The 56,713-nt window shown below is 56.8% G+C and carries 51 protein-coding genes and 2 tRNA genes (1 of these 53 only partly in view); 22 read left to right on the top strand and 31 right to left on the bottom strand.

What is annotated here, in order from left to right; all coding sequences use genetic code 11:
* Positions 1–16, bottom strand: the 5' end (the start) of a protein-coding gene (locus AC6IY8_RS03720; RefSeq protein ID WP_497777351.1) for a hypothetical protein. The gene continues 335 nt to the left of window position 1, outside the view; the window shows 16 of its 351 coding nt (coding positions 1–16); the start codon lies at positions 14–16; the stop codon falls past the left edge of the window.
* Positions 17–78: 62 nt separating this feature from the next.
* Between AC6IY8_RS03720 and AC6IY8_RS03725 the strand changes: the two genes are divergently transcribed.
* On the top strand, positions 79–987 hold the full coding sequence (locus AC6IY8_RS03725) for a mechanosensitive ion channel family protein (RefSeq protein ID WP_497777352.1): 909 nt from the start codon (positions 79–81) through the stop codon (positions 985–987).
* Positions 988–1,079: 92 nt separating this feature from the next.
* Complete coding sequence (locus AC6IY8_RS03730) at positions 1,080–1,733, top strand: hypothetical protein (RefSeq protein ID WP_497777353.1); 654 nt, start codon at positions 1,080–1,082, stop codon at positions 1,731–1,733.
* A gap of 63 nt (positions 1,734–1,796) precedes the next feature.
* Here AC6IY8_RS03730 and AC6IY8_RS03735 read toward each other — a convergent pair whose 3' ends face one another.
* Together AC6IY8_RS03735 and AC6IY8_RS03740 are read right to left on the bottom strand one after the other, a co-directional pair.
* A complete protein-coding gene (locus AC6IY8_RS03735) occupies positions 1,797–2,066 on the bottom strand; it encodes a c-type cytochrome (protein WP_497777354.1) in 270 nt (89 codons plus the stop codon).
* Between the two features lie 248 nt (positions 2,067–2,314).
* Positions 2,315–2,914 (bottom strand): YciE/YciF ferroxidase family protein, encoded by a 600-nt coding sequence (locus AC6IY8_RS03740; protein ID WP_497777355.1) that lies wholly within the window; start codon positions 2,912–2,914, stop codon positions 2,315–2,317.
* Positions 2,915–3,140: 226 nt separating this feature from the next.
* Between AC6IY8_RS03740 and AC6IY8_RS03745 the strand changes: the two genes are divergently transcribed.
* Genes AC6IY8_RS03745 through AC6IY8_RS03755 form a run of 3 tightly spaced genes read left to right on the top strand, consistent with a single transcriptional unit; the run spans position 3,141 to position 7,891 of the window.
* Positions 3,141–5,942 (top strand): AMP-binding protein, encoded by a 2,802-nt coding sequence (locus AC6IY8_RS03745; protein WP_497777356.1) that lies wholly within the window; start codon positions 3,141–3,143, stop codon positions 5,940–5,942.
* A gap of 35 nt (positions 5,943–5,977) precedes the next feature.
* Entirely contained in the window at positions 5,978–7,402 is a 1,425-nt protein-coding gene (locus AC6IY8_RS03750) for an ArsB/NhaD family transporter (RefSeq protein WP_497777357.1), read from the top strand.
* A gap of 12 nt (positions 7,403–7,414) precedes the next feature.
* Complete coding sequence (locus AC6IY8_RS03755) at positions 7,415–7,891, top strand: universal stress protein (protein ID WP_497777358.1); 477 nt, start codon at positions 7,415–7,417, stop codon at positions 7,889–7,891.
* Here AC6IY8_RS03755 and xerA read toward each other — a convergent pair whose 3' ends face one another.
* Complete coding sequence (gene xerA / locus AC6IY8_RS03760; protein ID WP_497777359.1) at positions 7,892–8,800, bottom strand: site-specific tyrosine recombinase/integron integrase; 909 nt, start codon at positions 8,798–8,800, stop codon at positions 7,892–7,894.
* The gene (locus AC6IY8_RS03765; RefSeq protein WP_497777360.1) at positions 8,797–9,792 is read right to left on the bottom strand and encodes a tyrosine recombinase; all 996 of its coding nucleotides are present in this window, start codon (positions 9,790–9,792) and stop codon (positions 8,797–8,799) included. Before AC6IY8_RS03765 ends, xerA begins: the two co-directional genes overlap by 4 nt.
* Positions 9,793–9,877: 85 nt before the next feature.
* On the opposite strand from AC6IY8_RS03765, the gene AC6IY8_RS03770 reads away from it, so the two are divergent.
* Positions 9,878–9,954: transfer RNA gene (locus tag AC6IY8_RS03770), tRNA-Arg, on the top strand.
* Between the two features lie 247 nt (positions 9,955–10,201).
* On the opposite strand, the gene AC6IY8_RS03775 is transcribed toward AC6IY8_RS03770, so the two are convergent.
* The 4 genes from AC6IY8_RS03775 to AC6IY8_RS03790 all read right to left on the bottom strand — a co-directional run bounded on the left by AC6IY8_RS03775 (position 10,202) and on the right by AC6IY8_RS03790 (position 13,702).
* Positions 10,202–10,555: a response regulator gene (locus AC6IY8_RS03775; RefSeq protein WP_497777361.1), complete on the bottom strand. Its 354-nt coding sequence runs from the start codon at positions 10,553–10,555 to the stop codon at positions 10,202–10,204.
* 103 nt (positions 10,556–10,658) lie between these two features.
* Positions 10,659–11,150 (bottom strand): hypothetical protein, encoded by a 492-nt coding sequence (locus AC6IY8_RS03780; RefSeq protein ID WP_497777362.1) that lies wholly within the window; start codon positions 11,148–11,150, stop codon positions 10,659–10,661.
* Positions 11,151–11,172: 22 nt separating this feature from the next.
* On the bottom strand, positions 11,173–11,460 hold the full coding sequence (locus tag AC6IY8_RS03785; protein ID WP_497777363.1) for a hypothetical protein: 288 nt from the start codon (positions 11,458–11,460) through the stop codon (positions 11,173–11,175).
* 175 nt (positions 11,461–11,635) lie between these two features.
* The gene (locus tag AC6IY8_RS03790; protein ID WP_497777364.1) at positions 11,636–13,702 is read right to left on the bottom strand and encodes a S46 family peptidase; all 2,067 of its coding nucleotides are present in this window, start codon (positions 13,700–13,702) and stop codon (positions 11,636–11,638) included.
* Positions 13,703–14,080: 378 nt separating this feature from the next.
* Here AC6IY8_RS03790 and AC6IY8_RS03795 point away from each other — a divergent pair, with 378 nt between their 5' ends.
* Entirely contained in the window at positions 14,081–15,220 is a 1,140-nt protein-coding gene (locus AC6IY8_RS03795; protein WP_497777365.1) for a citrate synthase, read from the top strand.
* Between the two features lie 91 nt (positions 15,221–15,311).
* Here the strand turns inward: AC6IY8_RS03795 and AC6IY8_RS03800 are convergent, their stop codons facing one another.
* Positions 15,312–15,617, bottom strand: coding sequence for a hypothetical protein (locus AC6IY8_RS03800; RefSeq protein WP_497777366.1), 306 nt, complete (start codon positions 15,615–15,617; stop codon positions 15,312–15,314).
* 63 nt (positions 15,618–15,680) lie between these two features.
* Between AC6IY8_RS03800 and AC6IY8_RS03805 the strand changes: the two genes are divergently transcribed.
* The 3 genes from AC6IY8_RS03805 to AC6IY8_RS03815 all read left to right on the top strand — a co-directional run bounded on the left by AC6IY8_RS03805 (position 15,681) and on the right by AC6IY8_RS03815 (position 18,238).
* The gene (locus AC6IY8_RS03805) at positions 15,681–16,838 is read left to right on the top strand and encodes a cysteine desulfurase family protein (protein ID WP_497777367.1); all 1,158 of its coding nucleotides are present in this window, start codon (positions 15,681–15,683) and stop codon (positions 16,836–16,838) included.
* A gap of 13 nt (positions 16,839–16,851) precedes the next feature.
* Positions 16,852–17,979 carry a tRNA 2-thiouridine(34) synthase MnmA gene (mnmA, locus tag AC6IY8_RS03810; RefSeq protein ID WP_497777368.1) on the top strand — a complete coding sequence of 376 codons (1,128 nt, stop codon included), beginning with the start codon at positions 16,852–16,854 and terminating at the stop codon, positions 17,977–17,979.
* Positions 17,980–18,049: 70 nt separating this feature from the next.
* Positions 18,050–18,238, top strand: coding sequence for a hypothetical protein (locus tag AC6IY8_RS03815; RefSeq protein ID WP_497777369.1), 189 nt, complete (start codon positions 18,050–18,052; stop codon positions 18,236–18,238).
* A 301-nt stretch (positions 18,239–18,539) separates the two neighbouring features.
* Here AC6IY8_RS03815 and AC6IY8_RS03820 read toward each other — a convergent pair whose 3' ends face one another.
* Together AC6IY8_RS03820 and AC6IY8_RS03825 are read right to left on the bottom strand one after the other, a co-directional pair.
* A complete protein-coding gene (locus tag AC6IY8_RS03820) occupies positions 18,540–19,454 on the bottom strand; it encodes a DUF6328 family protein (RefSeq protein WP_497777370.1) in 915 nt (304 codons plus the stop codon).
* 2 nt (positions 19,455–19,456) lie between these two features.
* Complete coding sequence (locus AC6IY8_RS03825) at positions 19,457–20,017, bottom strand: inorganic diphosphatase (protein ID WP_497777371.1); 561 nt, start codon at positions 20,015–20,017, stop codon at positions 19,457–19,459.
* A 237-nt stretch (positions 20,018–20,254) separates the two neighbouring features.
* Between AC6IY8_RS03825 and AC6IY8_RS03830 the strand changes: the two genes are divergently transcribed.
* From AC6IY8_RS03830 to AC6IY8_RS03845, 4 genes are all read left to right on the top strand, one after another.
* Positions 20,255–22,324: an FG-GAP repeat domain-containing protein gene (locus tag AC6IY8_RS03830; RefSeq protein ID WP_497777372.1), complete on the top strand. Its 2,070-nt coding sequence runs from the start codon at positions 20,255–20,257 to the stop codon at positions 22,322–22,324.
* A gap of 85 nt (positions 22,325–22,409) precedes the next feature.
* On the top strand, positions 22,410–24,089 hold the full coding sequence (hutU, locus tag AC6IY8_RS03835) for a urocanate hydratase (protein ID WP_497777373.1): 1,680 nt from the start codon (positions 22,410–22,412) through the stop codon (positions 24,087–24,089).
* A gap of 161 nt (positions 24,090–24,250) precedes the next feature.
* Complete coding sequence (gene hutI / locus AC6IY8_RS03840; protein ID WP_497777374.1) at positions 24,251–25,555, top strand: imidazolonepropionase; 1,305 nt, start codon at positions 24,251–24,253, stop codon at positions 25,553–25,555.
* A 209-nt stretch (positions 25,556–25,764) separates the two neighbouring features.
* A tRNA-Phe gene (locus tag AC6IY8_RS03845) sits at positions 25,765–25,840 on the top strand.
* A gap of 18 nt (positions 25,841–25,858) precedes the next feature.
* Here the strand turns inward: AC6IY8_RS03845 and AC6IY8_RS03850 are convergent.
* The 10 genes from AC6IY8_RS03850 to AC6IY8_RS03895 all read right to left on the bottom strand — a co-directional run bounded on the left by AC6IY8_RS03850 (position 25,859) and on the right by AC6IY8_RS03895 (position 37,710).
* Positions 25,859–26,104, bottom strand: a complete 246-nt coding sequence (locus AC6IY8_RS03850) for a winged helix-turn-helix transcriptional regulator (RefSeq protein ID WP_497778603.1) — start codon at positions 26,102–26,104, stop codon at positions 25,859–25,861.
* Positions 26,105–26,842, bottom strand: coding sequence for an SDR family oxidoreductase (locus AC6IY8_RS03855; RefSeq protein WP_497777375.1), 738 nt, complete (start codon positions 26,840–26,842; stop codon positions 26,105–26,107).
* Between the two features lie 56 nt (positions 26,843–26,898).
* The gene (locus tag AC6IY8_RS03860) at positions 26,899–28,362 is read right to left on the bottom strand and encodes an efflux transporter outer membrane subunit (protein ID WP_497777376.1); all 1,464 of its coding nucleotides are present in this window, start codon (positions 28,360–28,362) and stop codon (positions 26,899–26,901) included.
* Between the two features lie 2 nt (positions 28,363–28,364).
* On the bottom strand, positions 28,365–31,535 hold the full coding sequence (locus AC6IY8_RS03865; RefSeq protein WP_497777377.1) for an efflux RND transporter permease subunit: 3,171 nt from the start codon (positions 31,533–31,535) through the stop codon (positions 28,365–28,367).
* Positions 31,532–32,716 carry an efflux RND transporter periplasmic adaptor subunit gene (locus AC6IY8_RS03870; RefSeq protein ID WP_497777378.1) on the bottom strand — a complete coding sequence of 395 codons (1,185 nt, stop codon included), beginning with the start codon at positions 32,714–32,716 and terminating at the stop codon, positions 31,532–31,534. The genes AC6IY8_RS03865 and AC6IY8_RS03870 overlap by 4 nt, the downstream gene beginning before the upstream one ends.
* Before the next feature lie 31 nt (positions 32,717–32,747).
* Positions 32,748–33,323 (bottom strand): hypothetical protein, encoded by a 576-nt coding sequence (locus AC6IY8_RS03875; RefSeq protein ID WP_497777379.1) that lies wholly within the window; start codon positions 33,321–33,323, stop codon positions 32,748–32,750.
* A gap of 26 nt (positions 33,324–33,349) precedes the next feature.
* Positions 33,350–33,670, bottom strand: coding sequence for a hypothetical protein (locus AC6IY8_RS03880; protein ID WP_497777380.1), 321 nt, complete (start codon positions 33,668–33,670; stop codon positions 33,350–33,352).
* Between the two features lie 291 nt (positions 33,671–33,961).
* Positions 33,962–36,001 carry a sigma 54-interacting transcriptional regulator gene (locus AC6IY8_RS03885; protein ID WP_497777381.1) on the bottom strand — a complete coding sequence of 680 codons (2,040 nt, stop codon included), beginning with the start codon at positions 35,999–36,001 and terminating at the stop codon, positions 33,962–33,964.
* Positions 36,002–36,368: 367 nt separating this feature from the next.
* Positions 36,369–36,887, bottom strand: a complete 519-nt coding sequence (locus AC6IY8_RS03890; RefSeq protein ID WP_497777382.1) for a DinB family protein — start codon at positions 36,885–36,887, stop codon at positions 36,369–36,371.
* Between the two features lie 46 nt (positions 36,888–36,933).
* Positions 36,934–37,710: a DUF899 domain-containing protein gene (locus AC6IY8_RS03895; protein WP_497777383.1), complete on the bottom strand. Its 777-nt coding sequence runs from the start codon at positions 37,708–37,710 to the stop codon at positions 36,934–36,936.
* A 59-nt stretch (positions 37,711–37,769) separates the two neighbouring features.
* Here AC6IY8_RS03895 and AC6IY8_RS03900 point away from each other — a divergent pair, with 59 nt between their 5' ends.
* Complete coding sequence (locus tag AC6IY8_RS03900) at positions 37,770–37,910, top strand: hypothetical protein (RefSeq protein ID WP_497777384.1); 141 nt, start codon at positions 37,770–37,772, stop codon at positions 37,908–37,910.
* A 39-nt stretch (positions 37,911–37,949) separates the two neighbouring features.
* Here the strand turns inward: AC6IY8_RS03900 and AC6IY8_RS03905 are convergent, their stop codons facing one another.
* Both AC6IY8_RS03905 and AC6IY8_RS03910 read right to left on the bottom strand, forming a co-directional pair.
* Positions 37,950–39,182: an RNA polymerase sigma factor gene (locus AC6IY8_RS03905; protein WP_497777385.1), complete on the bottom strand. Its 1,233-nt coding sequence runs from the start codon at positions 39,180–39,182 to the stop codon at positions 37,950–37,952.
* Positions 39,179–39,547: a YciI family protein gene (locus tag AC6IY8_RS03910; protein WP_497777386.1), complete on the bottom strand. Its 369-nt coding sequence runs from the start codon at positions 39,545–39,547 to the stop codon at positions 39,179–39,181. Before AC6IY8_RS03910 ends, AC6IY8_RS03905 begins: the two co-directional genes overlap by 4 nt.
* 569 nt (positions 39,548–40,116) lie before the next feature.
* Between AC6IY8_RS03910 and AC6IY8_RS03915 the strand changes: the two genes are divergently transcribed.
* The 5 genes from AC6IY8_RS03915 to AC6IY8_RS03935 all read left to right on the top strand — a co-directional run bounded on the left by AC6IY8_RS03915 (position 40,117) and on the right by AC6IY8_RS03935 (position 44,711).
* Positions 40,117–40,809 (top strand): type 1 glutamine amidotransferase domain-containing protein, encoded by a 693-nt coding sequence (locus AC6IY8_RS03915; protein WP_497777387.1) that lies wholly within the window; start codon positions 40,117–40,119, stop codon positions 40,807–40,809.
* Positions 40,810–40,966: 157 nt separating this feature from the next.
* A complete protein-coding gene (locus AC6IY8_RS03920) occupies positions 40,967–42,094 on the top strand; it encodes a redoxin domain-containing protein (RefSeq protein WP_497777388.1) in 1,128 nt (375 codons plus the stop codon).
* A gap of 86 nt (positions 42,095–42,180) precedes the next feature.
* The gene (locus AC6IY8_RS03925) at positions 42,181–42,855 is read left to right on the top strand and encodes a VOC family protein (protein ID WP_497777389.1); all 675 of its coding nucleotides are present in this window, start codon (positions 42,181–42,183) and stop codon (positions 42,853–42,855) included.
* 31 nt (positions 42,856–42,886) lie between these two features.
* Positions 42,887–43,498 (top strand): redoxin domain-containing protein, encoded by a 612-nt coding sequence (locus AC6IY8_RS03930; RefSeq protein WP_497777390.1) that lies wholly within the window; start codon positions 42,887–42,889, stop codon positions 43,496–43,498.
* 46 nt (positions 43,499–43,544) lie between these two features.
* Positions 43,545–44,711: an alpha/beta fold hydrolase gene (locus AC6IY8_RS03935; protein ID WP_497777391.1), complete on the top strand. Its 1,167-nt coding sequence runs from the start codon at positions 43,545–43,547 to the stop codon at positions 44,709–44,711.
* On the opposite strand, the gene AC6IY8_RS03940 is transcribed toward AC6IY8_RS03935, so the two are convergent.
* From AC6IY8_RS03940 to AC6IY8_RS03965, 6 genes are all read right to left on the bottom strand, one after another.
* Entirely contained in the window at positions 44,636–45,850 is a 1,215-nt protein-coding gene (locus AC6IY8_RS03940) for a universal stress protein (RefSeq protein WP_497777392.1), read from the bottom strand. The genes AC6IY8_RS03935 and AC6IY8_RS03940 overlap by 76 nt on opposite strands.
* Positions 45,851–45,899: 49 nt before the next feature.
* Positions 45,900–46,817, bottom strand: coding sequence for a universal stress protein (locus tag AC6IY8_RS03945; protein ID WP_497777393.1), 918 nt, complete (start codon positions 46,815–46,817; stop codon positions 45,900–45,902).
* Between the two features lie 28 nt (positions 46,818–46,845).
* Positions 46,846–47,898, bottom strand: a complete 1,053-nt coding sequence (locus AC6IY8_RS03950) for an AI-2E family transporter (protein WP_497777394.1) — start codon at positions 47,896–47,898, stop codon at positions 46,846–46,848.
* 20 nt (positions 47,899–47,918) lie between these two features.
* On the bottom strand, positions 47,919–50,435 hold the full coding sequence (locus AC6IY8_RS03955; RefSeq protein WP_497777395.1) for a cation-translocating P-type ATPase: 2,517 nt from the start codon (positions 50,433–50,435) through the stop codon (positions 47,919–47,921).
* A 262-nt stretch (positions 50,436–50,697) separates the two neighbouring features.
* Positions 50,698–51,630, bottom strand: a complete 933-nt coding sequence (locus AC6IY8_RS03960; RefSeq protein WP_497777396.1) for an alpha/beta hydrolase family protein — start codon at positions 51,628–51,630, stop codon at positions 50,698–50,700.
* Between the two features lie 73 nt (positions 51,631–51,703).
* Positions 51,704–52,732 (bottom strand): YncE family protein, encoded by a 1,029-nt coding sequence (locus AC6IY8_RS03965; RefSeq protein WP_497777397.1) that lies wholly within the window; start codon positions 52,730–52,732, stop codon positions 51,704–51,706.
* Between the two features lie 156 nt (positions 52,733–52,888).
* Between AC6IY8_RS03965 and AC6IY8_RS03970 the strand changes: the two genes are divergently transcribed.
* Both AC6IY8_RS03970 and AC6IY8_RS03975 read left to right on the top strand, forming a co-directional pair.
* Positions 52,889–53,908, top strand: coding sequence for a ThiF family adenylyltransferase (locus AC6IY8_RS03970; RefSeq protein WP_497777398.1), 1,020 nt, complete (start codon positions 52,889–52,891; stop codon positions 53,906–53,908).
* 20 nt (positions 53,909–53,928) lie between these two features.
* Positions 53,929–55,194, top strand: coding sequence for a WcaI family glycosyltransferase (locus tag AC6IY8_RS03975; RefSeq protein ID WP_497777399.1), 1,266 nt, complete (start codon positions 53,929–53,931; stop codon positions 55,192–55,194).
* A 6-nt stretch (positions 55,195–55,200) separates the two neighbouring features.
* Here the strand turns inward: AC6IY8_RS03975 and AC6IY8_RS03980 are convergent, their stop codons facing one another.
* The gene (locus AC6IY8_RS03980) at positions 55,201–56,703 is read right to left on the bottom strand and encodes a nitronate monooxygenase (RefSeq protein WP_497777400.1); all 1,503 of its coding nucleotides are present in this window, start codon (positions 56,701–56,703) and stop codon (positions 55,201–55,203) included.
* Positions 56,704–56,713: the final 10 nt, after the last annotated feature.

A 56,713-nucleotide genomic window follows, 5' to 3' on the forward strand; every position in this document is an offset into this window, starting at 1 on the left:
TTCGGGCGCGAGACATGAGATCGAACCTCAAGATTTTGAAAGACGTGCAGATTATAGAATGTTTATAATCCGCCAATCGTGAACTCTCCCCAGCTATCGCACAACTGGCACGAAGTTTTCCGGTTTAACAATTGGTACGGCGACCTCTTCATTCTTGTCCACGACAAGCTGCCGAAGATTCTGGTCACCATTCTCATTGCAATCGTACTCATCCGTGTCCTGAATCTGGTCAGCCGAAGACTGGCCCGTGTCAATCAGGCGCATCTGGTCACATCCGCGGTTCGCATTCAGCAGCTTCATACGATTTCATCCATCATCCGCAGTGTCGGGCTGGCTGCAATCCTTTTCTTCACCGTGGTCACCATACTGTTTGATCTTGGGATTCATGTGGAGCCGTTGCTGGCCAGCGCTGGGATCGCGGGCGTCGCCGTCGGCTTTGGGGCGCAAACACTGGTACACGATGTCCTGAACGGATTTTTCATCCTTGTCGAGAACTGGTTTGACGTGGGCGATGTGGTCAAGATCGGAAACTTCCAGGGCTCGGTCGAGATGATGACTCTGCGCCGAGTTGTGCTGCGCGATGCGGATGGTTCCGTGCACACGATTCCGAACTCCAACATCACCACCGTCACCAACATGACGCGCGATTGGACCCAGGTCGCGATGCATGTCGCGGTGGACTACAAAGAAAACAGCGACCGGATCATAGATCTCCTGCAGCAGGTCGGGGCCGACGTCCGCAATGATCCCCGGTTTGTTGACGCAATTGTCGCTGACCCGGTCGTGCCCGGCATCGATCGCATGACAGGCAACGAGGTTGATTACCTGATGCTCGTCAAGACCCGTCCTGGTCAGCAGTACGCCGTAAGCCGCGAGCTGCGTCGCAGGATCAAGGACTGCTTTGAACGCAACAGTGTGCAGCCGGGTGGCCAGCATCGATTCTTCGTCCTCGATTCGAGTACGCCTGATTCAAAACGGCCGGCTTAATTGCCGCCTGGAAGGAAAATCAGAGAACCTGGCCCTCTCGCGCTTGGCAATAGCATCTCTCTGCTCGCCTTGCTGCATCCCAGATAGTTGTCATGTGGCAATCCATCCTTCTTAGCATCACTTTTGGTGTTCTGATCGTAGCTGGCTGGTACTGGGCCTTCACCCACCTCAACCGCCGCCGCGCGGTCGGTGTTTTGCGTTGGATTGAGACTGCCATCATCTCCCATGGCCAGATCAGCGGAGTGGAATGGATCACCCCGTCTCACTTCCGGGCGAGGCTCCGTTTGTCCGGTTGCGGATTCCGCCAGCCCTCGCTGGACGCACAATTTGCACCGCGTGAGATGCCGGTTCGATGGGCTCTGTGGCGATGGCGTCGCCGTCAGGAAACACTGACTTTCGAAGCTAATCTAACCTGCCCGCCGCGCCAGAGCGTTGAGATTGGACGTACCCGCTGGACGGGATTGACCCGGCGCTGGACCCGCAATACCGCCGAGTGGCCCACGCATCCCGTGGCTTCTCTGTTCATATCGACCCAACCGGAGTGGGAGCCGGAAATCACCAGCCGCATGACAACCGTGGTCTCCAGCCGCGAGTTTGAGTTCCTGGCCGTCTCTTTCCGTCCGCGCTCGCCACATTTTTCTGTGACGCTCTCGCTTCAGGAGACGATGAAGCACCCCAACGGCGAACTCGCCATTTTCGATAGCCTTCGCGAACTGGCGGAGGGCTCTCCAACCTCGCGCATGTGATTTGGCACAAATAGAAAGCCGATGCCCGGAGGCATCGGCTTCTTCATTCCAATTCCTGAAAGTTTACTTCAAGAACGCGGCGATTGCCTTCGCCTGCTCTTCGGTCACACCGGCAACACCCTTGGTGTGAGGAGCCTTCGCCAAGCCGCCCTTGGTGACGACGTCAGCAACATTGGCCTTGCCCTTGATGGCCGGAGCCGACTTGCCTTCGCCCGCCGCGCCATGGCACATCGCGCACTTCGTCTTATAGATAGCCGCGCCGTCTTCAGCAGCGAACGCAGCGGTGGACATAATCATCGCCAGAGCAGCCAGAACAATAGTAAAACGCTTCATGGAACAGGATCTCCTGTGAGTTATAGATACAACAGTGACATCTCCTAAAAAGTACATATGAGATGGAGACATCATCAGCCGGGTGAGTTCCTTTTTGAGCAACTCACCCGGGGAAACATTCTATCGCCCGCGAGGAGATATTCCACAAAAAACATTCCTCGCAGGCGCTTTTGTGCCTCAGCCGTATCTTTACGCCACCTTTTCTAGAGCGGCGCTAATAGATTCCGTTCCAACTCAGCGGTGACCGATCAAGCAGCCTTCCGCTTTCGCGATCCCTTCTTCACGATCCGCGGACCCGGGCGTTCGTGGTCTTGAGCACGAGAGCTCGAAGCTTCCTGGGTTTCTTCCTGCTCTTCTTCTTCCTCCATGCCCAAGTTTTCTGGCTTCACCTTTTCGGCGAGCGTCTGCATCTTCTTCAGCGTCTGTTCTTCTTCTTTCAGGTTTTGCGCTAGCAGGCGCGCTACTTTTGTGTGCTTCATCGATTCCGCAAGCCGAATTAGCGATTCGTATGCTGAGATCTCATAGCGTTCCACCTTAATTGCGGCAGCCACGTTGAATGTGTCGAGAATGTCCGGTGACGGGTCTTCTTCTTTCATGTTGTCGTGCTCTTCCCGAAGTCCCTTGATGCCGGCGCATTCGGTATCTTCCTGCTCTTCTTCGAGCAGCTCAAAACATTGTTGCAGGCGCTCGATCTGCCCTTCTGTCTGCTTGTGGTGAGCCGTGAATGCCGCTTCCAGGGAAGAATTGCTGCTCTCATCGCTCTGTTCGGATAAGGCTTCCAGAATATTTTGCTCCGCGTCCAGCATGTCGCTCAGCTCGTGCAAGAACAGTTCGTGTGCGGTTTGCATTGGGTACAAGCTCCTTTTTCTTGTCGGATGCGCCTTGGCTGCGAGGTGTCCGTTGAAATCGGAAGCTGAAGGTGCGAGAGCGAGGGAGCTTCTGGCGTTTGTCACAGACGCTTGCTGTGGCACAATGTCCGATGCACGACCGCAAATGCACAGGTGCACTGCGGCTATCGCAAAACACTGTAGCAGGCGAGCATTCGCGGCTGTATCCTGTCGTAGAGAGATCTTTATGTTTTACAACTGCTTCCTCGAGTCCGTGGAGCGTTGGCCAACGGCACCCGCAGTGGAGATTCAGCGGCAAGCCGGCACAGCAACGCCAAAGTCCTCCTTATCGACCATCACCACCGTTGCAGATGGCCACACCATCGAGAGCTTCACATATCAGCAGCTCCGCCATTTTTCAGATGGTGTAGGGCAGTGGCTCGTACGCAATGGAATCGGCGGCGGCATGCCGGGAGGTGCGCGTTGCGCTATCCTCGCCTTTAATAGTCCGAGTTGGGTCGCGACCTATCTGGGCATCATCGCCAGCGGAAATACTGCGGTTCCGCTTGACACAGCATTCACCGCGCACCAGGTTCGCAAACTCCTTGACGACTCTGGGAGCTCGCTGCTTTTTGTGGATGAGCGCAGCTACCCGGTCGCCATCGAAGCAGTGAAGGACAGCAATATCCAGCTCGCGATGGTCGATGCGCCGCGCGAAGGCCTGCCGTTTGTGCAGGACATGGTGCTCTCATCCGAGCCGGGTTTTCAGCCTGTCGAACTGAAACCCGACGATGTATCGGCCATCATCTACACCTCCGGCACCACGAGCGATCCCAAGGGAGTGATGCTCACCGACGGCAATCTTACGGCTGAGTTGGAGATTGTGCGCAAGTTCATAGCGCTCTCGCCTGCCGACGGATTGCTTGGCGTTTTGCCGCTGTTTCACGTGCTCGCGCAGATGGTCAACATCTTCCTTCCTCTCGGCAACGGCGGCAAGGTCGTGTTCCTCGATTCGCTCAATACACAGGAACTCATGCTCGCTTTACGTGAGCGTGGCATCACGATCTTTTGCTGCGTTCCGCAGTTCTTCTATCTAATTCACGAGCGCATCTTTGGCGAAGTGTCCAAGAAGGGTCGCGTTGCTGAACGCGTCTTCGGTCTCATGCTCAAGGCAAGCTCCGCGTCGCAGAAGATCGGCTTCAATCTTGGCAAGGTTCTATTCAAGAAAGTTCACGCGCAGCTTGGTCCTAACATTCGCTTCTTTGTGACGGGCGGCTCGCGCTTCGACGCGCAGATTGGCCGCGACATTCACGCGCTCGGCTTCGAGATGCTCCAGGCTTACGGCCTCACCGAAACTACCAGCGGATGCTTCTGCACTCCTCCAGATGACAACGTAATCGGCTCGATTGGACGCCCGTTGCCAGGGCTGAAAGCAAAACTGGCGGACACGAAGATCGATGAGAACGGACAGATGGTCGGCGAAATCGCCTTGGCAGGCCCGACCATGATGAAGGGTTACTACAAGCGTCCCGAGGCCACGGCAGAAGTGTTTCGTGACGGGTGGTTCCACACCGGCGATCTCGCGTACATGGATGAAAAGGGGAATTACTTCATCACGGGACGCGCCAAGGATGTCATCGTCCTTAGCTCCGGCAAGAATATTTATCCCGAAGAGATCGAGAGCTACTACCTGCGTTCACCGTGGATCAAGGAGATCTGCGTTCTCGGCCTTGAAAACCGAAAGCCAGGTGAACCGCTCAGCGAGCGCCTGCACGGTGTGATCGTGCCTAACTTCGAAGTGCTTCGCGAGCATAAGATCGTGAATATTCGCGAAGTGATTCGCTATGACGTCGATGGCATCTCGGCTACGCTGCCCGCAACGAAGCGCATCCTGTCATACGACATCTGGCAGGACGATCTGCCGCGCACGACAACCCGCAAACTGCGTCGCAACGAAATCGAGAAGAAGCTTCTCGCAATGTACGCCAGCGGCAAGGTTGAGGAGATCACGGCCAAGGAGCGCACCTTTACCGATGACGACCGCGCATGGCTCGCATCGCCCGACGTGCAGCGAGCTTTGGCCATCATCGCTGAGTCAGGCAAAAAAGATCAGAACAAGGAAATTCACCCCGACGACAGCCTGGAACTTGATCTAGGGCTCGATTCGATGGAGCGCGTCGAGTTGCTGGTTGATCTCGCGCAACGCCTTGGCGCAGAAGTTGAAGATTCAGCGGCCAGCGAAGTGTACACGGTTCGCGAACTCGTCGATCTCGTTCTCGCGCACACAGGCAAAGAAGCGCGCGAAGCTCCGGGCTGGAGTTCGGTCTTCGAGGTTGAGACCACGGATCCCGAGGTGCTCGCCATTACGCAGAAGCGCCCAATCGTTGGCTTCTTCTGGTGGCTGTTTGGCAAGTTAGTGAAGTGGGCCTCACACGTACTCTTCAAACTTCGTGTCGAGGGCATGGAGAATCTGCCGGAGGGTCCGTGCATCGTTTGCCCGAACCACTCCAGCTATCTCGATGCTCCAATCCTTACAGCGGCGCTCCCGTGGAAAGCGTTCCACAATGTTTTCTACGTGGGCACTAGCGAAATTTTCGGCACGGGTTCCATGCGAAAGTTTGCGCAGTTCCTGCACCTGATTCCGGTCGATCCCGACTCGAATCTTGTTCCGGCAATGCGCGCGGGAGCTTATGGTTTGCGCGCCGGGAAGATTCTCGTAATGTATCCCGAAGGCGAGCGCTCGATCGAAGGACCTCCGAAGAAGTTCAAAAAGGGCGCGGCGATTCTGTCGCGGCATCTCAATGTTCCTATTGTGCCTGTTGCAGAATACGGATTTCATGCTTGTTGGCCACGAGGCAAAGGCTTCCAGGGTTTCCATCCTCTACGCATTCGAGTAGGAAAGCCCATCTATCCAGATATGAACGAAAAGCCCGAGCAGGCGTATGAACGCATGACTGAAGAGCTTCGATCGCATGTCGTGGAAATGTGGGATGCCTTGGATGAAGAGAAGAATCCCAAGCCGAAGAAGCCCGAACTGACTCACGCTTAGTTCTCTGGCCTGCATTCACATTCGATTTTTTGTGAATGCAGGCCACAGCGTTTTCGGCACTTGTAAATAAGAACCTGCATCAGCCTGTTCGTTCCCATGAACACAAGGCCTGGACGAGCCAGCAGGCTAGTCAGATTCTGAAAGGCAAGCTCTTGTTTTTGTATTTTCCTCTGCCTGAGTTCTGGAGAACTCTTCTCACATCCATCGTTGGAGTCCTCACACTCGTTGGCATCATGACTCGTCCTTTCCGCTGGAATGAGGCGCGAATCGCGATGGGAGGTGCGGCGGTCCTACTCATTCTCGGCCTTATCCGCCCTTCGGATGCGGGGATGACGCTGGTTCGCGACTGGAACACGTTTCTCTTTTTTCTGGGGATGATGGGAATCTCCGCAATGGCAGAGGCTGCCGGACTGTTTGACTGGCTCGCGGTTCAGGCAGCACGCTTGGCTGGGAAGAGCGCATCGCGATTGTTCCTGAATGTATTCCTGCTCGGAACTTTCATTACGATGATCTTCTCCAACGACGCAACGGCGCTCATTCTCACGCCAGTGGTCTATGTTCTCGCAACCCGTTTGCGACTGCCGGTTCTTCCATATCTGTTTGCGTGCACCTTCATTGCGGATACCGCTTCTTTCCTGTTGCCCATCAGCAATCCGATCAACATCATTGTGATGTCGCGGTACCCGCTCGGTCTTGCAACTTTCTTGCGCCTGCTGTTGTTGCCGAGCGTTGTGGTGATCGTTATTAACTACTGTGTGTTCTACTTCATGTACCGCAAGCAACTGCATGGTCACTTCGAACTCTCGCACCTCCCTACATCAGAGAAGGCGGTCAAGCACAAATCATATTTTCGATACACGCTCTGGGTATTGGCCTTCGTTGCACCGGCTTACGTTGTCGCATCGGCTTTTCAATTTCCGTTGTCGGTCGTAGCCGTATCCGGTGCGCTGTTGCTGCTTGCGGGCGCGCTCTTCTGGAAGCGCACGACCATGGTCGAGGCGGCAAAAGCAATCTCCTGGTCCATCTTCGGATTCATCGCGGGCATGTTCATCGTGGTTCGCGCCGTCGAAGACACGGGACTCACGGCAAAGTTGGGCAGCTACTTGCTTTATCTCTCGCGAGGCACAACTCTGGGAGCAGTCGTTGTAGGAACATTCGGTTCGGCACTTGGAACAAATCTCATCAACAACGTCCCGATGGCCGTCGTGATGAATTCTTCGCTGGCCAGTGTGCAGCACGCCGCACCTGCTATCCGCAATGGTTTTGTAGCAGCTACAATCTTCGGCTGCGACCTGGGTCCGAACCTGACAACCGTGGGTTCGCTCGCTACAATCCTATGGCTTCTCATTTTGAGGCAGAGAAATGTAGATGTGTCAGGATTGGATTACTTCAAAGTGGGAGTGGTAGTCACGCCGCTGATGTTGTTGGCCGGTGCAGTCACAATCTGGTTGTTGCTGTAGCAGGAGGCGAACATGCGAGTTCTCGCGTGTCTGGATGGAACGAACGCCGAACGGATCAGCGATGCAATAAAGATGTTGTTTGCAAACCAGGCGCCGACGATCGCGCTGCTTACAGTGATCGATACAGGTCCGCGCCATGAGATCGACCTTGTGCGCGAGCGTTTCCTCCGGCATCCAGGGCCGATTACACAAGAGATGGTCGCTGCCGAGACGGCTTCAGCGCAGGAGACGCTCGAGATAGGGAAATCGATCGTGAGCAATGCTGAGACATTGCTGCGCCAGGGACGACCGGAACTCGAGATTGTCAACACTGCGGCGCGATGGAATGCCGATCTAATTCTTATCGGGGCGCGCTCGGAGTACGGGGAGCCGCGGCACATCGGGCCGAAGTCTATCGGGCATGTAGCGCGATTTGTTCTCGATCATGCGCCTTGTCCCGTGCTGCTGGCGCGTCCACTTGCACGAGAACAATTTCCGATCAGTCGCTAACTACTTTGCGCGCGGATGCGTTTTGTCGTACACGTCGAGTACCTGTTTTGTCGTGAGCTGTGTGTAGCGTTGGGTGGTCGAGAGCCGCGCATGACCAAGAAGCTCCTGTATTGCGCGCAAGTCGGCACCTTCCTCGAGCATGTGCGTGCCAAAAGCGTGTCGCAGAGTGTGCGGATGCACTTCGCGCGGGAGTCCGCGCGCGACCGCGATGGCTTTCACGATCCGACCTACACTGCGCGTCGTCAATCGTGTTCCGCGGACGTTGGTGAGCAAAGCGGTTTCTCCCGTGCGCTGGTGTTCTTCGAGTACTCGCGCACGAGGAGGCAGGTAGTCTCGAAGCGCGATCTGTGCGGAGTCGCCGAAGGGAACGATTCGTTGCTTGCGGCCTTTGCCTCTGACGAGAATCACTCCCTGGCGAAGATGAATATCATCAATGTTTATGCCGGTGAGCTCGCTATTACGAATTCCGCAGCCGTAGAGTAGTTCGAGGATCAGCCGGTCGCGTTCGGGGAAGGAAGCTTCCTCGGGCATTGAAGTGTCGAGGACCGCATTCATCTCTTCCATGGTCGGAACCCGTGGCAGTTTCTTCGGTAGCTTTGGGGCTGCGACGAGCAGGGCAGGATTCGATTCGATCATTCGTTCGCGCCCCATCCACTTAAAAAATGATCGAATGGATGACAGCGCCCGTGCTACGGAAGATTTGCTCAGGCCACGCTCATACAACTGTGACAGGAAAGCACGGATGAGAAGGTGATCGAGTTGTTTCAGTTCCTCGGGGCCGACGAAAAGTACGAATTCGGAGAGATCCGTTCGATAAGCTTTGATCGTGTGCGTCGACGCGTTACGTTGCGCAAGAGCGCGTAAATAGGCTTCGAGCGCGATGGCTGCCGGAGTTTCCGCCGCGTTCATTTCTGCTCCTTGCGATTGGTGCGAGCACGTGCACGTGGATGATGCGCGGCATACACCTGCTGCAGACGATCGAGTGCGACATGCGTGTACACCTGCGTCGTGGAGATGTCGGCATGTCCAAGCACGGTCTGCACTGTGCGAAGGTCGGCACCATGCGAAACCATATGTGTCGCAGCCGAGTGGCGCATCATGTGAGGAGATGCATGTCGGCCCGCGGCTTTCGATGCTTCATCGACAATCATCCATATACGCTCGCGCGTGAGTTTGTGTCCGCCTCGCGCCAGGAATAGTTCTGTCGCGTGCTTGCGCCCAGCAAGCAGAGGCCGCGCATTTTGAAGGTAGGTTCGCAGCGCGTCCTGTGCCGGAGCGCCTATGGGAACGATTCGCTCTTTGTCTCCCTTGCCGCGCACGAGGAGATAACCAAGATCGAGTTTTGTGTCTTCTACTCGGACGTTCACGACTTCACTCACGCGTATGGCGGCGGCATACATCACTTCGAGAATGGCGCGATCTCGTATGGCAAGCGCTTTCGCTAGAGGAGACTGTGCTGCGGCAAGTTCGCGCTGCCGCGGGCTTTCGACGAGGGCAGTGACTTCTTCTTCGGAAAGCGCTTTGGGGAGAACCTTCCATTGCTTGGGGCTGTCGATGTCGAGCGTTGGGTCGTGCGCGATCAACTTGTCGAGCAGCAGGTAGCGATAGAACTGACGCAATGCTGAGAGCTTGCGCGCACTGGAACGCGCATCCATGCCGTGCGCGAGGAGATGCAGCAACCACTCTTTGACGTCTTCGCGTTGCGCCGAAAGTACTGTCTTTTCGCGCTTCCGCACAAACTCTGACCAGAGCGCGAGGTCGCCGTTGTAAGACTTAATCGTCAACGGGGCGAGTCCTTTCTCGACTCGCAGGTAAACGGCGAAGCTGCTTATAGCGCGGTCTTGAGCAGTGGTGGCCACAGGTAGAGTATGACGGTTTCCTGCTCGGGAGGGTGGTGTCATCCTTGGTTCCAGGCGCTTGGGGCAGGGCTGCAGAATCAGCGGGCGTGCATAACTCATCTGCTCAGGTATAATGACATCTGCGCGTGCGCCCGTAGCTCAGCTGGATAGAGCGAACGCCTCCGAAGCGTTAGGTCGTGAGTTCGAATCTCGCCGGGCGCACCATTTTCCTTTCCTAATCTCTTATTTGAGTCCATTCCATTTTCGACAATATGGTGAGGCGGTCGTGTGCGTGGGAGTTACTGGGGCGAGTGTGCGTCCGTACATTTACCTGCTGGTTAACCTCTGCCCGGGTTTGTTGTACAGGTGGTGAATGACGCGGAGATTTTGGCGTGTGAAATGGAAAAGGCCCGCACCGGAGGTTAGTCGGGTGCGGACCTGCAGCTCCCTCCAAAGGGGAGCGGGGCGGCTGTTATTCGATTCGGGCGAGAAGATCTTTGGGATGGACGGGTTTGGCCAACAACTCAAAATCGTATCCTTGTTCGCGCACGTTCTTGAGAAGATCGACGGTCACCGCATTGCCGGAGAATAGAAGTACTTTGCACGAAGGATAGCGCTGGCGGATGAGGATGGCCATCTCGATTCCGGACATGCCAGGCATGCACACATCGCTGATGACAAGATCAGGGCAATCCTGTGATAAGGCTTCGAGCGCATCGGCTGCGTTATGGTAGGCAGTCGCAATGTAGCCTGACTGGCGAAGGATGATCGCCAGCGTGTTGGCAATGTTTTCTTCATCGTCGACAACGAATATTCTTTTTGACATTCTTCACGTTTCTCTAAGATTCACCAACAACGATTGCAATCAGTAAAAGCTAAGAACCAGCAGTGCGGATGACGTTCATGGAATCACAACAGAGTTGAATGGACTATGCGGCGGCATAGGCGAAAGAACCTGTTGCGAGATTAATTTCAATGTGTTCCTGATGGGGGTCGTCCTTGATGGTGTCGAGACATTCGATGAGTCGCCCCATTTCGACGGAAAGATCGGAACTGATGGATAGGGCGAGAAAACGGATTAGCCTGTCAGTCTGGGCTCCAACGGGATACTTTTCGTTTTCGATTCGTGAGACGTGTTCTTTGGTGAGGCCCAGTTTCTTGCCGAACTGTTCGCCTGTGCATCCGATGTGTTTGCGAAGGAAGCGAATTTCTTTCCCGGTGAGTTGCGAGGGTTTGAAGACAAGGGCCGATGCGATTACCTGCATCAGGTTGTTGAGTTTGGAAAGCACCGGGCTGAGGTTTCCGCAGGAATCGCAGCGGAGCAACTCAGCTCCGTGGAGAGTGACGTTGTTGAGTCCGCTCTCGACGAATAGATAATCTCCGCGAAAGATATCCGCTTGTTCACCACATCCACAACGCATTTCGTTCCTGCCTTTCAACTGCTCAGGCAATGCTGAGGATCAGTACACATTCGAATTCTACAAAAGCGAAGATGACTGTCAGTTCCTTCTCGTCGGCAGTCTTGCCGGTAACGCGAAAACGGGGCCGCTCAACGGAAGTCTCGAGGCTCGGAACCAAGTCAACGGAGCCGTTGCGCAGTACGTGCAACACGTCGCTGAGGGTGATGTGCAGTTGCCGTAGCCGCAGCCAGGCACTTGGCTCGAATCGGTATCGGTCTTCGTCAAGACAGGCACGTAGCGAATGTTTATTGAAATCCGTGCCGGTACTCATTGTTGATAAATTATCAATTTAGGATTGAAGTCTGTCCAGTGCTTCTGAATCTTTTCTTGTGGCACAAAAGCGCCAAAATGCGACTTTTTGGGCGACAAAGGCTAAAAACTTTTGGCGGGAACGGAAGGATTGCCCACCCTGAAGCTCGCGGCGCGAGTCAGGGTGGGCGTTGCAGTTATTTCGTGGAGGGGATGAGTTCGTCGGCGAGCGGTGCGGCGTTATAGATCTTGCGCAGAGACTCGATCACTGCGCGAGAGTCGGTGATGACGCTGCGTCCGATTTCCTCTTCGTACTGGAAGTTCCAAGGTAGGGATTGGATGTTGCCATCGAAGAGGATGCCAATGATCTGGCCCTTGGTGTTGACGACGGGTGAGCCGGAGTTTCCGCCGATGCTGTCTCCGGTGTTTACGGTGTCGAGGACAGTGTTGAGGTCGAGCTTGTCCTTGGCACGGTGATAGCTCTCGGGGAGAACGTAAGGCGGCTTGGCTCCGTGAGCGGCTTCGTGCTCGAAGGCTCCGGCGAAGGTGGTGAAGTAGGGTATCTTCTTGCCATCCTCAACGTAGCCTTTCACCGCGCCGTAACTGAGCCGCAGGGTGCCCGTCGCATCGGGCGCAACGTTGGTGCCGTAGAGTTCGAAGCGCGCTTTGGCGATGAGCGCACCATTTCGGCGGACGACGGAGTCCACGTGATCTTCGAGGTCCTTGCGGGTGGCGCGGGTGACGGAATCGATCTGCTTGAGAAGAACAATCATGGGGTCGGCGGCCGCATTGATGGCGACCTTGCCGCCTTTATAGAGCTCGTTGCGGAACTTCGGGTCGTCGAGGTGAGAGCCGTTTATGAGTTCGGCGGCGCGGTCGGCTGGAGTCTTGCCGGCCAAAACCGTTTTAACGAAATCGTTGTCGGCTCCGAGGTTCTCCTGAAGATTCTGGAGAGCGACGGTGACCTGGCGAATTTCCAACGGGCGCGACAGCGGAGCGGTCGAGGCCAGAGAGGTTTCGATGGTCGGAATGTTCTGGTCCTGATAGCCGCGCAGCCGCTGGTCGCTCGGCTTGGCAAGCTCGTCGGAGAGGCGAACGAGGGTGCGCGCGTAGTTGGCGAACATGCCGGGAATGGCGGTGTCGCTTTGCCAGTTAAGGCGAGTGAAGTTTTCGCGTTGCCACTTCATGGCGTCGGCGATCTCGGTCCAAGCTGAGGCATAGGGCTTCAGTTTAGAGTCGGCGGCAACGGCCTGGCGGAGCTTCTCTTCTTCTGCCTTCTTCTTGGCCATGGTGGCGGCATTGGTGAGGCCGGAGTTGTAGCCGGTGATGGCTTTGTAGCTGTTCTGCGCGCCGAAGAGGACGCGCTCGGCGGCGCGGGCATTCTCGGGAGATTCGGCGGAGAAGGCAAGCAGGGTATCGATGGTCTGCTTGAGCTGCTTCATGCGCGCCGGATAGCTGACGTCACGAAGGAAGGCAAGCTGCGCCTGAGTGAGAAGACGTCCGGTGGAGCCAGGGTGTCCGGAGATGAAAACGAGGTCGCCTTCCTTTACGCCGGAGGTGGTGAAGGGCAAGTAGTTGTCCACGTGGATAGGCTTGCCGTTTTCGTACACGCGGAAGAAGGTGATGTCGAGGTCGTAGCGCGGATAGGTGAAGTTGTCTGGATCTCCGCCGAAGAAGGCTGCGTCGAACTCGGGTGCCATGACAAGGCGGACGTCAGTGTACTTCTTGTACTTGTAGAGGTGATAGAGACCGCCGGAGTAGAGCGTGACGGTTTCGCAACGGATATTGTGGGCCGGGTCGGAGCACTCCTTCTCAAGGCGCGACATAGTGGCGCGCTGGGCGGCTCCGGCCTGGGCGTCGGTCATGTCGGGCTTGGCGGCCTGATGGACTTCGCTGGTGATGTTGCGGATGTCGAGAAGATTCTGGACCTCGATGCCGGGGCAGCGTGGCTCCTGCTCGCGGGAGGGAGCATAGAAGCCGTTCTTGATGTAGTCGCGATCATTGGTGGAGAGATTGTGGACGCATCCGGCGCCGACGTGGTGGTTGGTAAAGACGAGGCCGTCGGGCGAAACGAAGCTGGCAGAGGCTCCCATGCGAACACTGGAGAGACGAAGGTGATCGAGGAAGGGCTGGGTCACGGTGACCTTGTAACGGGATTTCACCTTAGCAGCGGGGAAGGCGTTGTAGAGCCACATGCCTTCATCGGCGAAAGCGGCGGTGGAAAGAAGAATAAGGATCAGCGGTAGTGCGAAACGCTTGAACATGCGAAAGAGTCGAGCTCCTGTGTGGGAAATTTTGGATGTTTTCAGGGCAAAAGCATGGTACGTCTGAGGGGTGAGGTGAGGCAAACGTTGGGGGCGGCGGAGAGGGTAGGGGGCCCTCGCTGCGCTCGGGATGGCGGTGAAGTTTTTGTGCGGTTGGGGTGAGAACGAGGAGCTCGGCAGAATCATCTAAGAAACGTGTATAGTTGGACGAAATTGGGAAGGTTAGGTAAGAAAGCTTATGTAATAAGACGTCGTTCGAGAGGCTTTGATCATCTATCGTTTGTGGGGAACTATCGATGGTTGATGACCGGTGTTCCCAGGCAGGAGCATCGGACGGTTACTCCGCTGTATTTATTACCTGAGTGCTGAGAGGGGCAGATGTCCACGACTACTACGCAAAACCGGGGTCTCGAAGATGTCATTGCAGGTACTTCGTCAATTTGCTACATCGATGGCGAGAATGGAGTCCTAGCCTATCGCGGAATCGACATTCATGAACTCGCCGACTATGCCACGTTTGAAGAAGTTACGTACCTGCTATGGCACGGTAAGTTGCCAACACGGTCGCAATTGGCGGAGTTCAGTCTGCAACTGGCACGGGAACGCAAGCTGGATGCGCAGATCATAAGCTTGCTGAGGCAGGCTCCTCGACATGCGCTGCCGATGGACGTGTTGCGCTCGACGGTGAGCTCGCTGTCGTATTTCGATCCCGAAGAGACGGTCAACACGAAAGAGGCGAACTACCACAAGTCGATGCGCCTGGTGTCGCAGATTGCGATGATCGTGGCGGCCTATGACAGGATTCGCAAAGGACTGCCGCTGATTGAGCCGGACCGCTCGCTGTCGCACGCAGGGAATTTTCTGCTGATGCTGACCGGGCAGAGGCCGAGCGAAACGGCGATTCGGGCGCTGGATATTTCGCTGATCCTGAGCGCAGACCATGAGTGGAATGCTTCGACCTTCGCAGCACGCGTGACGGCGGCGACGCTGAGCGATATGCATTCGGCGGTCACGTCGGCGATCGGCGCACTGAAGGGACCGCTGCATGGCGGCGCGAACGAAGCAGTCTTCAAACTGCTGATGGAGATTGACCAGAACGGCGCAGACCCGGTGGATTACATCAAAGGCATGCTGGCACAGAAGGCGAAGGTTCCGGGCTTCGGCCACCGCGTGTACACGACGGAAGATCCGAGGGCGACGCACCTGCGTCGGATGTCGCGCGATCTGGGATACTCGAGCGGACAGACTAAGTGGTTTGAGTATTCGCGAGCGATCGAAGAGTTCATCAACTCGGACAAGCATCTGAACGCGAACGTGGATTTCTATTCGGCCTCGACGTATCACACGCTGGGAATCGATGTGGACCTGTTTACGCCGCTGTTTGCGGTTTCGCGCATCTCGGGGTGGACGGCGCACGTGATGGAGCAGTTGGCGGATAACCGACTGATTCGTCCACGAGCGGAATACATCGGACCGGTGTACCCGGCGAAGTGGATTCCAATCGACGAGCGCGGGTAGGGACTAGAAGATCAGTAGCCCGGGTGTGCTGCTTGGCGGTTGGCGAGCGGTGCAGCCGGGCTTTTTGCGTTAGCGGGACGATTCGGTGGGATCAATGATGGTTGTTGTCAGTGTGCTCGTGGTGGCGGCGTGAGATGACGCCGATAACAGCGGCGATGGCGCAGCAGGCAAGAAGAATTCCGAAGAGGGTGTGGCCCTCATTGCCGGGATTGGGCTGAGATTGGCCTGCATTGCGGGTGACGGCAAGGTTGCCAAGGTAAGCAACGGTTCCGATAAAGATGATGAACAGTACCCAGAAGCAGAGTGTGCCGAAACGATGTGCCGCGGGGCGGGTTAGGGGGCGCGGAGGTAAGGTTGGGGGCAGCCCGGGTGCTCGGTTAGGGGTAGGTTCCGGCATTTGAATTTCGATGCGAATGGACGGAGATAGGGCACTGGACGAGAGATAGAATGAGAAGTAACGATGCGACGTATCTATTTTGACAATAATGCCACGACGCCTTTGTTGCCGGAGGTGTTTGCCGCGATGCAGCCGTACCTGCTGGAGAGCTTTGGGAATGCGAGCTCGATCCATCAGCAGGGTCAGCAGGCACGGGCAGCGGTGGAAGGCGCGCGCGAGAAAGTGGCAGAGCTGCTGGGGGCGAGGACGAGCGAGATCGTTTTCACAAGCGGCGGGACGGAGAGCGACAACCTGGCGCTGTTTGGGATGGTCGAGCCGGGAGATCATGTGATCACCTCGACGATTGAGCATCACGCCGTGCTGAATGCCTGCAAGCGGCTGGAGGAAATGGGCGCGGCGGTCACATATGTCGAGTGCGATGCGAATGGAGTCGTGCAGCCCGAGGCGATCAAGGCGGCGCTGAGGCCGGAGACAAAGCTGATTTCGGTGATGATGGCCAACAACGAAACCGGAGCTCTGCAGAAGGTGAAGGAGATTGGCGGGATCGCCCGTGAGGCAGATGTCTATTTCCACACGGACGCGGTGCAGGCGGCGGGTAAAGTCGCGATTGACGTCGAGAAGATTGGGTGTGATCTGCTGTCGGTGGCGGCACACAAGATGCATGGGCCGCAGGGCGTCGGAGTGCTCTACGTGAGGCGCGGGACACTGCTGAGTTCTCGGCAGGTGGGTGGACGGCACGAGCGCGGGCGCAGGGCTGGAACAGAAAATCTGGCGGGGATTGTGGGATTGGGAAAAGCCGCCGAGCTTGCGGCGGAGTGGCTGGCGACGGGCGGGCCGGAGCGCATGGGGGCTTTGCGGGACAAGCTGGAGCAGGGCATTTGCAGTTCGGTGACGGGAACGCGGGTGAACAGCGCGACGGCAAAGCGGGTTCCGAACACGTCGAATGTGCTGATTGATGGGATTGAAGGCGAGGGGTTTGTGATCGCTATGGATTTGAAGGGCATCTCGGTTTCGACGGGAGCGGCTTGCTCGTCGGGGGCGATTGAGCCTTCGCATGTGCTGACGGCAATGGGGCTGACGGGGGATGATGCGCGGGGCTCGATACGATTCAGCCTGGGAAAACAGAACACAGAACAGGAAGTGGATGAAGTGCTGGCGCGAGTTCCTGAGGTGGTTGCGAAGCTGAGGGAGATGAGTCCGGTGTGGGCAGGACGGCAATAAAGTGGGGAATGTGGTGGACGAGAAGTTGACAGAGAAGAAGACGGTTGCGGTGGCGATGAGCGGCGGAGTGGATTCCTCCACGGTCGCGGCGATGATGGTGCGCGATGGCTACAACGTGATCGGGTTGACGATGCAGTTGTGGAATCAGCGGAGGTTGCCGCAGGCGAATCCGGGAGGAGAGCCGCAGGCTGGCAGGTGCTGTTCGCTGGATGACGTGTATGACGCGCGGTCGGTAGCGCAGCGATTGGGAATTCCGTATTACGTGGTGAACCAGGAAGAGCGGTTCGAGCGGGATGTGGTGCGTCCGTTTGTGGAGGACTACCTATCGGGGAGGACGCCGATTCCGTGCTCGCTCTGCAACAATCATTTGAAATTCGATCAGCTGCTCAGGACGGCGCGGTCGGTGGGAGCGGAGATGATCGCCACGGGGCACTACGCGCGCAACGAGTGGGACGAAGGGCGCGGAAGGTGGATACTGAAGCGTCCGACGGATAGGGCGAAGGACCAGACGTATTTTCTGTTTGGACTGACGCAGGAGCAGTTGAGCAGAACGCTGTTTCCGGTGGGCGAGATGTGCAAGCCGGAAGTGCGAGAAGAGGCGAGGCAGCAGGGGTTGACGGTGCTGGCGGAAAAGCCGGACTCGCAGGAGATCTGTTTCATTCCCGGTGGGGACTATAAGACTTTCCTCGACGCTTACATGGAAGAGCAGGGCGAGCAGATGCCGGATCTTTCGGGTGAGATGGTGACCACGGCGGGAGAGGTGATCGGCAGGCACGAGGGGATTCACAACTTCACGATTGGGCAGCGTAAGGGATTGGGAATTGCGAAGGGAACTCCGCTGTATGTGGTGGAGATTCGCGGAGACCGCAAGGAAGTGGTGGTAGGGGATGCTGACGCGTTGATGTCGAAGTCTCTGCGGGCGAAGCGGATGAACTGGATCTCTATTGCGAAGCTGGAAGGGCCGATGCGAGTGGAAGCGAAGATTCGCCATCGGCATCAGGCGGCGCGGGCGACGGTCGAACCTGTGGGTGAAGACGAAGTCTTGGTGACGTTCGATGAGGCGCAGCGGTCGGTGACTCCGGGGCAGGCCGTGGTGATGTACGACGGCGACGAGGTCGTCGGCGGAGGGTGGATCGAATAGATCGGGATTGGGCGAGATTTCGCTCAGCTAAGTTGTTCGAACTATTTCAGAGTACAAATCCAGAGTTACAGTGCGTCATGCTCAGCAAAAGACGACTGATTTCTCTGATTTGTACTCTCTTTCTTTTGGGCCGTTTACGGCCTTGTCTTCCGCTCAAAAAAATCCCGAGAAGATGAACAGCGTTCAGCGCGGCACAGCGATGGACGTGCTGAAGCATGTAGCCGATACGGTTCGCAAGAATTACTACGATCCGAAGTAGAGCGGGATGAAGGTCAAGGGCAACCCCGAGGTCCTTCGCTGCGCTCAGGATGACACCTTAAAAACAAGAGCAACAGCAGAGCAACGGCAAGAGCAAGAGCAACGGCAAAACAGAAACTACGAGAGCGCTTCGCGCTTCTTTATTAGAACCCACATAAGCTTGCCAAAGGAGGCAAGCTTATATGGGGCACCCGCGGTGCTTAGCGCTTTGCTTCGGGAGGAAGTGTTTCTCACCCGCAGTGCTTCGCGCTTCGCTTTGTTTTCCACCTGCGATGCTGGGTGCTTTGGGGGAAAGTTTTTGGTTAGCGGCGGCGGAGGAGGCTGGCACCGAACCAGAGGGCGTAGCAGGCGAGGAGCAGGCCGAGGGAGAGCGCGGACGAGAGTGGGACGGAGCCGGTGACTTTGCGGAAGACAACGAGCAGGTCGCCGGAGATTCCCGGGGCAAGGAAGATGAGTGCGGCGACAAGAAGGGCGCTGGCTACGGTGTGGAAGTGTTCGGTTTCTTCTCCGGATTCGGCGAGTCGGTGGTAAGCGGCGGGTGCGATGAGAATCACGATCGCGATGGTGGTTGCAATGAGGCTGGCGAAGTGCACCCATTGCGAGGAGCGCGGCAGTTTGTCGAAGCCTTCGGTGAAGATGATGGAGAACTGAAAGCCGAGGAATGCTTGCGCACCGGGAAGAGCCATGCGGCACTCGATCAAGACTTCTTTGATTCGCTTGGTCAAGTCCGATTCGTCGGGCGTGCGCGGTTGCCGCTCTTGCGTGAGCTGGCGGCGAGTTTCGTGGCGCTTGGTGCTGTCGTAGCGGAGCAGGCCTCCGTACCAGGCGATTAAAGCGAAGGCGGAGACGAGCGCGCTGAGGACGACGCTATGCGGAGCGCGAAAGGCAACGCTGGCAGCGTAGAAGCTGAGGCCGAGTCCGGCAGCGAAGGGGAGCAGAGCCCAGTCGAGTACACGGGTGGTGAAGCGGTGGATGGATTCGGTTTCCGTTCCGTGCTCGGCGATCTGATGGAAGGCTGCGGGCCAGAGAAGCCATCCGAGTCCAATGGACATGACGAGCAGGGCAGTGATCTCGCTGATCTGGGCGGCGGGCGAGATCCGGTCGAAGTTCTGCTCGAAGCAAATGCGATAGCTGAAGCCGATGAGGACCTGGCCTCCGAGGAGAAGCATGCGGCCCTCGTTGAGCACGTTCTCGATGCGATCGCTCAGGGCGGCCATGATCAGGCGGCGATCCTCTGGGTTTCGATTTGGCGACGAGCTTCGTCGGGGCCTTTGAGTCCGAGTACGCGGAAGGTGTGGCCCTCAAGCTTGTGATAGTTGACGAAGAACTCTCCTAATTCTTTGACGAGCTGCTTGGGCATGTCGTTGACGTGCCGCAACTCGGAGTACATGTGGCTGCGCGATTCGACGGCGATGAGACGATCGTTGCGCTGCTTTTGGCCGTTTTCTTCCTGCTCTCCTTCGATGATGCCGATGAGACGGCACTGGATCATGCACCCGGGGAAGGCGGGCTCTTCCATGAGGATGAGAACGTCGAGGGGGTCGCCATCCTGCGCCTGGGTGCGCGGAACAAAGCCGAAATCGTAGGGGAGAGACATGCCCGCGGGAAGTACGTGCTTGAGAGCGAAGATTTCATTGTCGGGATCGAAGGCGTATTTATTTCGGCTGCCCTTGGGAGTTTCGACGATGACCCGGACGAGGTCGTCTTTCTTGCTGAGGGGTTTGAGAGTTGTGGGATTGGCAAGTCCGCCACCGTTGCGGTTGTTCTGCTTCTTTGACATGAGTCCTCTCTGTAACCGTACCGTAATAATCGAGGCAAAAAGGTGATGGGGAGTTGCGTCGAGGCCCCTTGGGACAGGGATGCTGGCGAGAGCCAACTCCTCTTTGAAGGTCAGCAACACACGAGTGATGCAAGGGCAGACCTGCTGTATCTGCAGTCACTGTGATTCGCGTCTTACGGGAGCACCATTGCGGCCAAAGTGAGGTGGCTTATGACGCGTTCCGATCTGAGGCACCGTATGCTGCGGAAAGTAGCGTTGTTCGGCGGAGTGTTGTTGCTGGTAATTACGACTTCGGCGAGCCTTTGCGGTCAGACCTTCTCGATTCAGAGGCTCAGCGCAGTAAGCAATCCAGAGGATGTAATCGCTGTCGATCTGAACCATGACTTTCTTCCGGACCTGGTGGTACTGCATCGCGCGACCGGAGTGCTATCCGTGTATCTGAATGCGGGCAATAGCAGGTTTGCGGCACCAGTCACTTATCCGACCGCTCCGGGACCGATCTCGCTGGATGCGGTGGATGTTGACCGGAACGGTCATATGGACTTGATTGTTGGATCATCATCTATGGCCGCGTTCTCGGTGTATGAGGGAAACGGAAACGGCTCGTTCCTGCCGCATCGAGACTACCCGGTTACGGGATGGTCACAGTGGCTGTCGGTGTTTGGGAGCCGCGGCTTCGCGGGAGATCCTGTTTCGACGGATGTGGTGAGCGTGAGCATGGATCAGGTATCGCTGTCGTTTGGCCGCCCAAACGATACGACGTTTGTTGGAGGGGCTGTTGTGTATCAGTGGACCGGGCAGGGAAAGCTGACGCACGGAATTCTGGGCGACTTCACGAATGATGGCGGGAACGACATTCTGTTTGCACAGTGCTGCGGTACGGGCACGGTGCCAAAGACGACGCTGTATCTGATGAAGGGAACTCCGGGAGTGTCGTTCCAGTTCAGCGCGCCCGTAAAAGTTGCGGTGTTGAACCAAGTGCATTCACTGGTACAGGCAGATATTTGGTTGAACGGAAACAAGGGCTTGCTGGCGACGTTCGATGGATGCAGTGGAGTGAGCTGCCAAGGGGTGATGCTCCTGATCGGGTTGGGGAATGGCAAGTTTCAACAGACGATGCTGGAGGTTCCGACTAAGTACTTCGACACGCCGCGCAGTCCGCAGGTGATCGATTACAACGCGGATGGACTGAATGACATAGCGGTTTTGGCGCATCATCGGGTGACTACGGACGGCAGCGCTCCCCATGATGCAGTGCTGATCTGGACGGCGAATCCGGACGGAACCTACAAGCCATATAAGGAGATCAACCTGGGCACGAGCGGACTTGACTCGACCTCGACGGCAAACAGCTTGTATGTAGCGGACGTGAATGGGGATGGAAAACTCGATTTGATTGTGACGAATCCGATGGGGAATTCCATTGCTGTCCTGACGAACAAGACGCCGGTTTCGACGACGTGCACGCCAAGGGTTGATGGAGCTTCGGTGGTGAGTTGCAGGCCGCTGGATGGGGCGTTGATCGATTCGACGGACCTCGAGGTGAATTGCAAAGCGGGATCTTCGCTGACGATCACAGGGTGTAATGCGTACATCGACGGAGTGCTGATGTATCGGAGCGGCGGTGCATCGTTCAGTAGGCAGTTCCTGATTCCTGCGGGTAAGCACGTGGTTGTGGTGCGCGCGTGGGACAGCTCGGGGCGCTCTTTCCAGACAGTCCGGAGAGTGACGCTTTTCAATCACTATGTGGCGATCTGTCCGCCGGGCGCGACGGAGACAGTGAATTTCTGCGTGCCGGCGCGGGATGAAACGGCAATGTCTCCGGTTAGAGTGCTGGCAACGGGTAGCTCGAACAATGTGGTTACGGCAACGAATATCTACATCGATAACTCGCTGGAGTTTGTTGGCGGGATGTTCGTAGATAAGCTATTCACGCTGCCGAATGGAACTCACAGGATTGTGGCGCAGTCGTGGAATCGCAATGGCGCTTTCTTCCTGGCAGCGAGGACAGTGAATGTTACAGCGCAGGGGTGTCCGGCGGGGGCATTGATGAGTGTGAATGTTTGCCTGCCCGCGAGCGGAGCTACGGTGAGTTCACCTGTGCATGTGGAGGCCGTGGCGAGTTCGGACCGCACGATTACAGGATGGAGGATTTATCTGAACAGCGTGAGCATCTTCGGCTCGTATGACAAACAGCTAAGTACGGATCTGAGGCTTCCGAAGGGAACGCAGAGCCTAGTGATCAAAGCCTGGGATAGCGCGGGCAGGGTCGTGGGAACGGTGACTCGGACGCTGAATGTTCAATAGAGTGAGTCATTGGTCGTTTGCCAAGGGGCATCGGTAAGAACTAGGATTTTGCTTCGTGCTGATAATCACGGCGCGCGAGGCCCCTATGTCTATTCAATTGGAATCGGCTAGTCGTATCTACACCCCTATCAAAGCTGCACGCGGAACAGAGCTCTCCTGCAAAGGGTGGGCGCAGGAAGCCGCGCTGCGGATGCTGATGAACAATCTGGATGAAGAGGTGGCGGAGCGACCGCGCGACCTGGTGGTGTATGGCGGGACGGGAAGAGCGGCGAGGAACTGGGATTGCTACGAGGCAATCGTGCGCTCGCTGAAGTCTCTGGCAAATGATGAGACGCTGCTGGTGCAGTCGGGAAAGCCGGTAGGGATTTTCCGCACGCATGACTACGCGCCGAGGGTGTTGCTGTGCAATTCAAACCTGGTGGGGCACTGGTCGAACTGGGAGAAGTTCAACGAACTGGAACGCGCGGGGCTGATGGCGTATGGGCAGATGACCGCGGGATCGTGGATCTACATCGGCTCGCAAGGGATTATCCAGGGAACATATGAGACGTTTATGGCGGCGGCGGAGAGGCACTATGGCGGAGATCTCTCGGGCAAGCTGATTGTGAGCGGCGGCATGGGCGGGATGAGTGGAGCTCAGCCGCTGGCAGCGACGATGACGGGTGCATCGTTCCTGGGCATTGAGGTCGATCCGGAGCGGATCAAGCGCAGGTTGCGAAGTGGATATTGCGACTTCATGGTGAACTCGCTGGACGAGGCGCTAAGGATTCTGAAGAACGCGGTCAGGAAGAAAGAAAACATCTCGGTAGGGCTGGTGGGGAATTGCGCGGATGTGATTCCGGAACTAGCCGAGCGCGGCGTAGTGCCGGACATTCTGACGGACCAGACTTCGGCGCACGATCCGCTGAATGGGTACGTGCCGAACGGGATGTCGCTGCAGGAAGCTTTTGAGCTGAGAGAGCGCGATTCGAAGGGCTATGAGCAGAAGTCTCTGGAGTCGATGGCGCGGCACGTGGAAGGAATGCTGCGGCTGCAGAGGATGGGCTCGGTCACATTTGATTACGGGAACAACATCAGGACGTTTGCTTTCCAGCAGGGAGTGAAGAACGCTTACGACTTCCCAGGATTTGTGCCGGAGTATATTCGTCCGCTGTTCTGCGAGGGCAAGGGGCCGTTCCGGTGGGTGGCGCTGTCGGGGGATCCGAGGGATATCGCGGTGACGGATGATGTGGTGCTGGAGCTGTTTCCGCACAATCGCGGGCTGACGCGGTGGATCGATCTGGCGCGGAAGAGAATTCGGCATCAGGGATTGCCGGCGCGAATTTGCTGGCTGGGATACGGGGAGCGCGCGGAGTTCGGACTGAGGATCAATGAGTTGGTGAAGCAGGGGAAGATCAAGGCTCCGATTGTGATTGGGCGCGATCATCTGGATTGCGGCTCGGTGGCATCGCCTTTCCGCGAGACGGAGGCGATGAAGGATGGCACCGACGCAGTGGCGGATTGGCCGTTGCTGAACGCGCTGCTGAATACGGCTTCGGGCGCGTCGTGGGTGTCGATTCACAATGGCGGCGGCGTGGGCATTGGGTATTCACAACATGCCGGGCAGGTGACGGTGGCCGATGGAACGGATGAGATGGCGCGGAGGATTGAACGCGTGCTGACGAATGATCCGGGAATTGGCGTGGTAAGGCATGTGGATGCGGGGTATGAGGAGGCGAAGGGATTCGCGGAGAAGGCTGGAGTGAAGGTGCCGATGGAGAGATGAGGTTTCAAAGGTTTCAAAGTTTCAGGGTTTAAAGATTAAGAGCAAGAGCAAGAGCAAAGGCAAGTGCAACGGCAAGGGCAAGGGCAACTACCCCACTCAACGAAAGGAACGTTGAGTGGGCCACCCTCGGATTAGGGCACCGCAGGTGTTAGGAAGCAGCTATGGCTACGAAGAGAGTGAAGGCGGAGGAGTCGAGGCAAAAGGAGCCTGCCGTACTACTGCATCGCATTTCGCAATTGGTGACGATGCGGGGAGAGCAGGGAAGGCGGCGCGGGCGGCAGATGCGCGAGATTGGCGTGATCAAAGACGCCGCGGTGCTGGTGAGGGATGGAAAGATTGCGTCTGTCGGCAGCGGGGCCGAGGTGCTGCGCAGCGCGTGGGTGAAGGAGCATCGGGCGGAGCTGATTGAACTGGATTGTCGCGGGAAAGTGGTGCTGCCGGGGTTCGTGGATTCGCATACGCATCCGGTGTTTGTGGCGCCGAGGCTGATCGATTTTGAGAAGCGCGTGGCGGGGGCGACCTACGAGGAGATTGCGAAGGCAGGTGGCGGAGTAAGGTCGAGCATCGATGGTGTGCGCGAGGCGACGGAAGCAACGTTGGCGGATCATGTGTTGGGCGCGCTAAGGCAGGCACAGTCGCAGGGCACTACGACGGTGGAAGCGAAGTCGGGGTATGGGTTGGACGCGGCATCGGAAATCAAGATCCTGAAGGCGATCAGGCGGGCGGCGCGGGAGTGGAAGGGCACGGTGCTGGCGACATTTCTGGGAGCGCACGTTGTGCCGCCGGAGTATAGGGACAAGCCGGATGAATATGTCGAGCTGCTGTGTGCGGAGATGTTGCCGGAGGTGGCGCGGCTGAGGCTGGCGCAGTTTGTGGATGTGTTCTGCGAGTCGGGTGCATTTACGTTGGCACAGACGGAGCGGATTTTGCGCGAGGCGGAGAGCTGCGGGCTGAAGACGCGGGTGCATGTGGGGCAATTGACGAATACTCCGCTGGAAAGGATTCTGGCGCGAGGGCCGCTGTCGGTGGATCATCTGGATTGTCTGGAGAAGACCGATGTGGCGGCACTGGCGAAGTGTGATACGGTGGCGACGCTGCTGCCGGGAGCGAATTACTTTCTGGCGACGAGGAAGTATCCGGCAGCGCGAAAGCTGATCGAAGCAGGGGCGGCGGTGGCGCTGGCGACGGATTACAATCCGGGGACTTCACCGACGATCAGCATGCCGATGGTGCTGTCGCTGGCTTGTACGCAGATGCGTATGGCGGTGGAGGAGGCCCTGACGGCAGCGACGATCCATGGGGCATGCGCGCTGGGAGTGGAGGATCGAAAGGGAAGCGTCGAGGTGGGGAAAGATGCCGACCTCGCGTTCTTCGAACTGGATGACTATCGCGAGATTGCCTACTGGTTTGGCGCGAATCACTGCGCGGCGGTGATGGTGGGCGGAAGGTTCGCGGATTTGGATTGAGGGTTGGCCCGAGGATTGATTCTAGGGCACGTTGAGCCCGGCGGCCACCTTCTCGCATCCGCCTCATAGGGATTGGCCAGGTCCAATGGGTTATCCACAGTTGAGGTTTGCAGAGGGTTAGGCTGCTGCTATAATCAAATTCGTTCCAGCAAGCAATGTTTCGCTTCTGAGATCCCTTCCGTAAGCACTCATCACAGTGCGTTCAGGATGGCCAGGTAGCTCAGCTGGTAGAGCAGCGGACTGAAAATCCGCGTGTCGGCGGTTCGATCCCGTCCCTGGCCACCATCTTATCCAACATACAACCTAGATCTTTCCAGCGTTGCTATGTGGCTTCGCAGCTTTCTGCGTGGTTGGCTTATCTTCTCTTGGCCGCCGGTCGGCCCACTTCAGGATGCTGTCCAAGGTGGGGCACAAGGATTGTCCCCAAGGTGTGAGGCGGTACTCCACTTTCGGGGGCGAGCACGGGAAGCGGAGCAGTTCACTTCTTTTGAAATGTGAACCGCCCTCCGAGTTTGACTGTGCTTGCCCAATCCGCCATTGTGCAGAAATCTAGACGGATGCAGTACCGCCGTCCACGAATAACTCTGTCCCGGCCACATAGCTGGAGTCTTCAGAGGCAAGGAACACGACTGCTTTTGCAATCTCGCGGGGATCGCCAATACGTCCGAGCGGAACCATGCTGGTGATCATTTTCTGTACTTCCGCGTTTCCAAACATTTCCGCGCTGCCTTCGGTCAGAATTGGACCGGGGCTAAGAACATTTACGCGCGGACCTGTGCCTTTCAGTTCGGCGGTAAAGGACCGTGCAAAACTGCGAACTGCGGCTTTCGTTGAGGCGTAAACGGACACTCCGGGAAATCCGCTGCTGCCGACGACTGAGCCATTGATGATGATTGAGCCACTTTTGTCCATTAACGGAAGGGCCTTCTGAATGGTGAAGTAAACGCCCTTGGCATTGATATCGACGCAGGCGTCGTAGAACTCCTCTGTCACTTTGTCGTGCGGCACTTGCCCGTAAATACCTGCGTTGGCGAAAACGATGTCCAGTTTGCCCTTCGTGCTTTTGATCTCGGCATACATTCGATCGAGATCAGCGAGTTTGCCTGCATCGGCCTGAATAGCGGAAGAATTCTTCCCCAACTTGGAGACGGCTTGGTCGAGCTGTTGTTTTCTCCGTCCGGTGATGAAGACGAATGCGCCTTCGGCGATGAATTCCTGCGCAGTGCTGAAGCCGATCCCTTCGCTTCCGCCTGTTACGAGTGCGATCTTTCCTGTTAACTTTCCCATCTTCTGCTCCTTTGCATTGATCTGCGTTCGTGAGAGTTGTAGTTGCCAAGCAGCGGCTATTGCCAGCCGCCACCTAATGCCTGATAAAGCTGAACCAAGGCGACGAGTTCGTTCGTCTGCGCACGAGCCAGACCTAACTCGGCAGAGAATGAATTTGTCTCGTTGGTCAGGACTTCAAGATAATCCGCGGTTCCGGCCTTGAAGCGCACTTGCGAGAGGCGTGCGGCATCCTGGGTTGACGCGAGCAGGCGCTCCTGCTGGATTCGAAATTCACGATTCTTGCGATAGGCCACCAGCCCGTTCGAGACGTCTCGAAATGCGCCTTGAATCGTCTGCTGGTAGGTCAACAGCATCTCCTCGCGTTGCGCTTCGGCGAGGCGCACTCCGGACTTGAGCCTTCCGCCTTGGAAGATTGGCTGAGTGAAAGAGCCGGCCAAGTTCCACAGACCCGATGGTCCGGTGAAGAGATTCGTAAGGGCGGGGCTTGCGAAACCAGCGGTTCCGGTCAAGGAAATCTGGGGGAAGTAGGCGGCACGCGCGACGCCTATCTGAGCGTTGGCGGCGATCAGAACTTGCTCGGCTTGTCTGATATCCGCACGTCTCTCGAGCAGAGAAGACGGAAGGCCGACGGGAACTTCGGGAGCATGCGGCTGCTCGGTGAGCTTGAGTCCACGAGGGACATCACCGGGATTGTTGCCCAATAGTATGCTGATGTTGTTTTCCTGTTGAGCAATTTGCCGCTGAAAATCGGGGATTTCGGTGGCGGCGGTGTACACCAGTTGCTCGGATTGCCGCACGTCTAACAGTGAGCTGATGCCGTGCTGCTCCAAGGTCTGGGTTAGCTGCAAGGATTGCGTGCGCGAGTTATATGTCCGCTGCGAGATCTCCAGTTCGAGATCCAATTCGCGGAGCTGAAAGTAAGCTGTTGCGAGATTAGCGACGAGCGTGGCCCTGACTTGCCGTTGAGCCCACTCATTGGCGAGAAGAGTTGCGCGGGCAGCTTCAGTGGCGCGGCGATACTTTCCCCAGAAGTCCAGATTCCAAGCGGCGGACGCAGTCAACTGACCCTGAGTGACTTCGTAAGCGGGAACCGGACCCAACTGTGGACTGTTCTGGCTCGCGATATTGCCGCCAACTCCGAGCGAAGGATACTGATCGGCGCGCGTGATGCCGAGTTGCGCCTGGGCTTGTAAGACTCGGGCGGCGGCAATGCGCAGGTCATAGTTGTTCTTGAGAGCGGTGCGGATCAGGTTCTGAAGTTCAGGGTCCTGAAATACTTTCCACCACTCTTCGTCGCCCAACGATGCGGTTGGTTTGTCCGTGACGGATGTGCCAGCAGCTGCTGGTTTCGAGCTGGGCTGCGAGGTTGCCCCCTCGGTTGAGAGAGGGGCAGGTGCGCGATACCCCTGCGGAACCTGTACTGCGGGCCGCTTGTAGTTGGGGCCGACTGCGCATCCAGCAAGCGCGGCCATGCCGAGAACGAGAAGCAGGAGATGATTGTGCCTCAGGATTCGAGTCATGATTAGTCGCCTGTCCCTTCTTGCAGGCCATACGCCGGAGCTGAAGATGGCGAAGGATCGCGCTTCGCCTGGAAGAAGGAAAAGCGGTCGAGCACCTTCTCCTGAAATTCTTCAAGATAGAGATAGATCGCCGGCGTGACGAATAAGGTGATGAACTGCGAGACGATAAGACCGCCAACTACGACCAATCCGAGCGGTCGGCGCGAAGCTCCGTCTGCTCCGTAGCCAAGCGCAATAGGCATGGCACCGAGGAGAGCTGCCATGGTCGTCATCATGATGGGTCGGAAACGTTCCATGCTTGCGTCGTGAATGGCTTGCTCGTCGCCGATCCCCTGACGAACTCTCTGCTCGGCGAAATCGACGATCATGATTCCGTTTTTCTTCACGATACCCATCAGCATGAACATGCCGATGTAGGCATAGAGCGATGCTTCCTGATGGAACAGCCACAGCGTGAGCAGGCCTCCAAGCAGCGCGACGGGCAGTGACGAAAGCACGGTGATGGGGTGCAGGTAACTCTCGTAGAGAATCGCCAGGATCACGTACATGACGAACACTGCGACGAGCATCAACACGGCAAGATCGCGAACCATGTTGCGGAACGTAAGCGCTTCGCCTTGCAGTTGTCCAAGCACTCCCGAAGGCAGAATCTGCTTTGCTGCACCTTCGACGAATTGCGTGGCAGGTCCAATGGCGTAACCGGGTTTCAGGTTGAAAAACATGGTTACGCTGGTGAACTGGTTAATGTGATTTACTGCCTGCGGTCCGAGGACTGGATGCCAACTGGTGACAGCGTTCAAGGGAACCATGCGCTGACCATCGTCACTCTTGATGTAGAGCTTTCCGAGGTCCTCGGGTGCAGAACGCTTATCGTCGGCTACTTCAAGAATTACCTGATACTGGTCAGTTGGCTTCTTAATGAGATAGCTGTAGTTCTGCGAATAGGCGTCGTGTAGGAGAGTAAGTATGCGGCTCTCAGAGACGCCGTACAGTTTGGCCTGCTCGCGCAGGATATCCACCTGCAGGTTGGGCGTGTGATTGTAGAGATCGGAATTGACGAAGAGGAAGCCGGGGTATTCGCGCATCTTCGCCATCATCTTGGCTGCTGTGCTGTACACCTCGTTGGCATCGATTCCGGAAAGCGCATAAGCGAATTGCCCTTGTGCGTTGGCGGTGGCACCGGTGCTGATTTCAAGAGCAGGGTTCGGCTGCAGGAAAGCGACGGTTCCTGGTATTGCGTTGCCGATGCCACCCATCAACTGACCTGCAACTTCGGCAATGGGAGGGCGCTGCGATGGCGGTTTCAAAAAGGCGATCAGGAACGCCTGATTCGATCCCATGAACTGTCCGTTGCCGCTCATGGTGAAAGTGCTGCGTACCGCAGGGTTCGCCTTCATGATCTTTTCTGCCTGCGTCTGGTAAGCATGCATTTGTTCCGGCGAAGATCCCTCTTGTGCGACCAGCACGCCACGAATGAATGAGCTGTCGCCAACCGGCAGGAACGATTTGGGGACAATTGAGAATAGATACAAGGTTCCGACAAGGCAGACGGCCCAGGTCAGAGCCGAGATCCAGCGATTGCGAAGGAAGAACCAGAGGGTGCGCCCATAGACATTCAACACACGGTGTTCGAAGGCGCCGAAGACCCGCTCCATCCATGTCTTCTTTACGTCTGCTCCGCGACGACCAAGAAGCCTGGAGGTCATGAGAGGAGTGAGGGTGAGCGACACGATTCCGCTGGCGAGGATCGAGATGACGATGGTGATGGAGAACTCGCGGAAGATGCGTCCCATGAGCCCGCTCATGAATACGAGAGGGATGAAGACGGCAGCCAACGAAAGTGTCATGGCAAGGATGGTGAAGCTGATCTCCTTGGCCGAATTCAATGATGCTTCGAATGCGCTCTGTCCCTCTTCCATCAGGCGCACGGTGTTTTCGAGAAATACGATGGCGTCATCAACGAGGAAACCGATCGCCAACGTGAGCGCCATGAGCGAAAGGTTATCGAGGCTGTAGCCCAACATGTTCATCGCAATGAACGTCAGAAATAGCGACAAGGGGAGCGCTACGGCGGGAATCAGCGTGTCGGTGGCTCTGCCAAGGAACACGAAGATCACCGAGACGACGAGGACAAACGCGATCCAGAGGGTGGCTTGCACGTCCTTAATGCTGTCCACGATGGTTTGCGAACGATCGTAAGCAGGCACGAGAAGAACGGACGATGGAAGCTGCGCCTGAATGGTGGGGAGCAAATCGCCCACAGATTTTGCGACATCAACAGCGTTTGCGCCTGCACGACGAAACACGGCAACTACAACGGTCGCTCCGGGTTGAGGGTATCCACGCACCCAGAAGCGCATGTCGATGCGCTCGTCCTGAACGGATTGACGGGCATTGGCGACATCCTTCAGATACACGGGTGAACCGCCGGTCTGCCCGACGATGAGCTGGTTGTACTCATCAGCAGTGGAGAGTTGCCCTTGCGGTTGCAGCAGGAAGCTGCGCTGAGGTCCATCGATCTGGCCCGCACCGGTGTAGGCAGTTCCGTTCTTGATGGCAGTGGTCAGATCTTCGAGAGTGATGTTGCGGACTGCCATGGCCGATGGGTCGGCTTTGATTCGAACAGCGGATTGCGTGCCATAAACCGCAACCTGGCTAACGCCTGGAAGGATGCTGATTCGCTCGCCGACTTGTGTGTTGGCGTAGTCGTAGAGCTGTCCTTCGGTTGCGGTGTCGCTGACGAGCGCAATGTATTCGATGGGCTGATCGTTGGGATTTGTTTTGGTGAAAGTGGGCGGGCTCGGCAGGTCCACGGGGAGCTGTCCTTGAGCGCGCGTGATGGCGGCTTGCACATCCGTTGCTGCCGCATCGAGGCTCTTGGAGAGATCGAACTGCAGGACGAAGCTGGAGTGCCCCTGACCATTGTTCGAGGTCACGAGCTCAAGGCCCGGAATCTGCATGAACTGACGCTCGAGCGGCGTGGCCACGTTGTTGGCCATGGTTTCCGGAGTCGCGCCAGGGTAGTTGACTTGCACCTGGATCACTGGGTAATCCACTGAGGGCAAATCGCTAACAGGCAGATGCTTGTACGCCAATACTCCGAACAGAATGACGGAGACGGTGAGAGCAATGGTCATCACCGGACGGCGGATGAAGGCTTCCGAAAGATTCATGATTGGCCCGCTTTCTTCTCGCTCGTGTTAGTGGTGGCCGCGGGGGCATCCGCAGCATTGGAGCTGACTCGCACTTTCGCACCCGGGCGAACAAGCATCTGCCCGGCAAGTACGACTCGTTCATTCGGAGCAAGCCCTTCGGTTGCAACAACATCCTTGCCTTGGCGCTGGCCTAACTTCACGGGCCGCAGCTCGGCCGTGTCGTCTGACTTGACGACGTAAACGAATGGACCTTGCTGACTGATCTGCGTTGCTTCATTCGGAATGAGCACAGCCTGCTTCGCCGTGTTGAGCACGAGCCTTACGTTGACGAACTGGCCGGGCCAGAAATGATGGTCCGGATTGCTGAGCGTGGCGCGCAAATTCACAGTGCCACTGCTGTTCTGCACCGCGTTATCGAGGAACTCGATACGACCGGATTTCGCGGCGCTCTCGGGATCAAATGGAAGGCGCACGGCCGCTCTTAGCAAGCCTTGCGACATCTGGCGTTGAACTTCAGGAAGGTCGGCCTCGGTAACGGTGAAGGTTGCGTAGATCGGATCCAGACGCTGGATCGAAAGCAGAGCCGTGGAATTTGCCTGCACCACGTTGCCGACGTCCACGAGGCGCGCACCGGCACGGCCATCGATGGGAGAGCGAATGTAGCAGTACTCGAGGTTGAGCTTCGCGGTTTCGAGTGCTGCTTCCGCGGCTTCCACTTGCGCCTGATCCACGTCCACGGTGTTCTTCTTGGTGTCGTAGTCCTGCTTGGAGATTGCGCGGGTCCCGATGATTTGCTCATCACGAGCAAATTGAACCTTGGCTAGATCGAGTGCAGCCCTTGCTTGAGCAAGGCTCGCCTTGGCGGAGTCGAGCTGCGCTTTGTAGGGGCGAGGATCGATGACAAAGAGCAGCTGCCCTTTTTTGAGATTTTCACCATCCTTGAAGTGACGTTCGACAATTCGGCCTGCGAGCTGCGGTGTGACGGTAACAGACTCAAAGGCTGCATTTCTGCCAATCTCGTCCAGATACTTAGGGACATCCTGAGCAGTCGAATTTACAACGGTCACCAATGGCGCGGGCATTGCAGGCGCGGCCTGCACGTTGCTCTTGCTGCAACCCAATGTGGCCAGGCAAACGAGCAGTGTCGCGGAGAGAATCGCTCCGCTGAGAAGCCTTGGAGCGCTATGTGTCTTGTTCATTGCCATCCTCGTAAATAAAATGCGCGTCCGCTTATGCCGTCGCGAAGTGTGGAGTCGTTAACGGCCCAACTGCAGAATCGCTATGCTTGTTTGCGGTGTCTTTGGTGTCAGAAGTTGAGTGCGCGGCTGCATTTCCGGCCTGCTGCAGTGCCCGGCTGCGGGCCGCTAAGATATCTTTCCTCGTGCAGCCCAGGAAGAGTGCGCAGTGTTGATCGGAATAGCGCTCAAGAACCGACATGACATAAACGAACCGATCAAATGCATCAAGTTTGAGAATCGCGGCAAACGGCTGAAGCTCGGTGGAGAGCGTGCCGAGCAAAGCGGGATTGGAAACGCTGTTTTCTTCGCCTGGCTGCGGATTCATCGTGCGTACGGCGTTCAGGATGATCATCCGCCGAGCCCATGACCGTGCCCATTCCTTGAATACCGGATTGCCTTTTGTTGCGTCCTCAAGTCCTGAGATGAAGCACTGCTCAGCCTTTTGCCGATCGCCGGTCAACAGGAGCGAGAGCAGATGCAGACTGTTCATGTCCTCATCGAAGACACGCTGCAAGTCGGCGATGCTCGCATAAGAACTCTCTTTCGAGATGTGATTTGTTTCCGGCATAGTCGCCTCCGTGGTGATTGGCTTGTTCATTCGTGTAATGAATTCGGTTTCTCGTGTTGCAGCGACATGCCTCGGCAATTCCTTGACAGCCGCTTCAGTACGTATCGGGTGAGGACACCGCAGCTGGAAAACTCTGCTCCGTCTTTCATCAGTCTGACGATCACGTCTTCGCCCTCGCGAGTGATGAGCGTGATGCTGCTGAGATCGATTACTAACTTGCGGCCCTCAAGGTTTAGCGCCGCGTTTTTCCAGCAGTCGATGAGCTCGTTGGCCCAAGGTGCCATGAGCTTTCCTTCTACTACCAGCCTGCGTTTGTGTCGGGTATCGACTGTGGAGATCTTGAACATATCGGTGTCTTCAACGCTTACGTGTAGTGCAAGCCGCGTGCCGAATCGATACACGCAAGCGAGTCTCGTAAAGCGGTGAAAACACTGGCGAGGAGTCACGCAGGAGTTCTGCGATGTCTGCAAATGTCATTGTCAAAATTGACAGTGTCAAAAGTGATGTCAAAACGGATGACAAATGGATAGGGAAGAGCGAAGGCAAAGTCGAAGGACAAAGGCAACTACCCCACCCTAAACTCGCGAGCGAGTCTTAGGATGGGGCGCCTCGTGTTCGGTTGAGTGTGGGAGGAAGTGCTAGGACAGGCGCCGCGGATCGATACCGAGCTTTTTCATTCGTGCGATGAGTGTGGTGCGCTTGAGGCCCATGCGCATTGCGGCACCATCGGCACCTGATACTCGCCCACGGGTAAGCTTCAGGACGCGGATGATCTCATCCCTGTCGCTGGATGCGCGCGCACTCGAGTTAGGAACGCTCGGATGATTGCCATCCAACTCGCCAATGGGCGCTTGCAGGGCGGGGCCGTGGGTCAGGATCACAGAACGCTCGATGAAGTTTTCGAGCTCGCGGATGTTGCCCGGCCAGTGCCAACTGGAAAGCTTCTTCATGGCGGCGGCCGGAATCGACTCGATCTGCTTTTCCATGCGACGTCCGTACTTTTGTGTGAAGTAGCGGACGAGCAGGGGAATGTCTTCCGGGCGCTCGCGCAAAGGCGGAATGCGAATTGGAAAGACGTTCAGGCGATAGTACAGGTCGCTGCGGAAATCGCCGTCCTCGATCATCTGTTCGAGGTTGCGGTTGGTGGCTGCCACGAGGCGAATATCTACCTGTTTGGTTCGTGTGCTTCCGAGGCGCTCGAACTCACGCTCCTGTAGAGCGCGCAGCAATTTGGGTTGAATGTCGAGGGGAATGTCTCCGACCTCGTCGAGGAACAGAGATCCCTGGTCGGCGAGTTCCAATCGTCCGATCTTCTGCGTTATGGCACCGGTGAAAGCACCGCGCTCGTGTCCAAATAGCTCACTCTCAAGCAGTCCGGTGGGAATCGCAGCGCAGTTGAGCTTCACAAATGTGCGGTCTTTGCGACGGCTGCGTTCGTGAATTGCGCGTGCGATCAACTCTTTGCCGGTGCCCGTCTCGCCAAGCAGCAGTACGGTGGAATCGCTGGGGGCGACGGTGTCCACGAGATTCAATACATGGCGGAGAGCCGAACTTTGTCCGACGATGCCCTCGAAGTCCATCTCGCCGCGGATTTCCTCTTCGAGATAGAGCTTCTCTTGAGCGAGCTTGTCTTTGAGTTCCTCGATCTCCCTGTACGCCAGCGCATTCTCAACCGCAATCGCAACCTGACTCGCGATCTGCGACAGGAAAGCGACTTCTTCTTCTCTGAAGGCATCCTCATCGCGGCTTGACACGGACAGTACGCCGAGCACGCGATTACGGCCGATGAGAGGCACAGCGCAAAACGAATTCATCCCTTCGGCGGCAGCCTTGGTACAAAAATCAGGTGGTATGGTGACCGGATCAAGGCGATTCAAAACCCACGGCTTTGCACTTCGATAAACCTGGCCCGGAATTGTACCCTCGATAGGGATCATCGCTGTAGCAATGAAGTGCCCCTTGCTGTCTGGAAAATCGAGAGCATGGACCCGCAACTCGGTGCCATTTGGCTCGGCCAACATGATTTTCGCAGCACCGCATTGCATGACTCGGCGGACGCTGGCGGAAATTGATCGCAAGAGATCCTGAAGATCAAGGTTGGAGACAACCTGGTTGGTGAGATCAAGGATCATGGTCAGACGATCCTGAGTCTGGCGCGAGAGATACAAATTCACCGCAGCGTCGATTGCCAGCGCAATCTGATCGGCCAACAGGGAGAGAAAACGAACCTCGCCCGTGGGATAGGCATGCGGACGAGAGCTGCCGATGCTCAGCACGCCAAGGCGGCGCTCTCCTCGTGACAGGGGCAGACAACAGGTCGAAGCAATCCCTAGTTCGTTGAGATACTTTCCGTGCGTCGAAAACTGGGCTTCTTTTGTCCAGTCACCGATGACAAGGGCTTGTTGCGTGTTGTGTACCAGCTCGGTGGGGGTATCTGCTACAACGACCTCGTGCAGAGGTATCTCAAGCTTCTTCCCGTTCGAGTAGTGCAGGTGCCAGGCTACGGTGTTCGCTTCCTGTTCAAACGAAACGATTTGCAGATAGTCGAAGGGAACAACCTCGAGTAGCGCGTGGAGGAGGACATCGCCAGCCCGGTCGCAATCGTCGCACGCGCCGATCGCATGAGTGGCACGCAACAACGCCTCGTAACGATCCCGGAACGGTTCGGAGATTGCCACGGACGCAGCACTCATGTGTCGTTGTGCACTAAAGCGGAGCTGGGCGGATCCATCAGCACTCATCATTGTAGGCCCACATTCTTCTGGATCAGATGTAAGGATATGAGAGAAAGCTTCGGCAAAACTATGGGAAGCGTTCTCGAATTAGTTAACTTCTGAGCTGCGGGATCCATCTAATTCAGCTCAGCGATGATTGCGACGTTTCACCTAGTCTTCTCAGACTGAGTGGAAGTGACGGGTACACTCCACAAGACTATGACAAATGGTGTGAAAAGTTCAATAGTTCAGGGATTCAGAACTAATGTCTGCCAAGCCTGAAGGAGCGCGGGTGAGGCGCTCCCATTTGCTACTTCAGTGAAAACAATAATCAGGCGAGTGCGCCGGGTTTGCCAGCTATGCGCCGCAAAAGCCCCAATTGGCCAGCGTGATATGCCTGGTGGAATGCGATGGTCGAAAGCAACGAACGCACTGTCTCCTTGGGGTTGTTTGTTGGAGAATCGGGAACGTGTTGGTCCAGTTTCTCTGAAGTGAGTTTTGCGAGTCCAGCGTCAATGCGTTTGACCGACTCGTCCCAAGCCCGAATCAGATCCGAGAGGTGCATTGCATCCGCGGAGTCGGTTATTGGCGCGGAACCACGATCGTAGCGCTTCAGCGGCGCGTGGTCAGGGACCGGGGTCTCGCCGAGAAGAGGCAGCATGTCGTTGTAGGTGCACACCAGGTGGCCGAGCACCCAGTTGAGGCAGTTGCCGGCAGGGCTGGGTTGAATGAGGCTTTCGATGTGCGTGATGTCAGCAAGATTCAGGTGTACGACGACGCTTGTGACTTGGTTCTGGTGCCGAAGGACTTCAACTTCGCTCAGGTTCTGTGTCGCAGGTGCGCTGCTCATATTTAACTCTCCGTGAGTTGTGTTGATAACGCGAAAGGGGTCACCGTCAGGAGTTCACGGCTGCTTTTGGCCAGTACGGTCGATTGGCATCCGCCCGTTGGCCCGTATCGTAACGGTCATGGTGGCGGAGCCATGCCATGGTGAAGGGCAAGTCGTCTTCGTCGCGGCCTTTGGGTACAAGGTCGAGATAGTTGTAGGTGTTAATGGTGCTCTCGCTTCCGCGAGCGTAGGCGGAATAGGTGTGGAAGATGTTGCCATCTACATCTTTGTAGAAAACGCTGACGCCAGGGGCTTCAGAGCTGGGGAATTGGACGACGTCGAAGTTGTATTCGACTTCGCCTTGAGACATCTGCTCTGGAGTGAACGAGACGTGGAAGTCATAATTGAAGTCAGTCTCGTAGGACGACACCCACGTGAAGTGCCAACCCATCCGTTGCTTGAAGGGCTCAATCTTCGATAACGGCGCGCGGGAAACGGCCGCAAATGAAACGTCTCGCTGCGCGAGGTGCACCAGGGCTCCATCCGTGTGATCCATGTTGAACGAGCAACTGGGGCAGCCTTCCTGCCACTCCGGTCCGAACATGAAGTGGTAGATGATGAGCTGGCTTCGAGCTTCGAACAGATCTGAGAGAGTCTTCTTGCCGTTGGGAGAGTCGAAGACATAAGTCTTTTCAACTTTGACCCACGGAAGCTGGCGACGCTCGGCGGCAACGGCATCATGCTGACGCGTTAGTAGCTTCTCCTTCACCAGCAAGTCTTTGCGTGCGGCAAGCCACTCTTCTCGCGATACTACTTTGGGGTTATCGACTGTTCTGGTTAGCATTTTGAGCGCTCCCTTCATTCGCGATTGTTGCAATTGCGTGTTTTTTCTTGCGAGATACTTTGATCACCAGTGCGGCCAGACCGCCGGTAGAGACCGTACCGGCGACGACTACTCCCAATGTGCTTGCTAAACAGAATGGACACATCGTTCACCTCGAAGGCGGCAAAGGCGTTGTCGCGAAGCCGCTGTTATGTGAGTGACGCGTGAGGAGGCGCGATTTCTACAGGCACTAGAAAAAATCAGCCGCGCTTTTGGAGCAGGAACTCTCGTACTGCTGGATCTTCGGCGAGGCCGATGGCTCGGTCGTAAGCAGAGGAGGCTTCGATTGTTCTTCCAAGGAGATGGAGCAGGTGTGCCCGAACCGCCCAATATGGCTGATAGGAGGAGACTGTGTCCTGATCGATGGCATCCAGAATTCGTAAGCCCTTCTCTGGTTCATTCGCCTCTGCGAGCGAAGCGGCGTATCCGGTTTGTGCGCCAAGTGTTGGACAGATGGAAAGCAGACGTTGATAAAACTGAGCGATCGCGCCCCACTCGATGCGGCCGGTGCGAGCACGCTCGGCGTGCACTGACTGAATCGCTGCTTCCAGTTGAAAGCGTCCGGGGCGTCCATCGCGGGATGCTTCTGCAAGATGGCGTTCTGCTTCCTCGATCAAAGATACTGACCAAAGTTTCGGATCCTGCTCGGAGAGAGGAACGTAACGACCATCAGGATTGCGCCGGGCGGCTTGGCGAGCTACGCAGTGGAGCATGAGAGCCAATAGGCCTTGAACCTCAGCTTCGCCTGGCATTAGTTGAACAAGCATACGCGCGAGCCAGATGGCTTCCTCGGTGAGATCGCGCCCGCGCTGATCGCTTCCCGACGTGTCGTCCCAGCCTAGTCCAAATGCGGCGTAAATAGCCTCAAGGACCGCGTCCAGCCTTGGCTGCAGCTCGCTATTTTCGGGGACCTCGAAGCGGATACCGCCATCACGAATCTTTGTCTTGGCCCGCACTAGACGCTGTCCCATGGTTTTGGGCGAAATCAGGAATGCGCTGGCGATGCGTGCCGCGTCGAGGCCCAGCACGGCCTGCAGCATGAGCGGTGTATGGATTGCACGATCAATGGCGGGATGCGCGCAGACGAACAGCAGTTTGAGCCGCTCGTCTGGATAGTTGGTTTCCACGTTGAGTTCCGTTGCGTGCTGGGTGAAGAGCAGTAGATCAGGCGCACTGGCCGACGCCACTCGCTGATGTCTAAAGAAGTCGATGAGCGAATGGCGCGCGGCAGTGAGCAACCATGCCTCGGGATTTTTGGGTACTCCGCTTTGTGGCCAGGCAGTGAGTGCCTTCAGCAACGCCTCACTCAGCGCATCTTCGGCTCCCGCTAGATCCTGCGTGTGCACGGAAAGATAGGCCACGAGGCGACCGTAGGACTCCCGTGCTACTTGCTCCACGGTCCTATGAACCGTCTCCTCGTGATCTCCAATCATTCCACGATCCTGCGCTTGGTGTCGGGGGCGAGAGGACGCACCTCGACAGCACCGTAGGAGGCAGCAGGACAACGCGCGGCCCACTCCAGGGCTGCGTCGAGCGATGGCAGTTCGAGGATGGTGAACCCTCCAAGCTGTTCTTTTGTGTCAGCGTAAGGGCCGTCCTGCACGCCGCGCTTTCCATCCTTGATTGTTATGGTGGTTCCCGTGTCTGGCACGTCGAGCGGGTCGCCTGCGACAAATGCACCTGACTCCACGAGAGCATTGTGGTATGCGCGCCAGGCTCCGGTATAAGTGTCACTCCCATCGCTATTTCGCGACGCGAAAGCCTCCGGCGTCTCGTAGATCAATAATGCAAATTGCATCGGTTTCTCCTCTTGCAACGAGTTTGTACATATCTGAGCGTATGACGTCCGGGAAGCTGAGATTTCGACACTTGATTATGAAATATTCGCGAACAGTTGGGACGGCTCTGGTGCGTGAACTTTATACCAAAGTATTTCGATAGCTATGATTTCCGATAACTGACCGGACGTAGTCCAGAACTGGAAAACAGACGGGCAGCAATCCTCCCCAGCAACATAACTCAGTTCCGCAAAAATAACCTTCCATTAACAAACGTGACTGCAACCCATTCATTGCGTCGAGAATCAGTGATGCAAATCCCTCTACTTCGCGATGCTGCTCGCAGGATCAAAGCTCTAACCTCGTGCGCATTGCGTGCCCGGCCTGCCTTACTTTTACATAGGTCGAGGCTCACTGAACGGATTGCCGCAAGCTTCCTCAACAATGGCTGGAATACCTGGAGGGTCTAGCTGTGTAAGACCCGCTGATCCGACGGATGAAACTGCAGAGATTTCAACCGTGAGCAGGGTTCCAGATCGTCGAAAGCGACTCACTCAATCGCAATGGCAGCGATGAAAGGAGAAGAAGCATGAGAATTCTGATGGTGCTGACATCGCACGATCAATTGGGCAACACTGGCCGCAAGACCGGCTTCTGGCTGGAAGAAGGCGCGGCTCCCTACTTCGTGTTCAGAGACGCTGGCGCCGAGTTGACGCTCGCCTCCCCGAAAGGCGGACAACCGCCAATCGATCCCAAAAGTGATATGCCGGAAAATCAGACTCCCGCCCAGGTCCGTTTCAAGAAGGATAAAGCGGCTCAGGAAGCGTTCGCTCATACCCTGCGGTTGGCAGATGTGAAGGCAGAGGACTTCGACACGGTCTTCTATTCTGGCGGTCACGGGCCGATGTGGGATCTGGCCGAAAGTCCAGTGTCCATTGCGCTGATTGAGTCTTTCTACAATTCGGGGAAGCCGATTGCTTTTGTTTGTCATGCTCCAGGTGTGCTCCGCCACGTCAAATATCAGGGCGAACCCATCGTGAAGGGCAAGCATGTGACCGGCTTTACAAACGGCGAAGAGGAGGAAGTTAAGCTCACCACGGTTGTGCCGTTCCTGGTCGAGGATGAAATGCTCCGTCTGGGAGCCATTTTCGAAAAAGTCGGCAACTGGCAACCGTTTTCCATCACCGATGGCCGCCTCGTTACGGGGCAGAATCCCGCATCTTCAACCTCTGGAGCTCAGGCCCTTCTAAAGTTGATGGCTGCACAAAAGGCGGCAGCTTAAGGGTACGAAGTTCGCATGAGCTTGTGTCGGTAGTTTCATCGGCCAAGGTGTGATCCCGCTCCTTGGCCGCACCGCAGGAGCAACTTACGACATTGGTGGCGGGCAGCAATTCGTTGCCGCATAGCAGGCGAGCGTGGTTGCTCATGAGAGGCAGACTATGCCACAAAAGCTGAACGGAAACTGGTGTGGTGCTTGCTGTTATGTCTTCGCTGTCGCGCTCAGTGTTGCACTTTTCTCGATGGCTACACCGACGGCTTCGCTACGAGCAAAGACGGCGATGACTGACGAGCCAGCAAGCAACGCGCAAAAGGCAAGCCCTGGGGTCGAAGGCAACATGCCTCCGCTCGACGGTGCCGTTGCCTGGATCAACTCACAGCCGCTAAGAACTGCCAACTTGCGGGGAAAAGTAGTTCTGGTCGAGTTCTGGACTTACACCTGTATCAACTGGCGCCGCCAATTTCCATATGTTCGCGCGTGGGCTGAGAAATACAGAGATAAGGGGCTGGTCGTCATTGGCGTGCACACTCCTGAGTTTGTGTTTGAAAAGAACATAGACAATGTTCGACATTTGACAAAGGAGATAGGAGTTCCGTTTCCTGTTGCTGTCGATAGTAATTCCGCGATCTGGCAAGCATTCAATAATGAGTATTGGCCCGCCCTCTATTTCATAGATACTCAGGGCAGGATTCGCCATCACCAGTTTGGCGAAGGCGAGTACGAACAGTCCGAGAGGGTGATCAAGCAGTTGCTGGCAGAGGCCGGTGCAAGTGGCGTTGATGATGGGCTTGTATCGGTGACCTCCGCGGGGGCGGAGGCCGCAGCCGATTGGGAAGATCTACGGTCTCAAGAAACCTACGTTGGATACGAAATGGCAACGAACTTCGCGTCTCAACGTAGTGCAGCACGGAACCAGTCTCACATCTACGCTACTCCCAAACATCTCGCGCTGAACGAGTGGGCTCTCTCCGGTGCTTGGACAATCAAGAAGGACCGAACACAGTCAAAAGACGCAAATGCTCAGCTCACTTTGCGTTTTCATGCACGCGATCTCCACCTCGTAATGGGACCGTCTATGTCGGGAAAGCCTGTTAGATTTCGCGTCCTCATTGATGGACAGCCACCGGGGAACGCGCACGGAACTGATGTTGATGACCAGGGCTATGGCACGGTGTCTGAGCAGAGGATGTATCAACTAATCCGGCAACCCAAACCTATCAACGACAGAAATTTCACGATCACTTTTCTAGATCCCGGAGCAGAGGCATTTTGCTTCACCTTTGGCTGAGCTGAATTTAAGCGTCGTCAGTCGCGCACGATGTCTTCACTTCGCGAACGTGAGCTGGCTTTCGATGAAGCGCTAAGGAGAAAAGTATGGAAAATGTCACGCAGAGCATTCGCCGTGACCAACAGGCCACGGGGAGACTGGACATGAAGTTCGAGGCGGTCGTCATTCCCGTCTCAGATGTTGATCGCGCAAAGGCGTTCTACACGCAACTCGGATGGCGTCTTGATGCAGACTTTGCGTTCGACAACGGATTCAGAGTCGTTCAGTTCACGCCGCCCGGCTCGGGGTGCTCAATCCAATTTGGCACGAAGATCACATCGGCTGAGCCCGGCTCAGCCCGAGGCCTTTACTTAATCGTCTCCGACATCGACGCGGCGCGAAATGAACTCATCGAGCATGGGATTAAGGTCAGCGAAGTGTTCCACGCAGAGACTCCGGGCGCTCAGTTTCAACTTGATGGGAAGGACGGCCGCGCCAGCGGGCCGGCACCCAATCACGCCAGCTACGCATCCTTTGCATCGCTCAGTGACCCGGATGGTAACGGCTGGTTATTCCAAGAGGTCACAACGCGGCTGCCCGGACGCATTGATTCCGTTACGACGAGCTATACATCGCCAAGCGATTTAGCGAATGCCTTAAGGCGAGCGGAGGCTGCTCACGGTGAGCACGAGAAACGCACCGGGCATCGGGACGCGAACTGGCCCGAATGGTACGCCGAGTACCTGGTGCGCGAGCAGGCTGGCGAAAAGTTGCCGTTGTAGCTGCCAGATGCCGTCCAGTGAAGGAGTTGTTATGCGATCTGACATCGTGCCCGGAGGCATTTTCCCTGATTATGAACTGCCCGATGAAACGAGCACAACGCGCAGGCTCAGCGAATTGCAGGGTGAGGACCCGCTTATCCTGACGCTCGCCCGAGGCCACTATTGCCCGAAGGAACACCAGCAACATCTTGAACTCGCGGCGTTCTATCCGAAGCTCGCTGTGGCATACACCAAGATCGTCACGATCTCCACCGATGACCACCACACGCTCCAGGAGTTCCGAGCGTCGGTTGGTGCTCAATGGACTTTCCTCTCTGACCCGGATCGCAAGGTTCAGCAGGACCTCGATATCCAGGAGTATACCGACCCCGAAAACAATCCGATGATCCCGCACACGCTTGTCCTCAAGCCGGGTCTCGTAATTCACAGCATCTACAACGGCTATTGGTTTTGGGGCCGTCCATCGATTGTCGATCTTTGGCACGACCTGCGCGCCGTGACGCGCGAGATACGCCCCGACTGGGACCTGAGCAAGCCTGGACTCCGCGAGGCCTGGAACGCGGGTGACCTCTCATCCTTCCACGGTTGGAGCAAGAGGGGCGACACAAAAGCCGATCCACTGATAAGGCAGGAAGAGAAATGACAGAGCTTGCACAGGATTTGTTTGGAATGAGACAGGAGGGCGCGAAATGTCCGACCAGGTGAAACTCGATCGTCGCCAATTCTTGCGTGGTTCTGCCGTGACGCTCGCCGTTGCAAAACTTGCCAGCGCGAACTCTGGCCTCGCTCAGGTAGGAATCACTGGCCAACAGCAAACGACCTCGGAATCGCCATCTACGGACACCAGCTTCCCCTCACTGAAAAAGATCAATGCCGGCGTGCTGAACGTTGCGTATGCGGAGATCGGACCGGCCAGCGGTCGTCCCGTGATTCTTCTGCACGGGTGGCCATACGACATTCACAGCTACGTCGAGGTTGCTCCCTTGTTGGCTGCGGCTGGTTACAGAGCCATCGTGCCGTACTTACGCGGCTATGGCGATACGCGCTTTCTCTCGCCGGAAACATTTCGTAACGGTCAGCCGTCAGCGCTCGCCCGCGATGTAGTGGATCTGATGGATGCCTTGAAGATTCAGAAGGCAATACTAGCCGGGTTCGATTGGGGTGCTCGGAGCGCCGACATCGTTGCAGCACTCTGGCCAGAACGCTGTAAGGCGTTGGTTTCGGTGAGTGGCTATCTGATCGGTAACCAGCAATCCGGCAAGATGCCCTTGCCGCCTAAGGCCGAACTCCAATGGTGGTACCAGTATTACTTTTCCACCGAACGTGGCCGGGCGGGTTACGACCAATATCGGCACGAGTTTGCGAAGTTGATCTGGCAACTCGCGTCTCCGAAGTGGTCCTTCGATGAGGCGACGTTTAATCGCAGCGCAGCAGCGTTCGACAATCCGGATCACGTCAGCATCGTTATTCATAACTATCGATGGCGGCTCGATCTTGCTGAAGGCGAGGCGAAGTATGACGATCTGGAAAAGCGGCTGGCTGAGAGTCCGGCTGTCAATGTGCCACCATCACCCTGGAAGGCGATGCCAATGGTGCACCGCATCCGGAGGCCAGTTCCTACGCGAAGAGGTTCTCGAGCAAATATGCACACCGAGTCATCAACGGTGGTGTTGGACACAATCTGCCTCAAGAAGCACCGCAAGCCTTCGCCAAAGCAGTTGTCGATGTTGACAGTTATTGATACAGATCGGAATTCCGATATTCCGATTATTCGCCATCGTTACGCGCGACTCTTGGTCTTATCGAGGCCACGGATCGTCAATACCGGACAAGGCGCACCGGACACGACGGCGTAAGCAGTTGCTCCGAAGAGTCGCGTGGATATCTGGGCGTGGCGGGGCTTTTTGTTACCTAGCCCGAGAACAATCAGATCGGAGTGTCTCTCTTCGGCGGCGTGAACAATGATTGTAGCGGGAGATCCGTATTCGACAACGTACTCCGGTTCGACTTCTTTTCCACCAAGGTTGAGATGGAGGTCTCTAAGGCACTCGGTGAATAGTTTTGCCTGCGTCAGTCGTGCCGGAGTGGGCAGAGCACTCATGGTTTGCAAGGCGTGGATCAATGTCAATCTGCTTTGTTGCTTGCGAGTCATTCGCGTGGCATATTCCAGCGCAATGAGTGATTCCGGCGAGAGGTCGGTGGCGACGAGGATGTTTCGGAAGCTCACATCGTGTGCTGAGGATGCGAGCACCCGCGGTCCAACGATGAGGACGGGACGTTCGGAGAGGCGGAATATTTCTTCGGCTACAGATCCCCAGAGAAGCTTGTCGAGTCCACGTCGGCCGTGGGTTCCGATTGCGATGAGATCGACGGAGCGCTTCTCGACAAATTCAGAGAGCACAGGCCACACTTCACCGTGGTCCACTAACGTCTCGTGGTAGATGTTTTCCAGAAGTGCTGAGCTTGCAAGCGTCTGCAGTTGAGCCTCGACGAACTGCCCTGCCGCTTGATCTGCCATGTCTTTTATTTCGGGCGGGATTTCGCTGTAGGCGGTCGGAGGAATGACATGAGCTATGATCACGCGCGCAGAGTACTGTCGCGCGAGGGAACAGACGTAGGGAAGCACAGTCTCCGAGCAGGGAGAGAGATCAGTAGCGTACAGGATGGTCTTCAGAGATAGCAGTTCTGTCCTAGCTACCTCGGTGACTTGCTTCGGCATGACAAGATTCCGGAGGATCTCGGAAAGTGGCCGGGTCGTGGGCGGCACACCTGCGATGATGTTCGTGCCTTTCTGCACCATTTCGGTGAGAAGCTCAGCACCTGCAGCATCGAGTGATTTGACCGCAGAGACGTCCAGCAGTACGGACTTGGTCACGGGTAAGACGGACAAAACTCGGTAATAGCATCGGAGTTCATCTACGCCATTTCCGGACAAATCTCCACGCAGAATGAAAGTCACCGAACTCTCTTCGTTATGAACTTTGATGTCGAGCATGATGTTTGACCTCCGCGACAGCAGGGCAAATCTCTGAGGTTCAAAAGGATCAGAGGCGAGCGCTCAGGACAGGACAATGCGCCTCGGCTACGATCCGGTGAACTGTGCTTCCGAAGTGACGGCACACTCGTATTGCAGGTCCGGTGCCTTGTGCTCCCGCTACGATCAGGTCTGCGCGGAGCCGAGCGGAAAGCGACAGGATGGTCGCTGCCGCGACACCGAACTCGAGGATAGGTTTTACCTCGCATGCGGGAGCGCGGTCGCAAATGAGTTTCATGAGTCGCTGTGTGAGTTCTTCCCGCGTGTTCTGGTCAGCGGAATATTCCATCGATGCGATGTGCGCGGGCAGCAGGGTGGCTCCGAACTCTTCTGCCAAGGAAATAGCGTAGTCAAGAGCGCGAAGTGAATCTTCTCCGAAGTCAATTGCCGCGATTATGGTGTTCATGCGAGGAGGCTCTTGAGGGGGTACGTCACGGGGTCCCACGGTTAGTATGGGACACGTTGCGCGGTGAAACATTTCCTCTGCGACAGATCCGAGTAGAGCCTCGGTGATTCGTCCACGGCCGCGAGTGCCGAGGACAAATAGGTCTATCTTCTCCTGCTCGATCACGGAGAGCAGCACGTCGCGGGGTGTGCCAGGTTGGAGTATCGCGTGATGCGAGATCTGCCGGAGAGGCGCGGTGCTCAGCAGCTTCGTCATGCAACGTTTCGCAGCGTGATCCGCAAGCGTACGGGTCTGGGAGGAAACGTGAGTCTCGGAGGGAGAAATCGCATGGGCTACGAATAAAGCCGCGTTGTATCGATTCGCCAACAGTGTTGCGTACGGCAATGCACTCTCGGAGGCGGAGGAGAAATCGGTCGCGTAGAGGATTTTGGTGAATCGAATTCGTCCGGCTTTGTTGGCGTGATCGCGAGGAGAGCTTGCTGCAGTGTTGTTGTTCGCGCTTGCGGTCTCAAGGGAATTCATAATCTCCTCCCTTTGACATTCATGTGCTTCAATACCTGCTAACTATCTGCGTGGTCGCAGAGGTTGGAACTCTCAACAGATCCGCAACACCTAACGTGAGCGAAACGATTGTCGGCCCCAGAACGATGCCTGAGATTCCGAATACTGCGATTCCGCCAAGGATGCTGAAGAACAGTAGCAGCGTATGGAGTCTCAGCCGTTGGCCAACGATCATGGGATATATAAGGTTGTCGATCAATCCGACAACCAACATGCCCCACGCAACCAGTATGCCTGACTTCACTGGATGCCCTTGATATGCGAGCAGAACGGCGGCAGGTATCCACACGACAAATGGTCCGAGCATCGGGATGACGGAGACAAAGGTCATGGCGAGGCCCCATAACGCAGGAGACCGGATTCCAAGCACCCAGAACATCAGGCCTCCCATGAGCCCTTGTGCGATGGCTGCGGCAAACCTACCGAACAAGCTCGCAATGATTGTGTCGCTGACCCGCTGGAGAAGCATGTCCGTCTCCTGTTCGGAGAATGGCACGTAACGTTTTACTGCGGAGATGATCGTTTCACCATCACGCACAAAGAAGAACAGGACGAATATAGCCATCATCGCATTGGAGACTGACTGGACTGACCCTGACAGCAGGGACGAGAGCCACGCTGCAATGGCTCCGCCTAGCCTGGTGGCAATGGCGGCGATGGAGTCAAGATTGTTTGCGATGAATGGCACTGTCTTGAGCCTATGAAGAAACGCGGTACCGGCGCCTAAGTTGTGTCGCAGCCACTCCGCGCCCAACAAGGCTTCCTGCGTCGCCGTCCAGAAGGTCAGGAGCGCGGGACCAATGGCGAGGCATCCCACGATGAGAACTGTAATCAGGGCGGAGAGATTTCTGTTGAGCGATTTACGTCTGAGCCAAGAAAAGAGTGGTCGAGACACAACAGCCAAAGCAGTCGCCCATGCCAGTGCGGGAACAAAGGGGCTTATAACGAAGAGGCACAGGGCGAGCAATGCCAGCATCAGTAACAAGCGCGCAATCGTACCTTGAGCTTGAGCATCGAACGCATTGGATATTTCTCCGCGCATCAGAGCATCTCCGCAAAGGGCTAATGCTGTGTCCTGCGATGTATTAGTTTCAACACCTCGAACCAAGCGATCGTCAGCAGTCCGAGAGCAACTGCCGTAAGCAGATCATTTGTGTGCAGGAATGAAAACTGAAAGACAGAGCGAATGGTCGGAACGTAGAGAACGATGAGTAATGCTGCGATGGTTCCGATGGTGACAAACAGCGAAGCGATGTTCCTGACTCGTATTGTTTCGAATACGGTTTTGGTTGCGGAACGGTTCGTCCAGATGAGCATGAGATTGCCTGCAACCAGCGCACTGAACGCGATGGCCCTCGCATCTTCAGGCGCGTGCCCCCAGCTCCTTGCAAGCACAAAAGCGGCGAGTACGGACGCGAACAATCCAAACCCCTGGAGCAGGCCGACCGCAACGGTGGATGCTCCAAACAGTTTTGCCCTCTCGGGCCGAGGCTTCCGTTGCATAATGCCCGGCTCTTCCGGTTCGGCTTCGAAGGCGACGGTACATGCAGGGTCCACAATCAACTCAAAGAAGACAATATGTAAGGGCATCAACAGAATTGGCCAGTTCAAGGCGACAGGGAGAACCGCCAGTCCGGCGATTGGAACGTGCACGGCGAATACATATCGCACGGCTTTCGTCAGGTTGTCAAAAATCCTGCGTCCGAGGCGGACGGCGTCGGCAATTGCCGGGAAGTCATCGTCAGCCAACACGAGTGCGGCGGCTTCCCGGGCAACATCTGATCCTCGAGCGCCCATGGCGATGCCGATGTGCGCAGCTTTCAACGCAGGCGCGTCATTCACCCCGTCGCCGGTCATGGCAACGACTTCGCCGTTTGCCTTCAGAGCCTCAACCAATCGCAACTTCTGATCCGGACGCACACGCGCGAACACGTTGCAGGTACGCAGGTGGTTGCGCAGTGCGTCTGCATCCAAGGACTCCAATTCATCGCCGGTGAGAGAGATGTTTGAGTTGGGCAGTCCAGCCTGACGCGCAATGCTCATTGCGGTGCCGGGGTAGTCGCCAGTGATCATAACCACGCGGATGCCCGCTCGGGCGAGTTCGGAAATGGCGGCTGGAACCGTGGGGCGAATCGGATCTGCCATTCCGACGAGTCCGAGGACATCGAGTTGAAGAGCAGACTTGGATGCGGGCAAAGAGGCGGCTCCGACCTGTTGGCGTCCCACGGCAAGCACGCGCATGCCATCGTCAGTCATGCGCTTGAGGAGTAAACGAAACTGCTCCCGAATGGCCTGTGAAGATGTCGAAAGCTTCAGGATCTCTTCTGGAGCGCCCTTCGCGGCGATGACAATCGTCTGGTCAGAGTTTCTATATGCTTTCGCTACCAGCATACACTCGGAGGAGAGCGGATATTCCTGGAGCAAAGTTCCCGGCGCAAGTACTGGGCCTGCGGCTGTTGTCATTGCTTTATCTACAGGGTCGGATGTGATCTGGGCGGAGGCGAGGGCAGCGGTCCTCAGCACCTCCTGAGAGTCGATTGTGCTGTCGGAGTTAGACAGTGGCTGTACGTGCCGGACAGTCATGCGGTTCTCTGTAAGTGTGCCCGTTTTATCGACACAGATGACGGTGGCGGACCCAAGCATTTCTATTGCAGGAAAGCGGCGAGTAAGTACTTTCTTCTGCGATATTCTCCAGGCGCCAAGTGCCATGAAGATTGTGAGTACAAGGGGGAACTCTTCCGGAACGAGCGAGATTGCAAGCGCAAGTGCGGAGATGGCACCCTTCGTCCAATCTCCTCGCATAACGCCGTACAGCACGGCAACGACGATGCACACCATAAGGCTGACAGTGCCGAATAGGCGAACGAGTCGATTGCTCTCTCGCTCGAGTTTTGTTGACTCGGTTGTTGTTTGAGTCAGAGCGTGGCCGATCTTTCCGATTTGCGATCGTGCGCCGGTGGCGGAGACACGCACGATCCCATGTCCTCGCACAACCAGAGTGCCCGAGTAAACCTGGGTCGTTCCGCTTAGCTGAATTTGGGAAGGGCCGCTCGAGGCGGATTTTTCCACGGGAAAGCTCTCACCTGTAAGCAGTGATTCGTCAACTCCGAGCAGCACGGACTCGAGTACTGTGCCGTCGGCTGGAATTCTGTCGCCCTCATTGAGAACGAAGATGTCGCCGGGCACCAGTTCACGCGCAGCGACTCGCCTTGTGCCTTCTTTCCTGATTACGAGCGCGCGCGGGCTGGTTAGGTCGCGCAGGGCATCGAGTGTGCGCTCTGTCTTTCGTCTCTGCGTGACAGATATACCGATGACGACGAGGATGCTGATGATGATTGCAATCGCCTCGCGAATGTCACCGATGAAGAGGTAGATGAGCCCGGTTCCGACGAGGAGTAGAACCATTGGCTCGCGGAGACTCTCCAGAGTGATACGGGTCAAGGTGGGAGGCTTGTAGGTGGGAAGCGTGTTTGGACCAACATCGCGCAGGCGGCGCTGCGCCTCGTGTTCGGAAAGGGGGTGAAACTTCGCTTCGCCTTGCCCAGCCTGAATGTCGTGTTCAGCGCCCTGAGATAACATTGCACACCTCGGCTCGACGCTAACCGCACATAGTCTCTCGCGCGTCCCGAACCCGCTATGACTGCAGTCACCGTGCAGGGTGATGGATGCGAAGCATGCTGAGAAACTGTTCTGTAACGACTCTGGCTTGTTTGGAAAACGCGATATTTGGCAGGGAAGAGATAAGTCGGCCGCGGACGAAATGCTTCGTCCTCAGTGCGGCACTCGCAGGGCGCTCACGGATCCTCGAGGAATCCTGCTCTCGCTGCGTGCGAGGATAGTGTCACTTCGTCAGCAGCGATTGAATTGCCTTGCGAACGGTTGGCCACGCAGAGGAGGCTGGGCTAGGCGTTTCGAAATGTCCCACGGCCGGAACCACTATTAAACGAGTTTGATCACCCGCTTTCGTCGCCACGCGGACGTACTCTTCGGCGAGTGGCCGGGGAACAATGTTTTCTTTCTCGCCCCAGATCAGGATTTGCGGGACACCCAGTGGCAGCATAGCGCTGGCGGAGACTTGCTTATATCGCTGCGGCACGGAGGCCGGAGTTCCACCAAGCATTTCGGTTACGACGGGATCCTTGCACTCCTCTGCCATGTGGTCGATGTTCTGTGTCATATCAATCGTGCCCGCAAGATTAATGACTCCCCGAATGGGCAGTGGATTCGCGATGTAGATCGCACTGTCATTGGGTAAGTGCTGACGCACTCCCGACCACATTGCCAGATGTCCGCCCGCAGAGTGACCGAGGACGACAACGCGTGCAAGGTCGAGGTGGTACTGGGCTGAGAGTTCGCGAAGGTGATCGAGGGCGTGTCCCACGTCGAGGTAAGTGCCTGGCCAGCCGCCTCCTGACTGTCCCAGACGCCGATACTCGATGTTCCAGGTAGCGATTCCGTCGCGCTTCAGTTCGTCTGCCATCGGTGCGAGATCGCGCAATGTGGCGTACTCGGCTTTCCAGCAACCGCCATGCACGAGAACGACAACCGGATGCAACCCAGCTCCTGCCGGAACCCGCAAATCACCAAACTGATTTGGATCCTTGCCATAGGCCAGCCGATGATCCGCCGGTTTGGAGGGGAGCGACTGAAGGTCGGCGGGGGTCATTAGCACCGGCGTGTCCGAAGAGTGCTGCTGGGGCAGGCCGGAAGACTGCGCGGACCAAGGCAAGCCAGCAATGGACAGTGCGGCGATGGCAATTGTGAAAATTCGCATACGTCACTTTACTCTATCGCCGAGTTTGGCCTGATCAGCACCTGAGATTTATACCCTGTGCAATGGAGCAGAGTCAGTGGATGGGTTCGTAGATTTCCATGGTGGAGGCGGGCTTGCCGTCTCTCTGCTCCTCGGGCGTATAGAGACGGTGCGTCGCTTGGTCAAGGGCGAAGGAATGGACTTTCTTCTCGACCGGGAAGTCCTGCAGTTTGCGGTAATGAGTGGGGTCGTCCTGATGGAAGGTCGAGATGGCTCCGCTGTTACAGGCGGCGTAGATGCGCTGAAGGCCTGAGTCGAATTTTATGACGTCGGCCCCGGGAGCCATGGGAAGAAAGGCGATGGCTTTGTGATTTTCGAGGTCGAAGACGGTCATGAGGTTGTTGCCTTCGCAGGCAAGAAATGCGCGGTGGTGCTGGGGATCGATGGTCATTCCATGGTTGCCTTCGCAGCGGCCTACGGGATAACGTCCGAGCACGGTGTCGGTGGCGGGCTCAATTTCGGCGGTGAGATTTTTGTCCTGCAGATTGACCCATATGTGTTTGCCGACGGGGTCGTACTGCGGCATTCCTGTTTCGCTGTCGAACTTGATGGACTTGACGATCTCGTCGCGCAGAACGTCGATGACGACCTCGGCCTTGGCGCGTTCATCGGAGATGTACATTTTGTGGAAAGGCGCGGCGTAGGCGATGCCGTCAGGTTTGTTTTCGACAGGAAGCTTCTTTATGACTTTCATTTGCTTCAGGTCGATAACGCCAATTTTGTGTTCGCCCCAGTTGGAGGTGTAAGCCTTTTGAACGTCGGGTGCGATTTCGACGGCTTCGATGCCGGGAAGGTCATCGATGGTGTGTAGGACTTTGTTGGTGGCGAGGTCGATGACGTACAACTTGCCCGCTCCAAGATGCGAGGAGAACAGCAGGTTGCGCTCGGGCCAGATGGTGAGGTAGTCAAAGCGCTTGCCCAAAGGGCCGGGAAGATCGAAAGTCGCGACCTTGCGCAGGACGGGGCGTTGCTGGGTGGATTGCGCACGAGGGCTGTTGGTGGCGAACAACGCGGAGATTGCAAAGATGAAAAGTGCGGGAGGTGCGGTACTGAGTCGCTTCATGAATCGGGATGGAAGGCAAATTGCGAAGGAACGTTGCCCGGGGAGTCGGGGAGGCAAGGTGTGGAACCCAGAGTTGGAAAACGCCAACCCTGGGCCACCTATTCTGTTCCAACTCTGTGCCAAGAGTCAGGGCGACTCGGCATGTATGATGGATTTATGCCGACAATTGATGAACGCTATTCAAGGCAGGTGCTATTTCCGGGCATTGGCGCGGAAGGGCAGGAGAAGCTGGCGAAGGCTCGCGTGGCAATCGTGGGGTGCGGGGCTACGGGGTCGGTATTGAGTTCACTGCTGGTGCGCGCGGGTGTGGGGTATACGCGGATTATCGACCGCGACTACATCGAGTCGAGTAATTTGCAGCGGCAGGTGCTGTTTGATGAGCAGGATGCGGCGGAGTCGCTGCCTAAGGCGGTGGCTGCGCAACGAAAGCTGCAACAGATCAATTCGATGGTGACGGTGGAGTCGCATGTCGAGGATCTGACTCCGGAGAACTGCGAAGACCTGCTGGAAGATGTCGATCTGATCCTGGATGGAACGGATAATTTTGAGACGCGCTACCTGCTAAACGATTACGCGATTCGCGAGGGGCGGCCATGGATCTACACGGCGGCAGTGGGCAGCTATGGAGTTTCGATGAACATACTGCCGGGGGAGACGGCGTGCCTGGCCTGCGTTTTTCCGCAGTCGCCAACGGGAGCGATTGAGACTTGCGAGACGGGCGGCATCCTGAATCCGGCGGTGAACCTGATTGGGTCGATCACGGTGATGGAGGCGATGAAGTTCCTGGTGGGAGCAAGGGACAAGATGCGCCGCACTTTGAAATCGATAGACGCATGGCACAACGATGGCTCGGAGGTAAAGGCCGACCGTGCGCGAACAGATTGCAATGTGTGCCAGAAGCGCGAGTTTACGTATCTATCGGGGAGAGCACATCCACATATATCAATGTGTGGGCGGAACTCGGTGCAGATTCATGAGCGGCACAGGCCCATCAATTTTGCAGAACTTGAGGCGCGGCTTTCGGCGCATGGCTCGGTGCGGTACACGGAATATGTTTTGAAGTTTGAGCGCTCGCCGTACGAGATGACGCTGTTTCCGGATGGAAGGGCGATTATTAAGGGCACGACGGATACGGGCGTGGCTCGCAGTTTGTACGCACGATTTATCGGCTCATAGAAGCCGAATGGGATCTGGGATTGCGCATACTTGTTCTGAGCATCAACTACTGGCCTGACACTACTGGGATCGCTGCTTTTAACACCTGGCGCTGCGAGTTTCTGGCTTCGCAAGGGCATGACGTAACCATCTGCACGGGGCCTCCGTATTATCCGGAATGGCGAGTGCCGGAAGCATATCGACACAAATTGCTGGGGAGCGAGACGCGGAATGGAGTGCGAATTCTGCGCTCGTGGATGTATGTGCCTCGGAAGGTGAGCACGAAAAAACGGATGCTGCACGAGGCGTCGTTCCTGGCATCCTCATTTGTGCGGGCGGTGGGAACGAAGAAGCCGGATCTGATCTTTGTGGTGTCTCCGCCGCTTGGGTTGGCGATGACGGCGGTGACGCTGAGCCGGATTTGGAACGTGCCGTTTGTATTCGATGTCGAGGACCTACAGCCAGACGCGGCGGTGGAACTGGGTATGGTAAAAGAGGGACGGCTGACCCGGATGCTCTATGGCCTGGAGCGCATGGCGTATGAAAACGCGGCGCTGGTAAGCACGATCACCGAAGGAATGCGCGAGCGGATTCTGCAGAAGGGAATCGACGCGACGAAGGTCGTGCTGTTTCCGCCACGCGCGGATTCATCGCTGTACGGGATTCGCGAGCAAGTGGATACGGCGGAGTTTCGCCGGAAGTATGGACTGGAAGGCAAGGTGGTCGTCTCGCACTCGGGCAACATGGGCGTGAAGCAGGGGCTCGGAGTGATTCTGGAAGCGGCGGAGCAGACGCGGGACCGGCGGGATATCGAATACCTTTTTGTGGGCGACGGGGCGATGCGGCGGGAATTGGAGTTTATGGCGAAGGCACGAGAGCTTGGGAAAGTTCGCTTTCTTCCACTGCTGGAGGACGAAGAATTCAAGCAGATGTTGGCGACCACGGACATTGCTCTGATCACGCAACAGCGCGTCGTATCGGACATCGTGTTTCCTTCAAAGACGGTGACGCTGCTGGCGGCGGGATGTCCGGTGATCGCTTCGGTGAATGCAGAGAGCGAAGTCGCGAAAAGCATCGTGAGGTCGGGCGCGGGTGTGGTGGTGGAACCGGAGAATCCCGAGGCGTTATCAGTGGCGGTTACGAAGCTGGCGAACGAGCGGGACACACGGGCGCGAATGAGTACGAACGCGCGGCAGTATGCGTTGGATTTGTGGGATGAGCGGCGGACTTTGCCAAGGATGGAGCAGCAGATGAGAGAATGCGCCAGGCTGTGGAATGGCGGAACCACGAACCTGGCGCAGAGCTGAGACCGATCAGGACCGAGAGACTTCGACGGCCTCGGGCGCGGTGACGAGCGGCACGGGCTGAGTGCTGGTGGTCAGGGCCTCGGCGGGAACAAGTCTCAGAAGGGTCTTCACGGTGTCTGCCGCGGGGTAGGGCTTGGCGTCAGCGGACATGAACCGAAGAATGCTCTGTAGGTCGTCTCCCGTGGTGACCATGCCGGGCTCTTCGCGGCCATCGCGGTGAACCTGCTGGAGTCCGATGTCGGCGAGCAGGCAGTTGCACAGGCACTTGCGGCCGCGGGTGTCGTCCAGATTTCCACCTTTACTTACGTAAACTTTCTCGGGCTCGGAGGCGCAGCGGTAGGCAATGCTTCCACTGGGGGTGCGATATGCTTCGCGCAGGATGCCTACGTCGCAGACACGGGTGCGGCTGGCATAAACCTCAGGCTGGGAAGTGGTGCCTTCGAGCTGGGCGGCCTTGAAGGGGAATCCGGTGGGCGAGGAGAAGGGATCAGTGAAAACCGAGCCTTCGCCACGCTGAATCTTGGCAAGCAAAGCTTCCTTGTAATCGCGACGCAGGCCCGACTCTTCGCAGAACGCGAAGACGGTGCCGACCTGAACTCCGGCGGCTCCGAGTTCGAGGGCTTCTACGATCTTTTCGGGTGTGCCGTAGCCTCCGGCAAGCCAGAAGGGAACACCCATCTGGCGAATCTTTTCAAGGTCAACACGATCGCGCTCGCCGTACACGGCTTCGCCACGTTCGCTTAGAACCATTTGGCCGCGAGGTGGAGCGTTGTGACCGCCGGCGGTGGGGCCCTCGATGACGAATCCGTCCACCTTGCCATTGGAGCGGCGGAGCATGGTGGTGGCCAGGGTGTTGGACGAGATGATGGCGAGGAAGACAGGGCGCGGGAGAGGCGACATGGGCATGCCGAAGAACTCCTGCGGGTCGAAGCTCATCATGACATCGTCGTCAGGCTGCGCTCCGGTGACGGAGAGCGGATAGGTGGCGGAGCGGCCCTCGGCAAAAGCATCGAGAGCGCCGGGAACCTTGAGCGGGATTCCGGCACCCATGAGGACGTAACCTACCCCGGCCATCATGGCTCCGTAGAGCGATGCAAGGAGTGGAAGCTGGAGCTTCTCCATGCAGTTGATGCCGACAGGGTTGTTGTGGCCTTCGCGGGCTAGTGCCACCTCGACGAAGTTGGAGACGATCAGCAGTTCGGTGGCTTCGCGGCTGTTGACGCGCGCGAGCATAGGGACGACGCGGTAAGGGGTGTTCTTGGCACGTCCGCCGGGAATGTAGTACTTGTCGAGGATTCGCTGGGCCATTTCCGGGAAGGGAAACATGGCCAAGCCGCGGCGCATGTCGCCGTCGAGATCGCCATCCTGCAGACGGCGCGCAAGAATGGTGTCAAGCGCTGTGCTGGAAACTACGCCAAGTTGCCCGGTGAGGGATACCGCCCTCGCCAACCGCCAGTCAGATACGGCTGCTCCCATGCCGCCCTGAATAAGTACCGGATGCTGAGTCATACCACGGATT

The sequence above is a fragment of the Koromonas soli genome, assembly GCF_059726265.1.

Bases quoted from the DNA above. Each gene is read 5' to 3' on its own strand.
- AC6IY8_RS03925 (WP_497777389.1), top strand. From the start codon at position 42,181: ATGGAAAATGTCACGCAGAGCATTCGCCGTGACCAACAGGCCACGGGG.
- AC6IY8_RS03875 (WP_497777379.1), bottom strand. From the start codon at position 33,323: ATGCCGGAAACAAATCACATCTCGAAAGAGAGTTCTTATGCGAGCATC.
- AC6IY8_RS03860 (WP_497777376.1), bottom strand. From the start codon at position 28,362: ATGACTCGAATCCTGAGGCACAATCATCTCCTGCTTCTCGTTCTCGGC.
- AC6IY8_RS03755 (WP_497777358.1), top strand. From the start codon at position 7,415: ATGCGAGTTCTCGCGTGTCTGGATGGAACGAACGCCGAACGGATCAGC.
- AC6IY8_RS03805 (WP_497777367.1), top strand. From the start codon at position 15,681: ATGCGACGTATCTATTTTGACAATAATGCCACGACGCCTTTGTTGCCG.
- AC6IY8_RS03745 (WP_497777356.1), top strand. From the start codon at position 3,141: ATGTTTTACAACTGCTTCCTCGAGTCCGTGGAGCGTTGGCCAACGGCA.
- AC6IY8_RS03920 (WP_497777388.1), top strand. From the start codon at position 40,967: ATGCCACAAAAGCTGAACGGAAACTGGTGTGGTGCTTGCTGTTATGTC.
- AC6IY8_RS03855 (WP_497777375.1), bottom strand. From the start codon at position 26,842: ATGGGAAAGTTAACAGGAAAGATCGCACTCGTAACAGGCGGAAGCGAA.
- xerA (WP_497777359.1), bottom strand. From the start codon at position 8,800: ATGAACGCGGCGGAAACTCCGGCAGCCATCGCGCTCGAAGCCTATTTA.
- AC6IY8_RS03945 (WP_497777393.1), bottom strand. From the start codon at position 46,817: ATGAATTCCCTTGAGACCGCAAGCGCGAACAACAACACTGCAGCAAGC.
- hutI (WP_497777374.1), top strand. From the start codon at position 24,251: ATGGCTACGAAGAGAGTGAAGGCGGAGGAGTCGAGGCAAAAGGAGCCT.
- AC6IY8_RS03830 (WP_497777372.1), top strand. From the start codon at position 20,255: ATGCTGCGGAAAGTAGCGTTGTTCGGCGGAGTGTTGTTGCTGGTAATT.
- AC6IY8_RS03740 (WP_497777355.1), bottom strand. From the start codon at position 2,914: ATGCAAACCGCACACGAACTGTTCTTGCACGAGCTGAGCGACATGCTG.
- AC6IY8_RS03880 (WP_497777380.1), bottom strand. From the start codon at position 33,670: ATGTTCAAGATCTCCACAGTCGATACCCGACACAAACGCAGGCTGGTA.
- hutU (WP_497777373.1), top strand. From the start codon at position 22,410: ATGTCTATTCAATTGGAATCGGCTAGTCGTATCTACACCCCTATCAAA.
- AC6IY8_RS03930 (WP_497777390.1), top strand. From the start codon at position 42,887: ATGCGATCTGACATCGTGCCCGGAGGCATTTTCCCTGATTATGAACTG.
- AC6IY8_RS03935 (WP_497777391.1), top strand. From the start codon at position 43,545: ATGTCCGACCAGGTGAAACTCGATCGTCGCCAATTCTTGCGTGGTTCT.
- AC6IY8_RS03820 (WP_497777370.1), bottom strand. From the start codon at position 19,454: ATGGCCGCCCTGAGCGATCGCATCGAGAACGTGCTCAACGAGGGCCGC.
- AC6IY8_RS03870 (WP_497777378.1), bottom strand. From the start codon at position 32,716: ATGAACAAGACACATAGCGCTCCAAGGCTTCTCAGCGGAGCGATTCTC.
- AC6IY8_RS03910 (WP_497777386.1), bottom strand. From the start codon at position 39,547: ATGCAATTTGCATTATTGATCTACGAGACGCCGGAGGCTTTCGCGTCG.
- AC6IY8_RS03800 (WP_497777366.1), bottom strand. From the start codon at position 15,617: ATGCCGGAACCTACCCCTAACCGAGCACCCGGGCTGCCCCCAACCTTA.
- AC6IY8_RS03825 (WP_497777371.1), bottom strand. From the start codon at position 20,017: ATGTCAAAGAAGCAGAACAACCGCAACGGTGGCGGACTTGCCAATCCC.
- AC6IY8_RS03750 (WP_497777357.1), top strand. From the start codon at position 5,978: ATGCAGGCCACAGCGTTTTCGGCACTTGTAAATAAGAACCTGCATCAG.
- AC6IY8_RS03965 (WP_497777397.1), bottom strand. From the start codon at position 52,732: ATGAAGCGACTCAGTACCGCACCTCCCGCACTTTTCATCTTTGCAATC.
- AC6IY8_RS03795 (WP_497777365.1), top strand. From the start codon at position 14,081: ATGTCCACGACTACTACGCAAAACCGGGGTCTCGAAGATGTCATTGCA.
- AC6IY8_RS03940 (WP_497777392.1), bottom strand. From the start codon at position 45,850: ATGCTCGACATCAAAGTTCATAACGAAGAGAGTTCGGTGACTTTCATT.
- AC6IY8_RS03730 (WP_497777353.1), top strand. From the start codon at position 1,080: ATGTGGCAATCCATCCTTCTTAGCATCACTTTTGGTGTTCTGATCGTA.
- AC6IY8_RS03950 (WP_497777394.1), bottom strand. From the start codon at position 47,898: ATGCGCGGAGAAATATCCAATGCGTTCGATGCTCAAGCTCAAGGTACG.
- AC6IY8_RS03980 (WP_497777400.1), bottom strand. From the start codon at position 56,703: ATGACTCAGCATCCGGTACTTATTCAGGGCGGCATGGGAGCAGCCGTA.
- AC6IY8_RS03780 (WP_497777362.1), bottom strand. From the start codon at position 11,150: ATGCGTTGTGGATGTGGTGAACAAGCGGATATCTTTCGCGGAGATTAT.
- AC6IY8_RS03895 (WP_497777383.1), bottom strand. From the start codon at position 37,710: ATGCTAACCAGAACAGTCGATAACCCCAAAGTAGTATCGCGAGAAGAG.
- AC6IY8_RS03890 (WP_497777382.1), bottom strand. From the start codon at position 36,887: ATGAGCAGCGCACCTGCGACACAGAACCTGAGCGAAGTTGAAGTCCTT.
- AC6IY8_RS03765 (WP_497777360.1), bottom strand. From the start codon at position 9,792: ATGACACCACCCTCCCGAGCAGGAAACCGTCATACTCTACCTGTGGCC.
- AC6IY8_RS03775 (WP_497777361.1), bottom strand. From the start codon at position 10,555: ATGTCAAAAAGAATATTCGTTGTCGACGATGAAGAAAACATTGCCAAC.
- AC6IY8_RS03970 (WP_497777398.1), top strand. From the start codon at position 52,889: ATGCCGACAATTGATGAACGCTATTCAAGGCAGGTGCTATTTCCGGGC.
- AC6IY8_RS03915 (WP_497777387.1), top strand. From the start codon at position 40,117: ATGAGAATTCTGATGGTGCTGACATCGCACGATCAATTGGGCAACACT.
- AC6IY8_RS03790 (WP_497777364.1), bottom strand. From the start codon at position 13,702: ATGTTCAAGCGTTTCGCACTACCGCTGATCCTTATTCTTCTTTCCACC.
- AC6IY8_RS03960 (WP_497777396.1), bottom strand. From the start codon at position 51,630: ATGCGAATTTTCACAATTGCCATCGCCGCACTGTCCATTGCTGGCTTG.
- AC6IY8_RS03735 (WP_497777354.1), bottom strand. From the start codon at position 2,066: ATGAAGCGTTTTACTATTGTTCTGGCTGCTCTGGCGATGATTATGTCC.
- AC6IY8_RS03865 (WP_497777377.1), bottom strand. From the start codon at position 31,535: ATGAATCTTTCGGAAGCCTTCATCCGCCGTCCGGTGATGACCATTGCT.
- AC6IY8_RS03785 (WP_497777363.1), bottom strand. From the start codon at position 11,460: ATGAGTACCGGCACGGATTTCAATAAACATTCGCTACGTGCCTGTCTT.
- AC6IY8_RS03955 (WP_497777395.1), bottom strand. From the start codon at position 50,435: ATGTTATCTCAGGGCGCTGAACACGACATTCAGGCTGGGCAAGGCGAA.
- AC6IY8_RS03905 (WP_497777385.1), bottom strand. From the start codon at position 39,182: ATGATTGGAGATCACGAGGAGACGGTTCATAGGACCGTGGAGCAAGTA.